We start from the raw sequence: 57,671 nt of genomic DNA on the forward strand, positions 1-57,671 counted from the left end.
TGGCTCCCCCTGCAAGACTTGAACTTGCGACATACGGATTAACAGTCCGCCGTTCTACCAACTGAACTAAGGGGGAACAAATTGTATCTTCTTTAGAAAGAAGTGGTGCCTCGAGGCGGAATCGAACCACCGACACGAGGATTTTCAATCCTCTGCTCTACCGACTGAGCTATCGAGGCAAATAAATGGTGCCGACTACCGGAATCGAACTGGTGACCTACTGATTACAAGTCAGTTGCTCTGCCTACTGAGCTAAGTCGGCGCACTTATATTTGCTTTTTTACTGATGTATGACACCAATAAATAAATCATGGTGCCCGGAGGCGGAATCGAACCACCGACACGAGGATTTTCAATCCTCTGCTCTACCGACTGAGCTATCCGGGCAACGGAGCGCTATTAAACGGGTTTTGTGCTTATTCGTCAACTTATTTTGGTAAAAAAAGGCAAAAAACCAGTTGATTGCTGTCATTTTCATCGATTTGACAATCATAGCTGTCCAGAGTTGAACTGTTTCTTGTATTTGAGCACTTTTTGTAAATAGCGGCGCGACTCAGAACTCGAGTGTTTATTGGTCAGCGCCCAATAAACTTGACTGGGTTTTAATGAGTTAATATCAGCAATCGCGCGTGTTCGGTTTCGATCAAAAGTGTTAAAAACGCCACCTGCTCCGCCGTTATAAGCCGAAATCATACTGTATTCTAGAGATAGCGGATCTCGTATGTCTTTTAGATAATAATTTTTTAAGATATAGAAATATGCAGTACCAGCATCAATATTGTTCTCAGGATTGTATAAGTATGCTGGCGAGGGTTGTCCTTTTCGCTTTTTGATTTTCTCAAACACATCTCGTCCAGCGGTTTTAGGTACGACTTGCATCAGGCCGTAGGCATTGGCCCAGCTTACTGCATAAGGGTTAAAGCTACTTTCGGTTTTAATGATGGCGTATATCAGATCAGCGTCAATGCCATACTTTTTCGCAGCTCGATTAATGCTATCCGCATACAGAACCCCTCGAATTTCAAGTTGGTTTTCAACCATGGGGATGACAACGTAATAGGATTTTTTAAAATCGACTTGTTTGACCTGAAGCTTATTTGACAGTAAATAATCGGCAAAGCGAGTGGCTCGCCATGACCATTGCATCGGTTGATTTTCATGATCAACAACTTGTTGATAGAGAAAAGGTTGCCCTTTTAATTCAATATCTTTTGATGAAAAAAGGTCAACACTAAGTGGGTCATCGGGAGTTAGCAATGTTGTTTTAATCGCACGCTTTAGATGAACCAATGGCTCTGATGACGCAATGGTTTCAATGGTAATTGTGCCTTTATCAAAGTTAACTTCGGCACGACTTTGATAGTCATCAATATACTTTACGTAGTTGCTTCTCCCTGCCACCTTGACTTCATTTACACCCCAACGTTTTTGAATATCGCCAGTAAAACTACTGATTAAGCTATCAAGCGCATCGGTGTCTTTCTCAAACTGTCCGGGTAAGGGAGCGAGATTCCGTGCAAAGCGATTGGTGGGCTCGTAATCTACACCGTAGGTGTTTTCAACAAACTCCCGGCTGCAAGCGCTGAGTAATGAGGCTGTAAGTAAGAAGATATAGAGTCGATGCATGTACTTTAATTCTGTTTTAACGCGCTACGCAGAGGTAGCGCCAAACAATTAGGATTCACTGGGTGGAGTATAGCCTTCGATGTGAACTTCTTTTCCTTCGAATAAGAAATTTACCATTTGCTCTTCGAGTAATTTACGATGCTCTGGATCCATCATATTGAGTTTTTTCTCGTTAATTAGCATGGTTTGTTTGTGTTGCCATTCCGCCCAAGCTTGTTTTGAAATTGAGTCAAAAATGCGCTTTCCCAATTCTCCAGGATAAAATTGAAAATCAAGACCTTCAGCTTCTTGGTTTAAACGAGCACAAAATACGGTGCGGCTCATAGGTGTATCCTCTTAACTATTTGATTCGATGGAAGCTAACTCATAATGCAGTGATTCAATCAATTGCTTTACAGGTGCGGCTAAACCGACTTCCTCTGGTTGCTCTAAGTTATACCAGACTCCTCGGTTTGGTTCCATAATGAGCGATGGTTGTTGATTCAGTTTCACCAGTTTGGGCGTGATATCGAGATGATAGTGACTAAATGTATGGCGAAACGTGATCAGAGTTTTTGTATATTTGATGTTGCTATCTTTAATCGCGAGTTGTTGTTGGATATCACCCATTGATGTTTGTGGGAAACAGTGAAGTCCTCCCCAAATACCACTAGAAGGGCGTAACTCAAGCCATACTTGGTTTTCAGCCACAATAATAAAAAATTCGGTTTCTTTTACCGGTTTCGCTTTTTTAGGTTTTTTTCCGGGATAATCCAATATATTTCCTTGAGCATGTGCAACACAAAACTGATCGATTGGGCATAGTGTGCATTTGGGCTTACTGCGAGTACACACCATTGCCCCCATATCCATCATAGCTTGATTATAGTTTGTGACCTGTTGCTTGGGAGTGTGCTGCTCGGCAAACTCCCATAAACGGTTCTCAACGTTTTTCTGCCCTGGCCATCCTTCAACAGCAAAACTTCTTGCAAGCGTACGTTTCACGTTACCATCTAAGATTGCATGAGGTTGACCATATACAGAGGAGAGAATGGCCGCTGCGGTCGAGCGTCCGATCCCTGGTAAAGCATGAACCTGTTCAAATTGAGTGGGAAACTCTCCTTGATACTCATCGACGACGATTTTTGCTGCTTTGTGTAAGTTTCGCGCTCGGGCGTAATAACCAAGGCCAGTCCATAAGTGGAGCACTTCATCTTGAGATGCATTGGCCAAGGTAGTAATGGTAGGGAAGCGCTCGACAAATTTTTCAAAATACGGAATGACCGTTGCAACTTGAGTTTGTTGCAGCATGATTTCAGATAACCAAACTCGGTAGGCGGTCTTATTTTGTTGCCATGGGAGGCTCTTACGACCGTATGAGTCGTACCAAGTTAGTATCGCTTTAGCAAATGGCGTCAAAAGTGGCTCTTTTATGGTTTTAGGTAACGAAACAAAATTGCACCACATATCCTTGTTTAAGTAAAACCCATATTTTTTGTGGTTATCTCATATGCGATGACGGTGATAATTCGCTTTAAATGGTAGAAACTTTTCAATAATACTTGCACCCACAGTTATTCTTTGGATAATCACAAGCCAATTTTATGAGTGTAAAATTTAAGCAGGTAGGTCAATGAGTGAAGTAACAACTAACGAATACACTGAAGATGGAAAACTGATTCGCAAGATTCGTAGTTTTGTTCGTCGTGAAGGTCGATTAACTAAGGGACAAGAATCAGCGATTAATGATTGTTGGCCTACTATGGGCGTTGATTTTCAAGAGACATTGCTCAATTGGCAAGAAGTGTTTGGGAACGATAACCCAGTTGTGTTGGAAATCGGCTTCGGAATGGGAGCTTCGCTTGTCGAAATGGCTAAAAATGCACCTGAGAAGAATTTTTTTGGTATCGAAGTTCACTCACCAGGCGTTGGAGCGTGTCTTTCTTCAGCTCGCGATGCGGGCGTGACTAACTTACGAGTGATGTGTCACGATGCGGTTGAAGTCTTCGCATACATGATTCCTAACGATAGCCTTGCGACACTGCAGCTATATTTCCCAGACCCATGGCATAAAAAACGCCACCATAAGCGTCGTATTGTTCAGCTTGAATTTGCTGAAATGGTTCGCCAAAAACTAGCGATAGGAAAAGGAATTTTCCATATGGCAACGGATTGGGAAAATTATGCAGAACATATGATTGAAGTTATGGAACAGGCTCCAGGGTATGAAAATATTGCTCAAGATGGGAATTACATTCCGCGTCCTGAAGAGCGTCCATTAACTAAGTTTGAAGCCCGAGGTCATCGTCTTGGTCATGGCGTGTGGGACATTAAATATAAGCGTTTAAGCTAAGTATTAAATAGTAAAAGGGAGCTCGAAGCTCCCTTTTATATTATTCATCGTGCAAAAACGCTTCAAGTAGCTCATTTAAAAATAACTTTCCTTTGTTCGTTACCTGCCACGTTTGTTCAGTTTCAATTAGATAGTCTTTTTGTTTTGCCCAATCAATGGTGGATTGCACATCACCGATCTCTAAACCCGTGGCGGCCACAAACTCACTTTTTGGACATGCCTCAAGTAAGCGAAATCGGTTCATGAAAAACTCGAATGGCCTATCAATGAATTCGACTTCGTGTTCGTTATCTAGATAGGGTTTTAATAAGTTTAGATAGCCTTTAGGGTGTTTCACTTTTGTTGTACGAATGATTCGTCCATCGGTAAAGCTTAGTTTTCCATGAGCACCGCAACCAATACCTAGATAATCCCCAAAGCGCCAATAGTTAAGATTATGACGACACTGATAACCCGGCTTGCTGTATCCCGAGGTTTCATATTGAATGTAGCCCGCGTTAGTTAAGACTTCGTGGCCGCGTTCGAAAATATCCCACAGTGCATCATCATCAGGTAATGTCGGCGGTTTAAAGTGAAATAGGGTATTGGGCTCGATGGTTAATTGATACCAAGATAAATGAGGAGGATCTAACTCAATAGCTTGCTGTAAATCACTCAGAGCCTCGTCAGGGCTTTGATCAGGCAAACCATGCATAAGGTCGAGGTTAAAGCTCTTTAAGCCAATTTGATGCGCTAGCTTTGCAGCATTAATGGCTTCTGAGGCTCCGTGAATTCGTCCTAAAGCGTTTAGTTTATCATTCTTGAAACTCTGGACCCCGATTGAAATTCGAGTTACCCCTGCCTCTCTATATCCGGAAAAACGCTCTGCTTCAATGGTCCCCGGATTGGCCTCCATGGTGATTTCAATATCATCTTCAAACTGAATTCGTTGTTCGACTTGAGCTAGGATTGAAGCAATGCCTTGAGGTGAAATTAAGCTCGGCGTTCCACCCCCAATAAAAATGGTATGGAGCTTGCGCTGTGATGATGTGAGCGCATAGCGTTGTATATCTTGATCAAGATCGTCAATTAACGCTTCAATGTAAGCATGCTCTGGAATCCCACCCTTTAATGTGTGGGAGTTAAAGTCGCAGTAAGGGCACTTTTGTACGCACCAAGGAATGTGAATATATAAGCTCAGCGCTGGTGGCGTGATCATTACTGCTTGTCACCCAATGCGGCAAAGAGTTTATCAAGAGCCTTTCCTCGATGTGATAGCTGCTTTTTACGTGTCGGTTCTAATTCGGCTGATGCGCAGTTTTCTTCGGGAACAAAGAAAATAGGGTCATAGCCAAAACCGTTGCTGCCACTTTGAGTTTCGAGGATTTTACCTTCCCATTGACCGTGACAGATTAATGGTGTTGGGTCGTTTTCGTGGCGCATAAGGACTAAAACACAGTGAAATCGAGCCGTTCTTTGAGTTTCTGGTGCCGATTTCATTTCGGCTAACAACTTATCGATATTGGTTTGATCGGTAGCGTTTTCCCCTGAATAACGCGCGGAATAAATACCGGGTGCACCGTTAAGGTAATCGACTTCAAGTCCCGAGTCATCGGCAATTGCCGGGAGGCCGGTTTCTTTTGCTGCATGACGAGCTTTAATAATCGCGTTCTCGACAAATGTGGTTCCTGTTTCTTCCACATCAGATACGTTAAATTCACTCTGTGCGACGACATCAAAGCCGAAATCGTTTAATAGATCGGCCATCTCGCGAACCTTACCTTGATTACCAGTGGCAAGAACGATTTTTTTTATTGGATAAGTGATACTCATGAGATTTATTATTCTTCGCTATAGAATTTTTGGTGGAATTTTAAGACGCCACGCCCTTTTAAGCCGGCATCAACGGAAATATTGAAGCGCAATGTGGTTTGGTCTTCGATTTTCAATGGGGCGATGTAATACATTGCATCCGCTTCTTTAATAAATTGAAATTCAAGTTGCTGGATTTGACCGACCAGATTTGTTGCAGTTCCTGAAATTTTCGCTTCAATCGCAGGCGTACCCAGTTGAGAATTATCGAGTACGGTTAAGTTTAACAGTGCTTGGTAACTGTTGCGCTCTAGGTTATAGGTGCGAGCGACTTCTGGTGTTAGAAACGTCGAATTAAAGGCAGAGTAGTGCACATCAATACTTTTAATTTGCTGCATTTGCTCCGCATTTACGCTTTGGCTGAGTAATAACCCTGACGCGATTAAAGTGGCTAGGATGGTTCTATATAACATCGATATTCTCCAGCTAGAAGGCCTTTAGATAAGGATTTTTATTATATCGGGAAGTGTTGATGGAGTATGGATTCGAACTTGTTTATGTCGTCCGAGTTCGCCTTTTTCGATATTAATTTGGCTTTTGGAGACCTTAAACTGTTTAGATAGAAATTTCGCCAAATAGGCATTGGCTTTCCCATCGACAGGTGGCGCAGTGATCGCCACCTTGATTTCATCACCGTGTGGTCCAACGATTTGATCTCGGCTTGCTTTGGGCTGAATGTACAGCTTTAGCAAAAGATCGTCACCGTCGAACCATACGGGAGTCATTATAGCTGATACCAAAGTTGACCGACGAGATCACCCATTAAGAAGTTTGCGAATTGAAGCAATATAAATACCACTAAAACGCTTAAATCAAAACCACCAGTGTCAGGTAAGATGCGACGCACAGGCGCGAGCAGTGGTTCTGTTATTTGATGGAATAAGTATTCGATAGGGCTACGGCCTTGACTCACCCAACTTAAGATAGCTCTGATCAGTAGGACCCAAAAAACTAATCCACCGGCCGCTTTTATTAGTGAAAGCAACCCAAGTAACAAGAAATAGGGCGTGAAAGTCATGGCTCCAGAAGAGGCGACCAACATTAACACAGTGAACTTAAGTACACATAGGACATAAGCAAACAGCAGTGTCGCTAAATCTATGCTGCCGATCGATGGAATAACACGACGCAGTGGCTTAAGTACGGGCTGAGTGGCTTTCACTATGAACTGTGAAAACGGATTATAGAAATCAGCACGTGTTGCTTGGAGCCATATTCTCAGTAGCACTACCATGATGTAGAGATCAAATACGGTAGAGACTAAAAAAGTGATTGAATTCATATCTTGCCCTTTATTGTTCTTTGATTCATTGAACCCGTTGATATCGAATAAAACGAGTTAAAATAAGGTTTCCATCTCTTCAGCTCGAGAGACTGCGGCTTGCATTGCTTTACTTACGATAGCTTCTAAATCGTGTTCTTTAAAGGTACGAATAGCTTCCGCGGTCGTCCCTCCTTTAGATGTTACTCGTTCTCGAAGTGTGGCAATGTCGAGATCTTGATTGGCAATGACCATTTCTGCTGCGCCAAGTGCGGTTTGCTGTACCATAACTCGAGCCGCTTCTTTATCAAATCCTTGAGCAATTGCCTCTGCTTGCATCGCTTCCATAAAGAGGAAAAAATACGCGGGGCCACTGCCAGATCCTGCTGTAACCGTATTGATTCCAGACTCTTGTTCTACCCAGCACACTTCACCCACCGATTGGAGAAATTGTTCAGCGAAGGCTCTATCTGAAGTGGACGCCAATGTATTTGCATATAAACCACTCATGCCCTTATTAACGAGAGCTGGTGTATTTGGCATGACTCGAACTAGGCTTAGCTTGCTACCGAGTAACTCCTCAATGCGTTGGCAAGAAACGCCAGCCGCAATTGAGATCACAAGTTTATTTGTCCAATCGATGTTTTGTAATGGTTCACATACCGTTGCCATAAGTTGGGGTTTAACCGAAAGCACAATTACGTCGGCATCTGCTGCCGCAGTATGATTATCATGACTTGTTTGTACGGAAAATTGTTGTGCTAGGTATTCAAGGCGTTCTGGTGTTGGGTCTGCGGCGATGACATTCTCAGCGGGATAACCACTACTGAGTAAACCGGAAATGATCGCTTCAGCCATATTACCTGAACCGATAAAAGCAATTTTGCGTTGTTCCATGTTAATTGGCTCCATATTACTTGGCTAAATATTGTTAGACGAAAGCTATCTCTGCGCTAAGTTTCTAAATCTCGACTACGATTGAGAATTTAAGGTTGTGTCTTGTAGTCTCGCGCGCCAAATATGGCGGTTCCAATACGAACAATTGTGCTGCCTGCATCTATTGCAGCCTTCATGTCACCGCTCATCCCCATTGAGAGAGTATCGATGGTTGAATAGTGCTGTTTTAGCTTTGATTGTAAGTCTGCGAGCTGCTGAAACGCTCGATATTGAGAATCATAATCAGCCACACTTTCTGGAATTGACATCAACCCTCTTAACGTGAGGTTAGGCAGTGAGGAAATCAACTCTGCCAGAGCAAAAACTTCTTCGTTATTAATTCCTGATTTCGAGTCTTCACCACTGGTATTCACCTGAATAAGTACCTGGATCGGCGCTTTACCTTCTGGGCGTTGGTCGTTTAATCGTTGGGCAATTTTATCTCGACTTACTGTATGTACCCAATCAAAATTTTCAGCGACCGGACGCGTTTTATTCGATTGAATAGGTCCAATAAAGTGCCAAACTAAATTTAGCTCAGGATTATTCTTAGAAAAAAATGAAACCTTATCAACACCTTCCTGAACGTAGTTTTCACCAAATTCTATTTGTCCTGCTTGAATCGCATCTTGAATGGCGTCGACTGGCTTGGTCTTGCTGACGGCTAATAACATGACAGATTTACGAGCGCGACCGCAGTTTTCGGTCATCGAATCTATTTGTGACGTGATATTTTGGATGTTGGTTTCAATTCTATTCATAGTGACTAATTGGGTTAGGAAATAATATGTCTGTTGAACTGGATGATATTTTGTCCCTCAGTGTAAAGCATAATGCGTCAGATCTACATATTTCTGCGCGACTAAGGCCAAGAATTCGAGTCGATGGGCAATTGGTCGTACTTACGCAAGTCGAATGCCTTTCAAACCAGCAAATTGAGCAAATACTTCACGATATTTACCCAGACGCTAAATTGGGGGCATTTCTTCAGGTTGATTTTAGTTATGAGCACTCACATTGGGGACGTTTTCGTGTGAACTGTTTTTATCAAAATACCGGTTTATCGATTGTAATGAGAAGAATTGGAACGACCGTTCCCGAGCTTTCTCAACTGGGTGTGCCGAGCGGGGTTTTAACATTGCCCTCTCTTGAACAAGGCTTAGTACTCGTGACTGGCCCAACTGGTTCAGGTAAATCAACGACTCTAAGTGCTCTAATTGGTCAGATTAACCAACAATACGCAAAACACATTTTGACCATTGAAGACCCGATTGAGTTTATTTATCAGTCGCAACAATCGTTAATTTCTCAGCGAGAAGTCCACTCTCATGTTGAATCATTCACCGATGCGTTAAAAGCGGCTTTGCGCGAAGACCCTGATGTTATCTTGGTTGGTGAGCTTCGAGATTGCGAGACAATTCGTTTAGCACTAACGGCAGCGGAAACGGGCCATTTGGTTTTTGCCACCTTGCATACTCAAAGTGCGGCTCAAACTATATCTAGAGTGGTGGATGTTTTTCCGAGTGAAGAACAACAAAGAGTGCGAACTCAACTCGCAGGCTCTCTTCAAGCAGTTATTGCCCAAAGATTATTGGCAAAGAAAAAAGGCGGTCGAGTAGGCTGTTATGAATTACTTATTGCGACGCCTGCGGTGCGAAATGTGATTCGAGAGAATAAGCTTGCCCAATTAAACTCTTTGATTGAAATGGGCAGTGGGCATGGAATGATCAGTTATCAACAGAGCTTACAAAAGCTTAGCGCGAGTGTGGAGTTAGCATAGTGAGGTTACCCCCATTGCGTTTCAAACCAGCTTTCTAAAATAATGACAGCAGATTGGCAATCAACATTTCCTTTGCTCAGAGCTTTATAGCCTCCGAGTTGAAATAATTCTTCTCGAGCCGAGGTGGTGGAAAGGCGTTCATCGTGAAGTTCTACTTTTACGCCAAAGCGGCCAAATAAACGATTTGCGAACTTTTTTGCTCGTGGTGCAATGGTTTCGAGATCTTTGCCATGCAGATCGGTCGGTAGTCCAACCACGATTAAATTGGGTTGCCACTCTTTAATTTGTTTCTCAATATCATCCCAATTTGGAATGCCATCGTTAGCTTTGAAGGCTTTTAACGGTGAAGCGGTCCCCGTAATATCTTGACCAATGGCGCTGCCGATACTTTTGGTTCCGTAATCAAAAGCCATGATTGTTCGTGACATTATTATTCCTGTAGTTTTAAGCGTGTCCAGCAAGCACCGATAATTGAGCAGGTTCTATTCCCAACGTCTTAATCGCATGATTCCATTTTTCATGCATGGGGGTTGAGTAAATTAGCTCGGGATCGGCTTCAATGGTAAGCCATGAATTTTGAGAGAGTTCTTGCTCAAGTTGCCCCGCTTCCCAACCAGCGTAACCAAGTGCCACAACGTAGTCAGCTGGTTCGGCTTTGGTGCCTAAGACGGCGAGTATATCTTGAGAGGTCGTTACCGCGATATCTTCGGTCATTTTTAGGCTTGAATTATAATGACTATTAGGACGATGGAGAACAAAACCTCGATCTTCGGCAACAGGGCCACCATTGAGAACTGGTTTCTCGAGATTTGACTCATATTCCATTGGATACAAAGGAGTGACCTCGACCTGCTTGAGCATGCCACCGATGGAGATGTCGATAGGGGCGTTGATCATTATCCCCATTGCACCTTCCTCATTATGCTCGCATACGTAAATCACACTGCGTTTGAAGAATGAGTCTTCTAAACTCGGCATGGCCACGAGAAAATGATTGGTTAGGTTCATGATGGTCTCTCTTTGTATTCGTTCTAATTAGTTGAGGTCTAATCGACGTTCAATGGCATCCATAAGCTTTCCAGTAATTGAAACATCAAAAGCAGCTTCAATTTCTACGATACATGTTGGACTGGTGACATTAATTTCAGTTAGCTTATCGCCAATCACATCAAGTCCAACAAAAATCAGTCCTTTTTCTTTCAATGTCGGCCCCACCGCTTTTGCGATGGCGATATCGGTCTCACTTAATGGTCGAGCTTCACCACGACCACCGGCAGCTAAGTTACCACGAGTTTCACCTTTTGCAGGAATACGAGCCAAGCAATATGGCATTGGCTCGCCATCAACAACCAAAATTCTTTTATCCCCATTAGAGATATCAGGTACAAATGTCTGCGCCATGCAGTAATTGTTACCATGGTTAGTTAGGGTTTCGATGATAACCGATACATTCGGATCGTCTTTTTTTACTCGGAAAATGGACGCACCACCCATACCATCTAGTGGTTTTAGAATAACGTCACCGTGTTTTTCTCTGAATGCTTTGAGGGTTTCTGCTTTACGAGTGACAACCGTTGTTGGCGTTAATTCAGGGAACCAGGCGGTGAAGAGCTTTTCATTGCAGTCACGCAAGCTTTGAGGTTTGTTGACAATTAATGTACCGGCGATTTCTGCGCGCTCTAAAATGTAAGTCGCGTATATATATTCAGTATCAAATGGAGGATCTTTACGCATTAAAACCGCATCAAGATCTGATAACTCAATTGTTTTTTGTTCCTCAGCCTCAAACCATGATTGAGGATCGTTTTTAACCGTGATGACTTGAGTATCCGCAAGGGCGATCCCCTGTTCTAAGTGAAGATCGTCCATTTTCATATAATGGATTTCGTAGCCACGGCGTTGTGCTTCAAGCATCATTGCAAATGAAGAGTCTTTTTTAATGTTAATGGATTCAATAGGATCCATTACGATACCAATTTTAATCATGATGTGTTCTCCAGTTATCCAAGATCGCCAAAACGAACTTGAAGTGCAGTGATGGCAGTAAGCGCCGCTGTTTCGGTACGTAATACTCGTGGGCCGAGCAGCGTCTCTTCAAAGTGATAATTTCGCGTCATTGCTATTTCTGTGTCTGACAAGCCTCCTTCCGGGCCAACCAATAATCTTACTTTGTTAACCGGTTGCGGAAGCGTATTAATTGAGTATTGTGCTCGTGGATGAAGATTGAGTTTTAATGCTTCTGTGGTTTCTGAGCACCAATCTTCAAGCGACATAATAGGGCGAATCTGTGGCACTGAATTACGCCCACATTGTTCGCACGCACCAATAATAATTTTTTCCCATTGCTGACGTTTCTTGTCAAAACGTTTTTGATCAAGCTTGACGCCACAACGTTCTGACAACAATGGGGTTATAGTGTTCACGCCGAGTTCGACCGCTTTTTGAATGGTAAAGTCCATTTTATCACCACGAGAAATGACCTGACCCAAGTGTAAGTCTAACGGTGATTCGACATTGCGTTCGTTGATCTGTTCAATTTGAGCAATGATCGACTTCTTGCTTACTTCAACAAGGCTAGCATTGAATTCGCGTCCACTTCCATCGAATAGAGTAATGGCTTGACCAACCCCCATTCGTAACACACGACCGATGTGACCGACCGCATCGTCGCTGAGCGAGACTTGCTGCTGAGAATCAATCAAGCTTGGATGATAAATTCGTGGGATTCGCATGAAACTTTCCTGACTTAGAGGTCTATGAATTAGAGCATGTATATAGATTGATAAATGGGACTACTGTTGTTGAATTACAAGGGCAAAATAAACAATTAGCGCTATCTAATTGTCTCACCCTATTTTTGGGTTACTCCGGTAAACTGCAACTCTTGTTGGCATCGAACACACAGGTAGTTGGCTTGGCCTCGGACGATTTTATTATGGCGTCGAATTGTCAGGTCGTGTGACTGACAGCCGCAATGATAGGAGTAACGCTTTCCTTGCACAGACGATACATTAAAACGGTGAGTGGTTGTAGGCTCAAGTTGAAATACGTCCCACATGATGGCCTTCCACTCTTTTCCATGAGGGCGAACTCGTCCATAGCGTTTAAAAGCAATTAAATGAGCAATTTCGTGGGGAATCACTTGGTTTAAAAATTCGTTTTGGTTTTCATGGAATAAAATGGGGTTTAATCTTACTTCCCAAAGCTCTAGATAGGCCTTGCCAGCGCATTTACCACGTAGCTTTAAAGAGAGAGTTGGCGTGGTGTAGTTCTCAGAAAAATAGTGATTAGCCTGTTGAATGCAAGATTGAATTTTTTGCTCGGCTTGTTGGGTGACGGCGGCTGAGAGCATGAAAACCTATGAGTTATAAATATCTATCACTGTTATAACAAAAAAAGCCCTCGAATCCGAGGGCTTGAAATTGCAATTATCAACTTGGTTTTACTTGATACCAGCGAAATCTTTTAGAACATCAACTTTGTTGGTTGCTTCCCAAGGGAATTCGTCGCGACCAAAGTGTCCGTAAGCTGCTGTTTTTTTGTACATTGGTTGCAGTAAGTTCAGCATTTCTTGTAAACCGTATGGGCGAAGATCAAAGTTCTGACGTACTGCTTCAACAATGATCTCTTGGGCGACTTTCTCGGTGCCGAAGGTTTCAATCATAATTGATGTAGGATCCGCAACACCGATGGCGTAAGAAAGTTGAATTTCACAACGATCAGCCATACCCGCAGCAACAATATTTTTAGCAACATAACGCGCAGCATAAGCAGCACTGCGGTCAACTTTTGATGGATCTTTACCAGAGAAAGCCCCACCACCGTGACGAGCAGCACCACCATAAGTATCTACGATGATTTTGCGTCCAGTTAATCCACAGTCACCCATTGGACCACCAATAACGAAACGACCTGTCGGGTTAATGAAGAAGTTGGTGTCTTTACTTAACCATTCGGCAGGTAAAACTGGCTTGATGATCTCTTCCATTACAGCTTCACGAAGATCTGGCGTAGAGATGGTATCGCAATGTTGAGTAGAAAGAACGACGGCATCTATTCCGACAATTTTGCCTTGATCGTACTGAAACGTTACTTGAGACTTCGCATCAGGACGTAACCAAGGTAGTGTGCCATTTTTACGTACTTCTGCTTGGCGTTGAACCAGACGATGTGAGTAAGTAATCGGGGCTGGCATCAATACTTCAGTTTCATTGGTTGCATAACCAAACATAATACCTTGGTCACCAGCACCTTGCTCTTTAGGGTCGGATTTATCAACGCCTTGATTGATGTCTGGCGATTGCTTACCAATGGTATTAAGCACGGCGCATGACTCAGCATCAAAGCCCATTTCCGAACCGGTATAGCCAATTTCTTTTACGGTATCACGAGTAATTTGCTCGATATCAACCCATGCTGAGGTTGTAACTTCACCACCAACCATGACCATTCCGGTTTTTACATAAGTTTCACAAGCTACGCGAGCTTTCGGGTCTTGTTCTAAGATGGCATCTAATACCGCATCAGAGATTTGATCGGCAATTTTATCTGGATGTCCTTCTGAAACCGATTCAGAAGTAAATAGGTGCTTAGTCATGAGCGCTCCGTTCTACTTATTTAAAAGCAAGTCAATCGCCTGCTTATTGGTATATAAATACATTATAGGAGTATTTACATCTAGACGTCTATTTAATTTTTTTGAGTAAATTATGAACAATTTTATCAGCGTCTTTTCGAGACACAGTTTGACTGATTGTTAAATTTGTACATATTGGTCACAAGGTTCACAGAAAATGCTGAGCTATTGCACTATTTGGGTGGTAAATCGTTTGCACGGCTTAATGGGCTCTGCGACAATATCGCCGCTAATTAATTTGACTTCGCTAAGGATTTAGGAGCTGACATGTCCTCTCAAAAACATCTTGCTAATGCAATTCGTGCTCTAAGCATGGATGGTGTACAACAAGCTAACTCTGGCCACCCTGGGGCCCCTATGGGCATGGCTGATATCGCCGAAGTGTTGTGGCGTGGCCACTTAAATCATAACCCACAGAATCCAAATTGGGCTGATCGCGACCGTTTTGTGTTATCAAATGGTCATGGCTCTATGCTAATTTATTCGCTTCTTCACCTTTCTGGTTATGACCTTTCTATTGATGATTTGAAAAACTTCCGTCAATTGCACTCTAAAACACCAGGTCACCCTGAATATGGTTATGCACCTGGCATTGAAACAACGACTGGACCTCTAGGTCAAGGAATCACTAACGCTGTTGGTATGGCACTGGCAGAAAAAGCGTTGGCGGCTCAGTTTAACCAAGAAGGCCATGACATCGTCGACCACTTTACCTACGCATTTATGGGCGATGGTTGTTTGATGGAAGGTATTTCACATGAAGCTTGTTCTCTTGCTGGGACATTAGGTCTGGGCAAACTGATTGCTTTCTGGGATGACAACGGTATTTCTATCGATGGTCATGTTGAAGGTTGGTTTAGCGATGATACTCCTAAGCGTTTTGAAGCATACGGTTGGCATGTTATTCCAGCGGTCGATGGTCACAACGCAGAAGCAATCAATGCGGCGATCGAAGCTGCAAAAGCAGACTCATCCCGTCCAACTCTAATTTGTACTAAAACCACGATTGGTTTCGGTTCACCAAATAAAGCTGGCACTCATGATTGTCACGGTGCTCCACTAGGTGCTGATGAAATCGCGGCTACTCGCAAAGAGCTTGGCTGGGAGTATGGTCCATTCGAAATTCCTGCTGATATTTATGCTCAATGGGATGCGAAAGAATCTGGCGCAGCAAAACAAGCTAAATGGGAAGCGAAATTTTCCGCTTACCAATCAGCGTATCCAGAACTTGCAGCAGAGTTTACTCGTCGTGTAAACAACGAACTTCCAGCTGACTGGGAAGAAAAAGCTCAAGCTATTATTGCTGATTTACAAGCTAATCCTGCGAACATCGCATCGCGTAAAGCGTCTCAAAATGCATTAGAAGCGTTTGGTAAGATGCTTCCTGAATTTATGGGTGGCTCAGCTGACTTAGCACCATCGAACCTAACTATGTGGTCTGGCTCAAAAGCGGTTACAGCTGATGATGCTTCAGGTAACTATATTCATTATGGTGTTCGTGAATTTGGTATGACTGCGATCATGAATGGTATGGCACTTCACGGTGGGTTTGTTCCTTACGGTGCAACCTTCTTGATGTTTATGGAATACGCACGCAATGCAATGCGCATGGCTGCACTTATGAAGATTCAAAACATTCAAGTTTACACTCATGACTCAATTGGTCTTGGTGAAGATGGTCCAACGCACCAACCTGTAGAACAAGTTGCTTCGTTACGTTTGACTCCAAATATGAGTACTTGGCGCCCATGTGACCAAGTCGAGTCGGCGGTTGCGTGGAAATATGCGATTGAACGTAAAGATGGTCCTACGTCTCTTATTTTCTCGCGTCAAAACCTTGCTCAGCAAGATCGTGATGCAGCACAAGTGGCTAATATCGCAAAAGGTGGCTACATCCTGAAAGACTGTGAAGGCGCACCTGAGCTAATCTTGATTGCGACAGGTTCAGAAGTCGAGCTTGCTGTAGCTGCCGCTGCTGAATTAACAGCCGAAGGTAAGTCGGTTCGCGTTGTTTCTATGCCAGCGACAGACTTATTCGACAAACAAGATGCGGCTTATCAAGAATCGGTTCTTCCTGCTGCAGTAACAGCTCGTGTTGCTGTTGAAGCTGGAATCGCAGATTTCTGGTACAAGTATGTTGGTTTTGGTGGTGCAATAGTTGGTATGACTACGTTTGGTGAGTCTGCACCAGCTGGAGAACTCTTCAAAATGTTTGGTTTCACGACTGAAAATGTAGTGAAAAAAGCAAAAGAAGTATTAGCAAAATAATCGCAAGATTTTATTTGCACTCTTCGTCGAAAGCCGAGCTCTTGCTCGGCTTTTTTATTGCAAATTTAAATGAAGTCGCGGGCTGTTATTTGACACGCTATCGGTTAATATTGCGACAAATAGAATGGGTAGGAGTAAAGGTTGATGCTCAAAATCGCGATCAATGGATTTGGCCGTATAGGCCGAAACGTGCTGCGTGCTGTTTATGAAAGTGGAAAGAATCAACACATCAAAATTGTTGCTGTGAATGAGTTAGCACAGGCTGATGCCATGGCTCACTTGTTGCAATACGATAGTACGCACGGACGTTTTTCACATTCAGTGACACACAGTCAAGAGCACCTATTTATCCATAACCGTGATGATTCTGTAGATGAAATTAGAATTCTACATTTAGGCGAAGTAGAGTTGCTTCCGTGGCGAGACCTTGATGTTGACATCGTTCTTGATTGTACTGGAGTTTATGGAAATCGCGATGATGGGTTAGGCCACTTAGCCGCAGGAGCAAAAAAAGTACTCTTCTCTAATCCGGGCTCTGCTGATTTGGATAATACTGTGATTTATGGCGTTAACCATCAGTCACTTAAAGCCAACGACTTAATCGTCTCAAATGGATCATGCACAACCAATTGTATTGTGCCTATTATTAAAGTGCTCGATGAGGCATTCGGTATTGACTCAGGAACCATTACTACGATTCACTCTTCGATGAATGATCAACAGGTCATTGATGCTTACCATGGTGATTTGCGTCGAACTCGAGCGGCGAGTCAATCTATCATTCCAGTCGATACCAAATTGCATAAAGGTATCGAACGAATATTCCCTAAGTTCTCTAATAAATTCGAAGCTATCTCAGTTCGCGTCCCAACAGTTAATGTTACTGCAATGGATTTAAGTGTCACAATTAACACAAATGTAAAAGTTAATGACGTAAATCAAACCATCGTGGAGGCTTCACGGTGTACATTACGTGACATTGTTGACTATACTGAAGCGCCACTTGTTTCCATCGACTTTAACCATGATCCACACAGTGCGATCGTTGATGGATCACAGACGAGAGTGAGTAATGGGCAGTTAGTTAAGATGCTCGTTTGGTGTGATAACGAGTGGGGATTTGCCAACCGAATGTTGGATACGGCATTGGCAATGCACACCGCGCATTAGTAAGTTTATTGATCGGGGTCGGAAAATTTATTTATTTTACATGGTAAAATAAATTATAATGCCCCTTAGAAAATTATTACCATTTTGATATTTGTAGATTCGGCAGGGCCGCCGAGTTAAGAACTTTAATCTTTATAACAATTTGAGAGGACAAACAATGTCTGTAATCAAGATGACTGACCTGGATTTAGCAGGTAAACGTGTATTTATCCGTGCTGATTTAAACGTACCTGTTAAAGAAGGCAAAGTAACTTCTGATGCTCGTATTCTTGCTTCGCTACCGACTATCAAACTTTGTCTTGAAGCTGGTGCAAAAGTAATGGTTACGTCTCACTTAGGTCGTCCAACTGAAGGTGAATATGCAGAAGAGTTCTCTTTGGCTCCTGTTGTTAACTATCTAAATGATGCACTTGATTGCCCAGTTACACTAGCGAAAGACTACCTTGAAGGTCTTGAACTAAATGCTGGTGAGTTGGTTGTTCTAGAAAACGTTCGTTTTAACAAGGGCGAGAAGAAGAACGAAGAAGCGCTTTCTAAGAAGTATGCTGCATTGTGTGACATCTTTGTTATGGACGCATTTGGTACAGCTCACCGTGCTCAAGCGTCTACTCACGGTGTAGGTACTAACGCTCCAGTTGCATGTGCTGGTCCTCTTCTTGCGGCAGAACTTGAAGCATTAGGCAAAGCGATGGACAACCCAGCCCGTCCATTGGTTGCAATTGTTGGTGGTTCTAAAGTTTCTACTAAGCTAACCGTTCTTGAGTCTTTATCTAAAATTGCTGACCAACTTGTTGTTGGTGGCGGCATTGCAAACACCTTCATCGCAGCTGAAGGCCACAACGTCGGTAAGTCTTTGTACGAAGCTGACCTAGTTGAAACGGCTCAAAAGCTAATGAAAGAGTGTTCTATCCCTGTTGCAACTGACGTTGCATGTGCAAAAGCATTCGATGAGAACGCTGAAGCTGAAATTAAAAACGTTTCTGATGTTCAAGACGACGACATGATCTTCGACCTTGGCCCTGATTCAACTGCAGCACTTGCTGAAATTATCGGCAATGCAAAAACAATCCTTTGGAACGGCCCAGTTGGCGTATTCGAATTCAAGAACTTTGAAGCGGGTACAGCAGGTATTTCTAAAGCAATTGCTGATTCTGAAGGCTTCTCTGTTGCAGGTGGTGGTGACACTTTAGCTGCTATCGATAAGTTCGGTATCAAAGCTGATGTTTCTTACATCTCTACCGGTGGCGGTGCTTTCCTTGAGTTTGTTGAAGGCAAAGTTCTACCAGCAGTTGCAATGTTAGAAGAAAGAGCAAAAGCATAATTATTACAAAAGCGGGGAGAAACCTCGCTTTGTTGTTTGCTGCAGCACGTTGTTTTCTTTGCTAGAATGACGTTGGGTGTGAGCAAACGTTTGCAAGAATTTAAACTTAACTGTTTTATTTTTAAAACGACAGAAAACAATAGGATTTAATCCATGTCTAAGATATTTGATTTTGTAAAACCGGGCGTAATTTCTGGTGATGATGTACAGAAAGTATTTGAAGTAGCGAAAGAGAATGGCTTCGCATTACCAGCAGTGAACTGTATCGGTACAGATTCAGTAAACGCGGTATTAGAAGCAGCAGCAAAAGTTAAATCTCCTGTTATCGTTCAATTTTCTAACGGCGGTGCTTCTTTCTTCGCAGGTAAAGGCGTAAAACTTGAAGGTCAAGGTGCAGCTATCCTTGGTGGTATTGCGGGAGCAAAATACGTTCATGCAGTTGCTGAAGCTTATGGCGTTCCAGTTATTCTTCATACTGACCATGCTGCTAAGAAACTTCTTCCTTGGATCGACGGACTACTAGACGCGGGTGAAGAGTTCTTCGCACAAACGGGTAAGCCTCTTTTCTCTTCACACATGTTAGATCTTTCTGAAGAATCTTTAGAAGAAAACATCGACACTTGTGCTAAATATCTAGCTCGCATGGCTAAAATGGACATGACAATCGAGATTGAACTAGGTTGTACTGGTGGTGAAGAAGATGGTGTTGATAACTCTGACATGGACGCATCTGAGCTATATACTTCTCCTGAAGATGTTGCATACGCATACGAAAAACTAAACGCGGTTAGCCCACGTTTCACTATCGCAGCTTCTTTCGGTAACGTACACGGTGTATATAAGCCTGGTAACGTTGTTCTTACTCCAACTATCCTACGTGACTCTCAAGCATACTGTGCAGAGAAATTTGGTATTGCACCAAACGCTCTAAACTTTGTATTCCACGGCGGTTCAGGTTCAACTGAAGCTGAAATCCAAGAGTCAATCGGCTATGGTGTTATCAAAATGAACATCGATACTGATACTCAGTGGGCATGTTGGGATGGTATCCGTTCTTACGAAGAGAAGAACCACGACTTCCTTCAAGGTCAAATTGGTAACCCTACTGGTGATGATGCGCCAAATAAGAAGTACTACGATCCTCGCGTATGGTTACGTGCTGGTCAAACTTCAATGGTTACTCGTCTTGAAAAAGCATTTGCAGATCTAAACTCAGTAGACGTACTATAATTCGTCCTAGGTTAAATCAAGTTTAATAAACCGCTCTTTGGAGCGGTTTTTTTTGCGAATTCGTAAGTGAATGATAAGGTTTTTTGTCTTAAATATTGTTCTATTTAGAGTAAATGCTACTAAATTGTGAATTTCGGATATAAAGGCTAGATTTAACCTGCTCTGTTAGAGTATTTTATTCGCGTAAATTTGTTCAATTTCAATGTAAGGGTAAGGCTATATGGCAACTGAAGACAAAATTGTGCCAGATGTATCAGATGTAACCGAGAGTATTTCTCGATTAGAAACTTGGTTAACCAATAACTCAGATCTTTTGATTCAATATGGTGTGAATATTATTTCTGCTATTTTGATTCTGTTTATTGGTAACATTATTGTTAAAGCGATCGCGAGAAGCATTGGTAAGTTGCTGGCTAAGCGTGAAATGGATCAAGCGGTTGTTGATTTTGTTTCGGCCTTGGTTCGTTACCTTCTATTCGTTATTGTCTTAATTGCGGCATTAGGCCGAGTTGGGGTTCAAACGGCATCTGTTGTTGCGGTTATTGGTGCGGCAGGTTTAGCGGTTGGTTTAGCGCTACAAGGTTCGTTATCTAACTTTGCTGCGGGTGTGTTAATCGTTGCATTTCGTCCATTCAAGTCAGGCGATTATGTTGAAATTGGCGGTGTTGCTGGTTCAGTATCTTCAATTCAGATTTTTCAAACTGTGTTGAAAACGCCAGATAACAAGATGATTGTTGTACCAAATGGCGGTGTTATCGGGGGACCAATTGTCAATTATTCTCACCATGCCACTCGTCGTATCGATTTTACTATTGGTGTTTCTTATAGTGCTGACTTACAGAAATCTAAAGAACTCATTACAAAAATCATCGAGGCTGATAGTCGTGTATTGAAAGAGCCAGGTGTGACTGTTGGTGTGGTTGAACTAGCCGATTCTTCAGTGAATTTTGTTGCTCGCCCTTGGGTGAAAACAGAAGACTATTGGGCGGTGTATTTTGATTTGTTGCAAGCGATGAAAGAAGGCTTGGATAAAGAAGGAATCGAAATTCCATTCCCACAAATGGATGTTAACCTGAATAAAGTAGGGTAAAGAATACTTCCATCCTACTCAATTCAAAAAGCGGCCAATTGGCCGCTTTTTTTAGGTTCTTTTCCTTCGTTTTTTCATTGTATTGACTAACCTTAACAAAGGTTTTATAGCGAGAGCCAAAGTGTGAATGCGATATAGAGCATTATCGTACCAACCAAAAAATCGATGCTCATTTGGACTTTGGGCTTGAAAAGCGTTGTAGATAATTTTGATGCTGCTGTCGCCAGTAAAAAGAACCACGAGAAAGATGCGATGATTGTTCCAATAGCAAATGACATACGATCGATGCCCTCAAACTTCCCACCCAACGAACCTAAAATGACAATGGTATCAATATAAACGTGTGGGTTTAGTACTGAAACTGCCAATGCTCCCAATACAACCGTAATTCGTTTTTTTGTTTGATCGGTACTGGCTTCCAAGGGCTCTTGTCTATGGGCTCGCGAGAACATGCTGCGAAATGACAATAGACCATAAACAGATAGGAATAGAATGCCAGAAATTGTGACTATCTCGAGCAATAATGGCGACGATGTGAGTAATGCACCACCACCAAATATACCAATGCAGATGAAGGTAAAATCCATCAATCCACATGTGAAGGCGGTCGTTAGATAGTGCTGGCGTTTGATTCCTTGGTTTAATACATAAGCATTTTGAGCACCAATAGGAATGATCATACCTAACCCTAATGTTAGCCCTTGAAGTAAAACCCAGATGTTCATTTTGTTCTCGATAAATTTGGTCGTTGATTGACGCGTAGCTTAACGTTATCTTTATGATTAAAGAAATTAATGATTTTAATATTACATTAGAGATTCTTATAATGCGTGGGCTCGACTATAAATGGATAGAAGCATTAGAAGCGGTAATGAGTTATGGCAGTTTTGAACGAGCGGCTGAACAACTCAACATTACCCAATCTGCTGTATCGCAACGGATTAAACAGCTTGAAAAGTTTGTCTCGCAACCTGTATTAATTAGAGCAACTCCGTTGTCTTTAACGGCGGTAGGCAGCAAGCTCGTTGAGTTGTATCGCAAGGTTCAAATGCTGGAACAAGAGCTTGTTCCTGAGCTATTGAACCAAGCTACACAAGCGCCAGTATCAATCGCTATTGCCGCGAATTCTGATAGCTTGGCAACTTGGCTTCTTCCTGCTCTTTCGGAGTTACTATTATCGCAACACATCGAATTAACCATTCAAACTGATTTAGAATCAAAGGCCCTTGATAAGTTGAAAAATGGGGAAGTCGCGGGGAGTATCAGTATCTACCCAGAGCCATTAGCCGGTTGTACTTCCGAGTATTTGGGGAAAATGGAATATCTATGTGTTTGTACGCCCAATTATTATCAGCGTTATTTTGCATCTGGGGTAAATCGGGAAACATTATCTCTCGCGCCAATCGTTAAATTTAACCAATACGATACCATGCATGTCGATTTCCTAGTGAAGCACTTTCAGGTTAACCCACGACAGCTGCACCAACATTATGTCGCCAGCTCCGAAGCGTTTGTTAAGTTTGCCTTATGCGGGGCGGCAAGTTGTTTGATTCCTAGAATACAAATCGAAGATGCATTAGAGCAGGGGCTCTTGATTGAAATTATGCCTTCGTTGACTCATACGAACTATATATATTGGCATCATTGGCAGCTAGAAACTGGCGTATTGAAACAATTAACTCAAGCTATTCTGGAATATAGCAAGTCAAATTTAATCCAGTAAAGGAGGTGTATCGTCAAGGTTGTGTGATTTTTACTTCTAAAAGTGAACGCTCTGTCGTGAGCTAATCTAATATTCTACTGGGATGCAATTACAATCTTGGAGATTGATACATGATTAAAGCCGTTTTTATTGCGATGACACTATTTACCTCGGGAGCTCTTTCTGCTGCAGAGCTCAAAGCAGCTCATATCGCAACCACAGGAATTGGAGAGGTGTCTGTCGCTCCGGACTCTGCACTGTTTAATGTGCAAGTCGAGCAATCAAATTTGAATGCGGAACAAGCTAAAAGTGCTGTCGATGACATCGTGAAAGCGTATATAGAAAAGCTTGTGGAACACGGTGAGTCAACAGAGAAAATTTCGAGTTCTAACCTTTTCCTATCACCACAATATTACTACCCAAAGAATGGCCAACCAGATTTGATTGGTTATAAAGCGGTAAGAAAAATTACGGTTGATGTCGATGATATTTCCAAATTGAACCTTTACTTGGACGTGGCGCTAGAGCAAGGGGTAACCAGCGTTAATCGTATTGAACTGAAAGTAAAAGATAGAGAGACTTATCGTTTGAAAGCAACGCAAGCTGCAATCGCGGATGCGAAAAGCAATGCCAAATTACTCGCAGAAGGATTTGGTCGCGAGTTGGGTGACATTTGGGAAATCAATTACCAATCTCCACAAGCTCCACATTCTCCAGGTTTAATGCGTTCGATGTCGTTGGAGCAAAGTAACGTTTTTAAAGATTATCAAGACACCAATATTGTCATCAAAGACAACGTGAACGTCATCTATGAATTGAAGTAATGTTTTTATTTTCTAACCAAAAGATATACGACCTTAGTTTAATGTTGATTAATTCTTGAGCATTGTCACAAAAGTATTATACTGATATAAGTGTCAAGCAAGTATCCCAATAATGGATGTTAGCTCTACTTTTTGTCAGTTATAGCGTAAGTAAAGTACTGCTAGCTTCGTGATGTGGGTTGAGGTAGTGGGTATGACTCATTTTTTGGTTAGATTAACCATTGGCTGTTTAGCCATATTAGGCGTTAAGTTAAGTGCACTTTATTTTTTGCCTTTGGTATTACTGCTAAACACTCATAATAAAGAGTTTTTTGGTTGGTAATACAACGTAGAGAATAAAAAAATCGGAGCCCTAGGCTCCGATTTTTTGTTTAAGCTCTGTTGTAATTAAAGTACGTGTACAGATGCTGTGTTGGTTGTTCCTGATGCAACGAGTGCGCCAGATACCATAACAACGATATCGCCTTTCTTACCAAAACCAGCTTCTAAAGCGTAGCTCTTACCGTTTTTGTAGAACTCATCAGTGTTATCGATAGAGTCAACAAGAACTGGACGAACGCCTTTAGTCAAAACAAGTTGAGCAGCCGTTTTAGGGTTGGTTGTTAGTGCAATGATGCTTGCTGTTGGGAAGTACTTACGTACTGAACGCGCAGATTTACCACCTTTAGTTGCAACAATGATGAGTGGTGCCGCTAGTTTTTCAGCTGTGTCTACAGCACCTTTACATACTGCTTCAGTGATGCGTAGGCGTGGGCTATCTAAACGAGAACCTAGCTCAGCTTTAAGAGCGCTATCTGTACGGTTTGCAATTTGAGCCATGATTGTCACAGCTTCAACTGGGTATTTACCTTTCGCAGTTTCACCAGAAAGCATAACAGCATCAGTACCATCCATGATTGCGTTTGCAACATCACCCGCTTCTGCACGAGTTGGACGTGGGTTGCTGATCATTGAGTCAAGCATTTGAGTTGCAGTGATAACCACTTTACGTGCGCGGTTACATTTTTCGATCATCATCTTCTGAGCGAAAATTACTTCTTCTGCAGGGATTTCAACACCAAGGTCACCACGAGCAACCATGATACCGTCAGACGCTTCTAGAATCGCATCGAAGTTATCAACGCCTTCTTGGTTTTCGATTTTAGAAATGATGTGGATGTTTTCACCACCGTGAGCATTAAGAAGCTCACGGATTTCTTTAACGTCTTCTTCTTTACGGATGAAAGAAGCAGCAACGAAATCAACTCCTTGCTCACAACCAAACTTAAGGTCAGCTTTATCTTTTTCAGAAAGTGCAGGAAGCTGAACAGAAACACCAGGAAGGTTTACACCTTTGTTTTCGCCAAGTGGGCCGTTGTTCAATACTTTACATTTAACTTCGCTATCTGTTGTCGCGGTAACTTCCATTTCAATCAAACCATCATCAACAAGGATGGTGTTTCCTGCTGAAAGGTCTTTTGCGAAACCAGGGTAAGTAACAGCAACAACATCTTTATTACCAACAACTGAAGTATCAGTCGTAAAAGTAAATTCTTGACCTGCAACGAGATCAACATCATTTCCGCCTTCAAGCTTGATAGTACGGATTTCTGGTCCTTTAGTATCGAGAAGGATTGCTAACTGTTTGCCAACATTTCCCATTACTTCACGGAAGTTTTTGATACGAGTTCCATGTTCTTCAAAGTCACCGTGTGAGAAGTTCAAGCGCATAACGTTCATGCCAGCGTTAACAAGTTGGCCTAGTTTTTCTACTGATTCAGTTTTAGGACCAATTGTACATACAATTTTAGTCTTCTTTACGGTTGTGTTCGTTTTCATGAAAGGTTGTCTCCGGTAAATTTTATTCAATTTTAATTTATTTGATGCCCTAAAGTGCGGTTTGTCGTAACAAGCATTTTGCATTACGAGATAATATTTACGCTCACTTTAGTGCTGAAAGTCGTTCAACAATTCGGTCATTTTATAACTACATAAAAACCAGTTTCTGCCTCGGTTTTTACATTATAGTCCGTGATATTGGAAATTTTTGGCTAATTCTAAGTAAGTTATCATTCAATTCTGTAATTTACTTTCGTAAGGCGGGCCAATTCTAACACCTAATGAGAGTAATATCACTGTTTAAGACTTGTCTTAGGACAAGGTTTTTGCATCAATAATTATTTTTTTTATTGAAATAAATAGATAAAACATTTCGACTGAACTATTATTTCTTTTGAAACGAAATCAAATCTAGAGTTTTAAATGTCGAAACGAAACACTCAAGCTCGTCGTCATACGATTGTCTCCCTAGTAAATCAAAAGGGAGAGGTAAGCGTAGAAGAGCTATCAAGTCAATTTGAAACATCGGAAGTCACTATCAGAAAGGACTTATCGACTCTCGATAAGAGTGGGTTGTTACTACGTCGTTATGGCGGTGCGGTGGCATTACCAAAAGACATCATTTCTGAACAAACCATAAAAAATGTTTCGAATCGAAAGTTATCACTGGCCGTCGCTGCAGCAGAACTCATTCGTGATCATAATAGACTGGTGATCGACAGCGGTACGACAACCGGTGCATTGATTCCACAGCTGAGTGAAAAGCAAGGTCTGGTCGTTATGACCAACTCTCTCTATGTGGCCAATGCACTGAATGAATTAGAAAATGAACCTATTTTACTGATGACGGGTGGAACATGGGATCCTCATTCAGACTCATTTCAAGGTCAGGTCGCTGAGTCGGTATTACGTTCTTACGATTTTGACCAACTTTTTATTGGCTGCGATGGCATTGATTTAGAGCGTGGCACAGTCACATTCAATGAATTAGTCGGTTTAAGTAAAGTGATGGCGAATGTAGCAAGAGAAGTCATCGTCATGGCTGAATCCGACAAAATAGGCCGCAAGATACCCAACCTCGAGCTTGGTTGGGAAATAATTGACGTATTAGTGACCGATAATCGGTTAACTGATGCACAAGTACAAACAATAGAGTCATTCGATGTCCGTGTGATTCGAGCAAATTAATGCGTTATCCGATCAGGTTGGGTAATGTAACACCAAATAATAAGAGGTATTAATTATGTGTGGGATCGTTGGTGCAGTGGCACAGCGTGATGTCGCTGAGATTTTAGTTGAAGGTTTACGTCGTCTTGAGTATCGCGGATATGATTCTGCGGGAATCGCTGTGGTTGATACCAATTGCGAACTCACTCGTGTGCGCCGTTTGGGGAAAGTACAAGAGTTGGCCGATGCGGTCAATGAAGCCAATGTTATTGGTGGAACAGGTATTGCTCACACACGTTGGGCGACCCATGGTGAACCTTCTGAAATCAATGCTCACCCTCATATTTCCGGCGACATTGCGGTGGTTCATAATGGCATTATTGAAAACTACGAAGCACTGCGAGAAGTTCTAAAAGAGCGAGGGTATGTGTTTGCTTCTGAAACCGATACCGAAGTTATTGCTCATTTAGTCGAGTGGGAATACCGCACTTCCGAGACCTTAATTGAAGCACTACACAAAACCGCCGCACAGTTAGAGGGCGCTTACGGAACGGTTATTGTTGACCGAAACGATCCAGAACGTATTGTGGTTGCTCGCTCTGGTAGCCCGATTGTTATTGGTTATGGTGTTGGGGAAAACTTTCTTGCGTCAGACCAGTTGGCATTATTGAACGTGACGCGTCGTTTCTCTTATTTAGAAGAAGGCGATGTGGCTGAAATTACACGCCGTGAAGTGAAAGTTCTCGATGTCTCTGGAAACCCTGTTGAGCGAGAAATTATTGAATCGACGGTTGAACTCGATGCGGGTACAAAAGCCGGTTACCGTCACTTTATGCAAAAAGAGATCTTCGAACAGCCAACATCAATGAAGAATGTGATGGAAGGTCGTGTGACGAAAGATTCCGTGATTACAGAAAGTATCGGTATTAATGCGGTTGAGATCTTAAGTAAAGTTGAGCATGTTCAGATCATTGCTTGTGGTACATCGTATAATTCTGGAATGGCCGCTCGCTACTGGTTTGAAAGTCTTGCTGGCGTAAGCTGTGATGTGGAGATTGCCTCTGAATTCCGCTATCGCAACTTTGTTGTTCGTCCAAATAGCTTGTTGATTACCTTGTCTCAGTCGGGAGAAACCGCGGATACACTGGCAGCACTTCGCATCGCAAAAGAGAAAGGTTACATGTCGGCCATGACGATCTGTAACGTCTCTGGCTCTTCAATGGTTCGTGAATCGGACATTGCATTTATGACCCGAGCAGGAACGGAAATCGGTGTGGCCTCAACAAAAGCCTTTACCACTCAGCTTACTGCAATGCTGATGTTGGTGACAGCAATTGGTAAACATCAAGGACGTATTGATCAGGCTAAAGAAGCCGAAATTGTAAAAGAAATCCATAGCTTGCCGGTTTATATGGAAAGTGCACTGTCGTTTGATAAAGAGATTGAAGCGCTAGCCGAAGACTTTGCCGATAAGCAACATGCCATGTTCCTTGGTCGCGGCGAATATTACCCAATCGCGATGGAAGCAGCACTGAAAATGAAAGAAATTTCATACATTCACGCTGAAGCCTATGCTGCTGGTGAATTAAAACACGGGCCTTTGGCTTTAATTGATGCTGACATGCCTGTTGTTGTGATTGCACCTACTAACGATTTGTTAGAAAAACTTAAGTCGAACGTGGAAGAAGTACGTGCTCGCGGTGGTTTACTATACGTTTTCGCAGGCGAGCAAGCTGGCTTTGAAGGCGATGAGAATATGAAGGTGATTAAAATGCCTCAAGTAAGCGAAATTGTTGCCCCAATTTTCTACACTGTCCCAACACAGCTTTTGGCCTACCATGTTGCTTTAATTAAAGGTACCGATGTGGACCAACCTCGTAACCTCGCAAAAGCGGTGACGGTGGAATAGTTCAGCGTCGTTTGATTTAGACAGATGTAGTCGGATAATAAAGTTTGATCGAAGTTAATAAAGTTTGATCAAAAATAATAAAGTCTGATCAAAAAATTGCCTCTTGGTGTATGGTGAATACATCAGGAGGTATTTTTTATGCCAGATTCAAATAAGCCAGTTCATCCAGCTGATCTCAAAAAGCTCAAAACACGTGGTAAAGGCGTGGGAAAAGATTATAAGCCGTTTATCTACATTCATGAGCTGAGTAGTTTGGGAGAAAGTTGTCGAAGCAACAGCGCTACGGTTGGTCGAGTTCATCATCTCCTATCTCGCCTTGAGTTAGCAGCTTTCCTCTCATTTGATTATTCCTCCAATACCCTCGATATTCGAGAGCAGTATCCCATCCCAATAGAAGATACCTTGGATGTTTGTCGCCAGTTAGGAATTAAACATCCTCAGATTTCAGGCAAACTCAAAGTTGTTACTACGGATTTGCTGTTTGATTTTAAAAAGCAGAAACAATTGGCATTGACCGTTAAGTATGTAGATGAGTTAGCAGATCCCCGAGTTATTGATAAGCTTCAAATTGAAAAAGCGTATTGGGATAATAAGGGCGCTGACTGGCTTATATTCACTGAACGCCAAATTGAACCTGGCTTAAAAGAGAATCTACAATGGGTCCATCCTGCGTTAGTTAATGACTCCGGTGAACGCTCAAATCAAGAACTGTTGAGCATAGTGGAACGCCTGTTAACTCATCAAAACGTAAAAGTCGGTGGCTTGTGTGCTCAACTTGATGATAGCTACCAAGTTGAACCTGGTTTTCATATAGAAGCTTTTAGATTAGCTATTGCTAGAAAGATAGTTTTAGCACCATTGGCGCAATCATTTTACCACTGGACAACAAGTGAGTTGGTTATTACCGAGCACTCCTTAGCGTTAAGGAGAGGAAATGTATCTTAATCAAGTGTATTTAGATAATTTAACTCAGCATCGCTATCGGGTTGTATGGGAACACCTGAACTTTTGTATGGCAATCGATATTGATGATGACAGCGCATGGCCGATTCAGTTTGATATTGATGACTTATTAAATCTCGAGCAATTTTCACTAATTAGTGAGCCATTTGTTTTACCGTCGGTTGAAATAGGGAGTATCTCGGCAGAAAGAAGGGATGAAGCTTATCGAGTCATTACACATCTCCTTGACAACTACACTTTACTTTTTGATAAGGCGACTCGAAATCAGTTAATTAGAGAACAAGTAGAGAAGACTGATAAACCAAGAATTTATATTCTTCGTCAGCTCAGACGTTATTGGAAACGCGGAATGGCGCCCGATGCTTTAGCTCCTGATTACGAGAAGTGTGGGGGCGCTGGTACTCCAAGGCGCAACGTTAAGAACAAGCTTGGCCGAAAGCGCAAAAATGCTGATGGTGAAGGAATTATTATTACCGATGAAGTGGCTGACTTATTTCGTTTGGCAATAGATGGCTTTTACTTGAAAAATGAAAAAGTGAATCTCAAAGATGCTAAAGATAGAGCGGTTGGTTTCTACAAATCTCGTTATCCTAAAGCGGATAAAACGAGCATCCCAACACTATCTCAATTTAAATATTTCTATAAAACCAACTACCAGACTACCCATGTTCTCAAAGCTCGTACCCCACAAATCCAATTCAATAAGGATACAAGCCCGTTAACGAGTACTTCTGCTTATTTGAATTTTGGGCCAGGTGCTAGATATGAAATTGATGCAACAATTGTTGACCTGTATTTGGTCTCTGGGTTAGATAGAAATCGCATTATTGGACGGCCCGTAATTTATTATGTTAAAGACGTATTCAGCCGTATGGTGGTTGGACTATATGTGGGTCTAGAAAACCCATCTTGGGCGACAGCTACGATTGCCTTAGCGAATGCTTTTTCAGATAAAGTGAAATATTGCCAAGAGTTTGGGATTGAGATTGATTCATCAATGTGGCCAAGTATCGGTATTCCAGCCACGATTACGGCTGACCGAGGAGAAATGTTAGGGAGGCAAGCCGATGTTCTAGTTAACCGCTTAGGTATTTCACTAACCAATACCCGAGCGTATCGGGGGAGTGATAAAGGTGTTGTTGAACGAGCATTTAAAGAAATGCATGCGAAAATAAAACCTTATGCCCAAGGTGTTGTAGAGCCTATGAATGGCAAAAAGCGTATCGGACATAGATATGAATTAGATGCTGAACTAACGCTTCGCGCATTTACTAAAATCGTTATTCATCATGTAATTAATCATAATACGACTCACGTTGTTACTAAATATGATTTTGCTCCTGATATGCCAACTGACCTTGTATCTAAGCCAATTGAACTTTGGAATTGGGGGGTGAAAAATCGTACTGGTAAGCTAAGGGTTGTGGATGAAGAACTCGCTTTTATCAATATGCTTCCTCAAGGTAAAGCAACTGTCTCTGTCACTGGAATCAAGTTTAATGGTATGTCCTATACCTGTAGCGAAGCTATGCAGATGGGATGGTTTCATCGGTCGCAATCAGTGACTAGACCTGAATCAGTTGATATTTCCTATGATCCTAGGAATACAAACGTAGTTTACTTAAGATCTGATACTCGGTTCGATTCTTATTGGGTTTGTTTATTGTCGGATAAAAGCCGAAGGTACCGTGATATGACGTTTTCTGAAGCTAAGCTTTTGCTGTCACAGGCCAAGAAAACGGAAGCAACCAATCAACAACAAGAAGACTTTGAAGCTCCAGATTTACAGCAGGAAATCATGCAGATTGTCAAACAAGAGCGAGATAAAAAAGCCCAATCTCCATCTTCTCAGACTAATACTGAAAAGCTTCGTGGCATTCGAGAAAACCGGAATGCTGAAAAAGAATTAGAACGACAAAAAGATAGAGATGAGTTGGCTGATAAATCGAAAAAACAAGAACTTGCTCCAGTTGTTCCAATTCGTTCATCAGATTCGGATGAATCTTTTGATTTTCCAGATTTAGATTCATTCTTGGAGGATGATGATGAATAGAATTCATACTGCATGTTACATTGACGCTGAAATTCAAGAGTATGAGGGCCATCCGTTAATTAATGCCTTACCATCAATTAATTCTCCTGAACAAACAGCTAAATTTCTTAATCTATATCCTAAAGTGACGAATGAAGAGCGAACCTTGCCTAGCCATATTCGCCGTCATGCAATGATGCGTATTTTGGACAAATTCTTATACCCGACTAAAGCGCATCTGCAATTGGAACAAATGATATCGGGGATGATTCGTAGTGGGTATCTGAGCCGAAATATTGCAGACAAAAGTTATGTAGAATCATTAAATGCAGTCGATAAAGTTAACAAGGTTAAGTCACGTAGAAATGCTGGTAACGAGGCTTTAGTTAGTTCAGTTATTGGATGCTCGGGCGCAGGTAAATCTACAGCTGTTGAAGCAATACTAGATAGTTATGAACAAGCTATATTGCACCCAGAATATCAGCATGTACAACTTGTATGGTTAAAATTGGAATGCCCACATGATGGTTCGGTTAAGAGTTTGTGTATCAACTACTTTAGGGCTGTCGATAAAGCTTTGAATACTAATTATCAAGAGGAATATGTGAAAGTTCGATCATCGGCAGAGTCATTGCTAGGTGATATCGCCAGAGTTGCTGCATTACACTCGATTGGTATTTTGGTCATTGATGAAATTCAACATCTTAATCATTTTAAGTCAGGTGGTTCCGAGCAAATTCTAAATTTTTTTGTAGCGTTAACTAACGTTATCAAAATACCCGTCCTTTTTGTTGGTACACCTAAAGCGAACGAAATCTTCAGTCCAACGATGCGCAGTGCAAGGCGTGCTGCTCAATTTGGTAGTTTGAATTGGGGGCGTTTTAACCGTTCTTCTCAACCGCAAAAAGACGATGAGTGGGAAAAATTTTTCGCTCGTTTATGGAAACTTCAGTGGTTTCAATCACCAGTTCCGCTAACTGTTGGTATACGTGACCTATTTTGGGAGTATACTCAAGGAATTGCGCATATTGCGGTGGTTTTGTTTTATCTTTGCCAAGTGCGAGCGGTAATCGTCGGAAAAGAATTGATCGATAGAAAGCTTGTCGAGAAAGTGTATAACGAAGAATTATCTATTGTTCGTCCGATGATTAACGCTTTGAGAGGTGGGCGGGAAGAAGAGATTCAGAAATATGCCGATCTTGATTTGCCGCTGAAAGAGGTTTTGGTCCTTGCTGAAGGATCTGATGAATTTATTGAGGATTCTATTGAGCAGGAAGAATCATTATTAAATTCTGATAGGCATTCCCAATTGGTAGCGTTGCTTCAACAGTTTAATATCGGTAGTGATTTGGCTCCTATTTTAGCAAAACAAGCTATGGAGCAGTTTCCAAACGAGGATCTGTTTGGATTGGTGGCAAAAGTTAAAGAACTAAAAGAACCGAAGCCTATAGCTAAAAAGAAAAAAGGCAATTATTCGGTTGGTTATACACCTGTCTACATCGAAAATGATTTAAGAATCATGTGTGATAGTGAACCGGAAGTGAGTTATGAAGCACTACACCGTGATGGAGTAATTATCGAGCTATCGGATTACTTATAGCGACCCAAAATTCAGTAAGTCCAAGAGGTGATTTAAGAGGGGAGTAAACATGGACGATAAAAGCAAAAAGTTGAGCAATCCTGTATCCACAGGAGGAGGCGGTGGACACTTTGAGGCTCATATTCAATCTAGCTTTGTTGTCTTGATGTTGACAGGGGGGTATGCACCTTGTCTCCCAGCATGGCCTATTAAAGAAGTCAAACTCCAGGGTAAAATCGATGGATATGATACAGATGATCTTATTGTATGCATTGAGAACGCTTCTTCAGGGGAAGTAAGAAAACTTCTTGGTCAGGTAAAACACTCTATTAAGTTTACCAAAGGCAATTCAGTTCTGAGTGATGTGTTTATTGCTGCATGGACTGACTTCAAAAACAAAGACGTCTTTCAACGAAATAAAGATGTAATTGCACTGATAACAGGACCGGTAACTGCTGTTGATCAGAACAATGTCCAGTGGTTACTTAATCAAGCGAAATCTACAAAAGATGCGGCCGAATTTTTCAGGCATGTAAGACAGGCGAATTTTAGCCCTTCTAAAGCAGAAGAAAAACTGGATGTGCTGCGCTTTCACTTAAAAATTGCTAATAGCGATACCGATGTTACAGACGATGAACTGTATGAGTTTATCAATCACTTCTATCTACTAGGCTATGATGTTGGAGGAGAAACGGGAGTTGTTCTACCTCTTCTACATTCACACATTTCTCAGTTTCATCAGCAGTACCCCAAAATGGTATGGGGTAGAATTGTCGATGTTGTCCAAACATGGAATCAACATGCAGGTACAGTTACCCTAGATAAACTGCCGGATGATGTAATAGAGGTATTTTCGCAGCTCTCTATTGTAGAAAAAATGCCAGAAGAGCTTCATTTAACAGAATTAAAAGAAGAAATGGACTGGCGAAAGCATAAGGCTAGCTATGATCTCGCTCTTATTGCTCTTATTGGTGGGTGGAATGAGAACAATGAGAATGATTTGAAAGTACTATCTTCCTTACTAAATATGGATTATGAAAAATGGTTGTCTAAGGCTCGTGAAATACTGCATCATCCTGAGTCACCACTTAAGCTAAAAAATGGGATATGGAAAGTAGAAGGTAAAGGTGAGCTAATTAATCTGTTGGGTTCGCAGATATTGGATTCTAATCTTGATTGTTTTAAAACGATAGCCGAAAACGTGTTAAGCGAACAGGACCCAGCTTTTGAATTAGAGAAGGAAAAACGATATGCAGCAAGTGTTTATGGCAAGGTCTTAGAGTATTCTGTTCCTCTCCGTAAAGGTGTATCCGAAGGATTGGCGTTATTAGGTAGTCAGCCTAATAAATTTGCGAACTGTACTGTAGGTAAACCAGAATCCATAGCAGTGTTAGCTGTGAGAGAGTTGTTATCAGATGCCCCTTGGCAACAGTGGGCAACATTAAATAATTTACTCCCTGATTTGTCAGAAGCTGCTCCTGGAGAGTTCTTAAATCAGATTGAATCCGCTCTATTTGGTCCCTCTTGTGTTTTTGATAACCTTTTTGAGCAAGAAAGCAGTGGGATATCGGGCGGGAATTATTTGACAGGGCTTTTATGGGCACTTGAAGGTTTGGCGTGGAAAGAGCAGAACCTAGTGAGGGTATGTTGTTCACTGTCTGACTTGGCAACACATGATCCTGGCGGTAATTGGTCAAATAGACCAATTAATTCATTAATAACGATTTTACTTCCTTGGTTACCCCAGACGTTAGCACCTGTAGATAAAAGAAAAACGGCAGTTAAAACAATTGTTGCAGAAAACCCGAATATTGGCTGGAAGTTGTTGCTGAAGCTTTTACCTGGTCAACATCAAACATCATCCGGTTCGCATAAACCCAAATGGCAGAATGTAATCCCAAAAGGTTGGGATAAAGGTGTGTCAAACCAAGAATATTGGGAACAGGTATCATTTTATTCAACATTGGCCGTCGAGTTGGCGGGAGATAATCTGGGATATGCTTTGCAGCTAATAGATAACATCGGTCATCTTATAGAGCCTGCCCAAAATGAGTTCCTTCAAAGGTTATCGTCAGTCAATGTTCAACATATATCGAAAGAAGAACAACGACAAGTATGGGACAAGCTTACTAGCATTACTGCAAAGCATCGTAAGTTTTCCGACTCTAAGTGGGCACTATCAGATGAACTATTAACACGTATTGAAATTGTATCGGAACGTTTTGCACCGGAAAATATTTTTAATCTTTATCAGTATTTGTTTTCTGAGAGTGATTTTAATCTATATGAAGAAAAGGGTAACTGGGAAGAACAGAGAAAAAAATTGGATCGAAAGCGAGAAGATGCAGTTAGAGAACTGTTATCAGAACAGGGGCTGAGAAGTATAGTTGATTTTGTTGATAAAGTACCTTCTTCCAGAGAGGTTGGACGTGCTCTGGGGGTAATTTCTGATCCAGAAATTGATATAAGACTATTACCTGAATATTTGATTACTAAAGATCCCAAGCGTGGTGCATTTATTGGAGCCTATTTATGGAGCCGAAGGTATTTAAACGGGTGGAAATGGGCAGATGAGATATCAAAAGATAGTTGGACAACAGAGCAAATAGGTCAGTTCTTAGCCTATCTTCCATTTGAGCAAGAGGCTTGGGATAGAGCAGATGCATGGCTAAAAGGGGCTGATAATTATTACTGGACTAAAACTCCTGCAAATGGATATCAAACGGATGATGACCTTCACAACGCAATAGAGAAGCTGATTGTACATGAGCGACCGAGGGCTGCCGTTGACTGTCTTGGTAAGTTACGTTTTGATAAGAAGCCAATTAACAGCGAGCTGTGTATTAGGGCTCTTTTAGCAGGTGTTAGTTCGAAAGAGCCTCCGCATACACTTGACCAACACAATATTATCGAGTTGATAAAACACTTGCAGTCAAATCCTGATGTTGATGAAACAGGGTTATTTCGTGTTGAATGGGCATATCTGTCGTTGCTTGATGGTTTTCATGATGCCACCCCCACTTTACTTGAGAACAAATTGGCAAATGAACCAAACTTCTTTTGTGAGCTGATTCAGCTCGTATATCGTTCTACTCATGAAGAAAAAAAGAACTCTCCACTTCAAGAAGAGAAAAGGGCTATTGCTAAAAATGCGTGGAGTTTGCTTCATCACTGGCACACTCCTCCAGGCACTCAAAAGGATGGTGAGTTTAATCCTTCAATTTTTGATAGTTGGATTAGGTATGTTAAGGATGAATGCATCAAGTCCGGACACCTTGATATAGCGATGATTACTATTGGTAATGTGTTAATACATGCAAGTGCCGACGATTCAGGTCTATGGATCAATAAAAGCATCGCAAAGGAATTGAATAGTAAAAATGGAGAGAGCATGCGCCTAGGGTATAGCACGGGGACTTTTAATTCTCGAGGTGCTCATACAGTTGACCCTACCGGTAAGCCAGAAAAAGAGTTAGCGACGCAGTTCTATGATAAAGCTGATAAATTGGAAGATGAAGGGTATTTCCGATTTGCTACCGTGCTGCGAGAAATTGCGGATGATTATAAGCGACAAGCTGATAGAGTAATATCTGAACACTTTACAGAATAGTCAGTTTCATAGTATTGACTTTAACTGTACTAGCTTATTGTATCTACGTATCATGGATTCAGATTATACCTATAATGATGTCTGTTGTTAAAACATGAGACGCTTCAAGGCTCTTTCTTTTCCAGTTAAAGCAAATTGCTCTTGTTTAGCCTGCTCCAACAAAATATCAATTTGACTACGTTTTTCAGAGTATTTTTCGTAAAGCTCGTTGTAGGTTTTTATTTCGGCACCTAAAACTTTAATATCCTCGTTAACTCTAGATTTAATCGCCATTAAATCGCTTGTCGTCTGGTCAATTATCTTCGTATTTACATAATCACTTCGGACTTGAGAAAAATCATAATAACGCTCTTTTCTTTTTCCTAATGGTTGTATTAATCCATGTTTCATCAATACATGAATATTCCGAGCAATCAATCGAGTTGCTTGAGTTTTATCGAAGGAAGTAGTTTCTGCTGCTAACTGGATCAATTCTTTACGGCTTATTGTGTCGTGTTCTATTCGAGCTAGGAGAGATCTAAACTTTTCACTAATTTTAACTTTCTGACTCATTTTTGATGAAATCTCAATTTTTACAAAACTTAGGATTGCTAAGTATACACAACTGAGAGAAACTTAGACAATCTAAGCATGTGAGAATTTTAAGATGATAAAACGTTGCATAACAATCCAATCCCAGAACGCCTCAAACAAGCTCGCAAGAAAATGGGCATTTCGCAGAAAGAACTTGGTATAAGAGTCGGTATGGATGAAGGCTCTGCGAGTGGTCGAATGAACCACTATGAAAAGGGTAGACATGTCCCTGATGTTGATACGTTACGAAAACTAGCGAATGAGTTGGACGTGCCGTTAAACTACTTTTTTTGTGAAGATGACCAAAGCGCAGAACTAGCTGTTTTGATTGCGAACCTCAGTAATGATGATAAGAAGTCGTTGATTGATAAGCTTAAGCATTCGAACAGTGAATAGATAGAATCTTCATTCCAGTTACTGGCCTCGAATGAGTGAGGCTCGTTATGATTATGCAATTCCCAGTTCCTTATCAAGATGAACTGCTATCAAGTATCTTGGCGAGGTATATTCATCGACAGGGAATCAGAGCTGATAAACAGGCTTTAGAATTACTATTTGGATCGAGAAATGTGGTTCCTTCTTCACTATTCCAAGGTCATATTGAGTCTCTTCACAGTCGAGTCGGCCATTTGTGGCAATCCTCACCTGAGCAAATCATAGCTAATCACACATTGCTTGGTGTTTTTAAGCCATTTCTCGATACAGCTAGATACGTTGCTCGAAAGCAAGAGTTGATTATCGGAACTAAGAACCAAAGCCAAACGAGTATTGGTGTTAATGCTTCTAAGCTTATATGGCCAAGCCAATTTCGTTATTGCCCTATATGTCTCAAGAGCGACCTTGAAACGCATGGAGAATCCTATTGGCGACGCCACTTTCAACTGCCAGGTGTAACTTGTTGCCCTATTCACTCTTGCTTATTAGTTAGTACCGATATTGATATTCGCTCTTCCAAACGCCACCGATTTGTACCCGTAACTGGTGAACAATTAATATCTAATTTGGGTGTAGGAGCCGTAGAGGCTGATTTAAACAAAGTTGTTCTAGCACGACAAATCTATCATTTGCTTAATTCTCGCTATTCGAATCACTCTGTTAACCAATGGAGTACTTATTACCAAAATTTAGCTCATGACTTAAATTTGATGAATGGAAGAACTGTAGATCACCAGTTGATACGCTTAATGGTACTACGAACTTGGGGGAGTAGTTGGTTAAATAGCATTGGTTTAGGCTTGGAAATTGATAATAACTGGCTGTTGGCGATGCTCCGTAAACACCGACGGCCTTTTTCCTACCTTCATCATTTGACGGTAATGATTTCACTGCTTGGTGATTTGATATCAGTAGATGATGAATGTCGTAAAGTAGATAGTTTGCCACAACAGGTAGAACCGAAAACAGTATATACCTCTTCAAAATATAATGTTCGTAAAGATGAGTATCGTATTATTTGGTTGGATTTGATGAAACAACATCATTCACTTCAAGAGCTACGTGCTACTAGGGAAGGGGCAAGAGTTTATTCATGGCTTTACCGGTTTGATCATAGTTGGTATTTGACACACTCGTTCGAATTTAAAAAAAACAAAGGGGATTATCGTCGAATCGATTGGGCAAAGAGAGATAGGAAACTGGTCAAGCAACTAGTGAGAGTTGAACAAAAATCGTACTTTGACCTTTCCTTACCACGAAAATCTATTCCTTGGTTTGCAAAGCAGATTAACGCGACGAATTTGATCCCTGATAAGCTCACCAAATTACCTTTATGTCATTGTTTCATGTATCGTTATCAGGAAACGGTAGATGAGTATCAAGTAAGACGCTTACTCGCTATTGTTGCTGATTTTTTAAATCATGGACAAGCCATACCTCCAATATATGAACTTGAACGTAGCGCTGGACTCAGTAAAGAACGAATTCGGGAACCTGCAAAGGAGATTCTCAGAGTGGAAATCCCCAGAATCACGTGCCAAGCGAGGTTTACCCGAGAATACCAAGCTTATTCAGGTTCAAGGAATAGCTATTCATCGTAATTTTATTGGTAAAAAGAAACTTCATTTAGTCCTTGGTTGGGAAGGGCATGAGGAGTGGGAATCTATACCGATTGAATTAGCGAATATGATGGTTAGTCAAAGTACTTACAAAGATAAAAAAAGAGTTCCTGATAGAAAGCTTGAAAGGCTAACAGTAACGTTGGAAAAAGAGCAGCAAAGTCCACTCAGGCGAATGGTCGATGATACGTTGTATCGATGCTTCGATACTGATACTAATTTCACTGTATCTATAACCAATTTCGAACTCGCTCGGGTATTGTTTTTCCACAATCAGTACTTGATTAGAGCTGCTCTAAGCCCGAATGGTTTGAAAGAATTGGCATATTATAATGAAGATCCTAGTGACCCAAAAATCATCTTTCCAAATACGACGAGCTACCCTATATCTAATGTTAAATCTCGAAAATCAAAAGAACACTTAGCATGGTTGATGACAGACCTTGAAGCTGCAAAAAGCTTTTTTTCGATTTTTAAATATGCCAACCAAATCGACTCTTCCGAAGTATACGAGTTTAGTTTTGATCCTCCTCCACTTGATGGGTGGGAGTTTGAAGTGGCTGGGTGTTATTCATCGGATAGACAGAACTTTTGGGTTTCAGAAGTTCTGACCATAAATAACATTTCTTTTTCTACTCCAGCAGGCTTGAGAATTAAGCATCCTAAGTTAAAGCACCTGATCGCGGTTCCCAATACAACTCATCCAGTGAAGAAGCTGCCTCCAAGCGACCTAGATCCTGAATTAGATATTGGAGATTTACCTAGACTAGGTAAACGACTTTATAGAAGAGATGACCAGAACTTTAGTTTCAATATGGTTAATGCCGGAATTATTGGTTTAGACATTGATGATGAAAAAGAAAGACCCGAGAGTTCCCAAAACATGCCATTAGATGAAAAAACAAATGAAAGTGTGAGTGTCGGTAATGCTGTTCAAGGTGGGAATAGCCAAGAGTTTGATTTTGGACTAAATAGAGGAGAGGATGATGACGATTCACACGATCTAATCGAAGCTGAACCAACGGAGAAGTTTCGACTCTTTGAAAGAACAGTTGAAATTATCAAAACAAAGAAAGGTTTTTCAGTTCAAGGAGTTAGATGCGGTTCTTTTCCGCCACCGAAGAATGGTAGCCGTATGGTGTTTAAGACCGACGATGGTGAACTATTACGCTACCATATGGCAAACATTAGTTACTTAAATATCGGTGCAGTGATTATTGAAGTTGATGTTGATAGCCTGATGAAACCCAAGAATGTAAGTACATTAGTTGTTACTTTTTCTGAGAGTTCTAATCCTGAGCAAGTGCTTAAAACAATTCTACAGGATTACTCGGATCTTGGTTTAAGTTGGAATCATGCTTGGATTACAAAGAATACAGCCGTAAGTAAGTTCTGCCGCCATCCAAAGAAAACCAAAAAAGAAAATGATGTAGACCGTCGAATTACAGCTGATGAGTATGTTAATGCATGGGCTGGAATTCTGTGTGGGAAGTTGCGGGGGATACAAAAGCTATCTGGTGATTGACATTAATCCTTTATTCACTGAACACACTTTAAATTCGTAGATGTAGGCTAATTTTACAGAACAATGATTAAATCTATTGCATAATGGAGAGATGAATCAGTATTTAAAAACTATTGGTTTATAAAATAGTCAAGTAATAGGGCTCAGGTTAGGTGTTATGAATAAAAAAGATCTTACGGAACGAGATATTTGTACAAAATTTATATTACCCGCAGTAAAAAAAGCTGGTTGGGATATTCATACACAAATCCGTGAAGAGGTTTCTCTAACCGCTGGGCGTATCGTTGTTCGCGGGCAAATGGGCGCTCGTACCAAAGGCAAGCGAGCAGACTTTGTTCTTTACCACAAGCCTAGTCAACCTCTAGCCATTATAGAAGCAAAGAAAAATACCTTACCTATCGCCGCAGGTATGCAGCAAGGCTTAGGCTACTCAGATATCTTAGAAGTACCATTTGTGTTTAGCTCAAATGGTGATGGATTCGTCTTTCACGACAAAACAGGTCTTTACCCTCAAAAAGAGCAAGAGCTAACGCTTGATGAATTCCCGTCTCATGAAGAGTTATGGGCTAAGTATCAAGAGTGGAAAGGCTACAAGCCACAAGAGCTTGCTGCGATTACGCAAGACTATTATGAAGACGGTAGCGGTAAATCACCACGCTACTACCAAATGCATGCCATTAACAAAACCGTCGAAGCTATTGCTAAAGGTCAAGATCGAGCTTTGCTAGTAATGGCAACGGGTACGGGGAAAACCTACACCGCATTCCAAATTATCTGGCGATTATGGAAAGCAGGAGTTAAAAAGCGCATCCTCTTCCTTGCTGATCGAAATATCTTAGTTGACCAGACTAAAACAAACGACTTCAAGCCATTCGGTAGCGCCATGACGAAGATCACTGGCAGAAAAGTTGATACATCTTACGAGATATTCTTGTCACTCTATCAAGCGATTACTGGCCCAGAAGAACAACAAAAAGCCTATAAACAATTTTCACCCGACTTCTTTGACCTTATTGTTATAGACGAATGCCATAGAGGTAGTGCGGCTGAAGATTCTGCTTGGCGCGAAATATTAGATTACTTCGGTAACGCTTCACATGTTGGTTTAACAGCTACACCTAAAGAAACCGAAGAAGTATCAAACTCAACTTATTTCGGTGATCCTGTTTATACCTATTCACTGAAGCAAGGCATTGATGACGGTTTTCTCGCACCGTACAAGGTTGTCAGGGTCGATTTAGATAAAGATCTACAAGGCTGGCGTCCAACTAAAAATCAGTACGATAAAAACGGCGAATTGATTGAAGACCGCATATACAACCAGCAAGACTTTGACCGTACTTTAGTTATTGAAGAACGTACACAACTGGTTGCTAAGATTGTCAGCGACCACCTTAAAGCGACTGATCCAATGGCTAAAACTATCGTGTTCTGTCAAGACATTGATCATGCTAACAGAATGCGGCAGGCGCTTGTAAACGAAAATCCTGGACAAGTTGCTAAAAACCGCAAATATGTAATGAAAATTACGGGTGACGATGCGGAAGGAAAAGCAGAGTTAGATAACTTTATTGATCCTGAATCATCTTACCCTGTCATTGCCACAACATCAGAACTAATGAGCACAGGTGTTGATGCGAAGACCTGTAAACTCGTGGTGTTAGATCAGCGCATCCAATCTATGACTAAGTTCAAACAAGTTATTGGACGTGGTACTCGAATTGATGAAGAGTACGGCAAGCTTTGGTTCACTATTTTAGATTTCAAAAAAGCCACAGATAGATTTGCCGATCCTGACTTTGACGGTGAAGCTGAAGTTATCTTCAAACCAAGCGGTGGGGATTCAACGGTACCACCAGAAGATGAACCGAGCGGCACAGATACGACTGATAACCCGACAGGTGGCGTAGATGAGCCGTTAGACCCTCTACCTAATGAAGATAGCGACGAGACTTATACAACAGGCGGAGATGATTCTTTTACTGGCGGTAGTGGCACTGATGGCGTAAATGAGCCACGTATCAAGTATGTCGTTAAAGGCGTAACGGTAAGTGTGCTTGCTGAGCGTGTTCAATACATTGGTGCCGACGGCAAACTAATCACGGAATCAGTAAAAGATTACACAGTAAAAACCGTGAAACAAGAATATGCCACCTTGAATGACTTTGTTCGTAAATGGAATAGTGCCGAGCAGAAGCAAGCTGTTATCCAAGAACTGCAAGAGCAAGGTGTTATTTGGGAAGCGTTAGAACAGGAAGTGGGCAGCGATTACAGCGCGTTTGATTTAATATGCCATGTCGTATATGGCCAACCGCCGCTAACGCGTAAAGAGCGTGCAGAAAATGTGCGTAAGCGTGATGTATTTACCAAGTATGGCGAACAAGCCAGAAAAGTGCTCGATGCCTTGTTAGACAAGTACGCAGATAAAGACGTTGGCATGATTGAAGAAGTGTCGGTGTTAAAGCATGCACCTTTTGATCAACTAGGTCGCCCGGTTGAATTAATCAGAGAGTTTGGCGGTAAACCTAAGTATCAAAAAGCAGTACAAGAGCTAGAGCACCTTTTGTATGACGATGCTGCTAACCATTAATAAAGCAATATCAATCTAAAAAATCAGAGAGAAAAATGTCAATTACAAGCATTGTAAAATCTATTCAAGACATCATGCGCAAAGACGCAGGTGTAGACGGTGACGCCCAACGTATCGGTCAGATGGCGTGGTTATTATTTCTAAAAATATTTGATGCTCAGGAAGAAGAGCTTGAGCTACTGGAAGACGACTACCAGCCACCCATTCCTGAAGAATTATTATGGCGTAACTGGGCAAGTGATAAAGAAGGGATCACTGGCGATGGTATGTTGGAGTTCATCAACAATAAGCTATTTCCACAGATAAAAGGTTTACACGCCAGCCCAACGAGTAACCCTCGTGGTTTTGTTGCTAAAGAAGCATTTAGTGACGCATTTAACTACATGAAAAACGGCACCTTACTACGCCAAGTCGTTAATAAAGTGGATGAAATAGATTTTAACTCGTCTAAAGAGCGCCACATGTTTGGCGACCTTTATGAACAAATTCTAAAAGACTTACAATCTTCGGGCAACTCAGGTGAGTTCTATACGCCTCGTGCTGTTACTAAATTCATGGTTGAAATGATTAACCCGCAGTTAGGTGAAAAAATTATGGATCCTGCCTGCGGTACAGGCGGCTTCTTAGCATGTTCAATCGACCACTTAAAAGCTAACAATAAGATTGAAGACGAAGCAGTAAATAAGAAGGTTCAACAACAAATTTACGGTGTTGAGAAAAAGCAATTACCGCATTTGTTATGTACTACAAACATGCTCCTGCATGGCATTGAAGTGCCCAGCCAAATTAAGCATGACAACACTCTTGCTCGCCCGTTACGCGACTATACAAACAAAGACAGAGTTGATGTTATTGTTGCTAATCCTCCGTTTGGCGGCATGGAAGAAGATGGAATCGAACTTAACTTTCCAGCGGCATATCGCACTCGTGAAACAGCTGATTTGTTCTTACAGTTAATTATTCACTTGCTAAAAGAAAACGGCAGAGCCGCTATCGTATTACCAGATGGTACGTTGTTTGGTGAAGGTGTTAAAACTAAAATCAAAGAAAAGCTATTAACCGAATGTAATTTGCATACCATTGTGCGCTTACCAAACTCAGTATTTGCACCTTACACTAGTATCAAAACCAACATCTTGTTCTTTGAAAAAGGCAAGCAAACGGAAGATGTTTGGTACTTCGAGCAAAAGCTACCAGAGGGAGTAAAGGCTTATAACAAAACCAAACCTATGAAGGCAGAAGAATTCAAAGCCTGTAAGGAATGGTGGCAGAACCGTGATGCCGAACAATACCAGCACCTAGCTTGGAAAGTGCCTTTTGATGAAATTAAAGAGCGTAATTTTAATTTAGATATTAAAAACCCGCATCAAGAAGAAGCTATTTCGCATGATCCTGAAGTGTTACTTGCTAGCTACGATAAACAGCAACAAGAAATTCAAAAACTGCGAAATCAGCTGAAATCAATATTATCTGGTGCGTTGGCAGGTGAAGCCTAATGACAGATATCAATAAACTGATCACAGACAATATTGATGTTTGGTCTGACGCCATAGAAAAGAGAAAATCGAATGGCCGAGGTAGTTCCAGTAAAATTAAATTGGTAGGTATTAACAATTTACGTAAGTTAATACTTGGGCTTGCTGTTCAAGGGCGATTAGTTCCTCAAAACGAAAAAGATGAAGGCGTATCTAAATTATTGCAAAAAATAACCTTGCAGCGAAATTTATTGATTTCGGAAAAAAAGATTAAACAACATAAAGCCTTACCAGCAATTACTAACAGTGAAAAACCATTTGATATTCCTGATAGTTGGAGCTATCAAAGGTTTGGTGATGTTATGTTTAACCGTGATGGGGAAAGAAAACCAGTATCAGCTTCTGAACGAAAAGGAATGCAAGGCAAGTATGATTATTACGGTGCTTCAGGAGTAATAGATCAAGTTAATGACTATCTATTTGATAAGACCTTATTGCTCATTGGCGAAGATGGTGCAAATTTATTAAGCAGGACTACACCTATTGCATTTTTGGCGCGTGGGAAATATTGGGTCAACAATCATGCACACGTTTTAGATGGTATTCATACTGATTTTCTCGAATTTATTGCTCTTCACATCAATGCTATTTCACTGGAAAACTATGTAACAGGAACAGCCCAACCAAAAATGAATCAAGCCAAGATGAATAGTATCGTTTTGGCAATTCCACCTGAAGAAGAACAGAGGCGGATTACCTCCAAAGTCAGTGAATTGATGGCTCTATGCGACCAATTAGAGCAACAAACTGAAGCCAGTATTGATGCTCACCAGCTATTAGTTGAAGAGCTACTATCAACGCTAACAAACAGTGAAAATGCACAAGAGTTTGAACAAAACTGGGCACGTATCGCTGAGCACTTCGATTTGCTATTCACCACCGAACATAGTATTGAGCAATTAAAGCAAACTATCCTGCAACTAGCAGTTATGGGAAAACTTGTAACACAAGAACCGTCCGACGAACCAGCATCAAGGCTACTTGAAAAAATAGCTCAAGAAAAAGAGAAATTAATCAAAGATAAAGTCATTAAAAAACAAAAAGCTTTACCTTTAATTAAGGATGACGAAAAAGCTTTTGATTTACCTCTAAATTGGGAATGGGAGCGGTTAAATAATCTTTCATTAGATATTCATTACGGGTACACAGCTTCAGCACAACATGATGGAAAGGGCACTAGACTGCTAAGAATAACAGACATTCAAAATGACAAAGTCGAGTGGGAGTCTGTACCTGGTTGTGAAATTTCAACAGAAAAAGCTAAGACATATTTATTAGAAAATAATGATCTTTTAATTGCTAGGACTGGCGGAACTGTTGGTAAATCCTATCTGGTTGAAAATATCAGTGTTGATGCGGTATTTGCATCCTATTTGATTAGGGTTAGAAGAATAAAACACTTCTATGCGCCTTACTTAAAATTATTTTTAGGCACGAATTTATACTGGTCTCAGTTGTACGACAGTGTTACTGGCACAGGCCAACCAAATGTAAATGCAACTTCATTGAAATCTTTGGTTGTTCCTATTCCTCCTGAAAACGAACAAATTAGAATTGAGAATAAAGTAAGGCAGTTATTGGCGCTATGTGATTTAGCTAAAACTAAAATTAGCGAATCACGAAAAATGCAGTGCGATATTGCCGACGTGATTGTTGAACAAGCATTGAATTAGAGCTGGTTGAAGGAGTAACTAATGCGATTAAAATCAACTTTTATTAAGCAATATAAGAATCTTAAAAACTTCAAGGTAAACCTCGATGATGCTACTGAATTAAGCTTGTTCGTAGGAACAAATGGATCAGGAAAATCGAATTTTTTTGAAGCATTAATTGAGTTATTCAGGCATTTAATTGAATCACAGCAAAAGCTCGATGATATTGCGTTCGAATACAATGTCGAATACGAAATCAATGATCAATTATTTAAAATAAATTATGCCAATTCTGAATTCAACATAAATGGCAAGAAGCGAAAGACAACTAAAGGTGTTCCTTTGCCTGACAATTTGTTGATGTATTACTCTGGGCAAAATAACACCGTTAGTTCGTTAATTGAAAAATACAAAAAAAGCTTCAAATCCAATCTAAAAAGCTCAACAGGTGATGACAACCCAGCTTTTATTGGCATAGGTCCTTCATATAAAGAGCTATTTTTAGCGATCTACCTGCTACTTCCTGAAGAAACTAAATCCAAGTCATATATATTTTCTAAATTAGGCATCAAAGAAAGTGAAGGTAAGGTAGTTTTAAGGCTAAAGCGCCCATCTTTCTTTTCGGCAAAAAGTATTAAGATTGAACATTTTGATCCCGCAACTCATTATTGGGGAGCTAAGGGTATCCTTCTGGATTTTTTTAAACGCATTGAGCAATGTATTGATGGTGAATTTAGCCACCAAAATATATATAACACTGAAAATGACATTTATACATTAGAAATCTCAATAGATATTTTCAAAAAAGAATTTGGAGAGAGAGAAGCAATTGAAGCCGATGGTATAGAAGAAGCTGTAGACGCTCGAACAGCTATTGATGCCTCCACTTTATTCAGGTTGTTCGATAATTTGAACATAGTTGAAATGTTGAGTAGCATAAATGCGAAGGTGACTTTACAAGATGATACCGAGTGCAATATAAGCCATTTTAGTGATGGCCAGTTCCAGTCTGTATATATTTATTCACTTGCAGAAATTTTTAAAGACAGAAATTGTATAACGCTTTTAGACGAGCCAGATTCCTTCTTACACCCTGAATGGCAGTTTGAATTTTTAGATCAGATTGCGGATATTTCTTCTGATGCGGCAGCGACAAACCATGTATTAATGACTAGCCATAGTGCAGCTACATTAACAGCAACAAAATCATCAGAGCTAAATTCATTTGAAAAAGAAAAGAAAAAAACAGTCGTAAAACAAATAGCGAAAGATATTGTTCTAAAACAACTTTCAGGAAATCGCATCTCTTTAAATGAAAAAGATATTGTTATGAACATCACAAACTTTTTACGAGATTCCAATAATCCAGTTCTATTCACGGAGGGCATAACCGACGAATATATTTTAGATATTGCTTGGGATAAGTTATACCCGGGCGAGTCTCGACTTTTTTGTATTAATAATGCTTTTGACAGACGATTTTTAAAGAATCTATTTAAGAGGCAGGATTTAAGAGACAATTATAAAGGGCGATACTTCTTCGGATTATTTGATTTTGATGATGCGTATGATGATTACAATGAGCTAACTAGAGAAGATAATACGACATTGGTTAACGATAACTTTATGACTGGGTTAACCACACAGCTTGAATGTAAAGAGCATTTTGTAATGCTTTTACCTGTCTTAGATGACCCTGATGTTATTAAGCTAGTTTGTAATAGTAAAAATGAATTGTGGGCTAGAGGGCGCGATTCTCATCTATCGATAGAATTGTTGTTTTACAGGGAAGATTTACTTGGTCAATACTTTTCAAAAACAGAGCTTCCCGGTGGCGGTGAAAGGCTTGAATTTTCAGGCAAGAAAGTAGACTTTGCTGAAAATTTTGTCCCAGAACTAGATGCTGATTCCTTTGAAGTATTTAGACCAATGTTCGAATTCATAAAGCAAAAATGTGCTGTTATAAATGACTATCAAGCGGCATAAGGTATTTATATGGCAATTTATCAAGTAACGGATAATGAAATAAAAACAATCTCACGTACTACGTTTTCCGAGTCAAGATTAAAAGAACGAGAAGACTTACAACGCCTGCTGAAGCATCAAATCGAAATTATCTCACCAGATACTTTAGTTGTCGCTGAAGAGTTTGGTGAATGGGATGAAAGCCGCAGACGCATTGACCTGTTGGGCATTGATAAGCAAGCCAATATCGTTGTTATCGAGCTAAAACGTACTGAAGATGGTGGTCATATGGAGCTACAGGCTGTGCGTTATGCAGCAATGGTTTCTACGCTTACGTTTGATCGCTTAGTTGATATTTATGCCGATTACATCAAAGCCAATGGCCTTGACATAGATGCTGAAGCATCAATTCTTGAGTTCTTGGGTTGGGATGAAAAAGAAGAAGATGAATTCGCGCAAGAAGTAAGAATTGTTCTTGCTTCTGCTGAGTTCTCACGCGAATTAACAACCACGGTAATGTGGCTAAATGATTATGGCTTATCTATTCGTTGTGTTCGAATGCACCCGTATGAAAGTGACGGTAAAATCTTGTTAGATGTACAGTCGGTAATACCTATTCCTGAAATCGAAGACTACCAAGTGAAGATCCGTGAAAAACGTCAGAAAGAGCGAGCTTCACGTTCTGGTGGCAGAGATACCAGCCGTTATTCAATTTACTTTAATGACGAGGAAGCCCACGCTCATATCCGTAAATCCGATATAGGCTACTGCACAGTACAATTACTTAACGATAAAGGATTGATTAATCAGGAAGCATTTGAGTTTTTAAGAGCTGACAATACCTGCGCCTTCCAGTTACTCAAGTTAGAGTCGGAAGTAACTGAAACAAACAAAAAATATAATAAGTATCGTGTTTCTCGCTCTCCTGAGTTGGTCTATGATGGCAAAGAGTATTATGTAGCTCGTAACTGGGGTAAAGAAAGTGCGGAAGTGTTCGCGAAAAAAATAACGAAAGAGTTTCCATCCGTTACCTATGAACTACATACAGACTAACTTGTTTGATCAAACTTTATTATCCCATTTTTATCTCTAATAGGGCTATATATAATTCAAAACGATCAAACTTTATTATTTTTAACTCTATAATCAGCCTAAAGTTAGGCACTTTTTGATCAAACTATATTATCTGCCTACAACAGATAATAAAGTCTGATTGTTTTAACCTCCGCCTAGGTTTAGTCGGAGGTTTTTTATATTAATGGCAAGAGCAACTGGTGTTTTCGGATACAACCTGTACTTTTGTGATTACATAAATAGTGAGATTCGGCACGGCCAGCGGTGATGAATTCTCACTGCAACCGTTCGGTTTTTCCACCAAGCGCAGTGACTTTGCCTCTGGGTTGGTTTACTTCGGCTATCGTTTCTACGTTCCTCATTTTCAGTCGTTGGTTTAATCGTGATCCCACTTCAGGCAGAGGGCGGGATTAATCTTTATGCTTATGTGAATGGCGACCCGGTGGGGGAATCCGGATAGGCGTGAAGCTATACTATTGCCAATAATCCCTTCTTATTTTCTGAACACCATGAAATGATCACGCCCATAATTAATGTTTGAATATGGGTTTTTTAGCGGACAATCCATTTGACGAAAAGTCGAGAAAAGCGTTAACTATAGTGAATAATTCTAGTCGTGAATGCATGATTATTCATGTTGATAATGAAATTGAATTTATCAATAGAAGATGCACGAGACAAAATTGGCAGTTGGTGAATCGAATATAACCCGTTTTTTTTCACTCATCGCTGGAAAATTTAACGTCGATCCTGTTTCTCGAACGGCGTCGGGAAGCCGAAGTTTCTAGTTATAAGTGCTACGGTTTTAGGAAGGGAATCATATGGTAAGTTTTCTTGAGAATAAAACGTTCAGTCTTAGGGTGACGGTCACGGCTGTCTTTTTGATTCTGACCACTATCTGTGTTTCCGTTGCTCTCTCTCTGCATTATTATTTTAGCCAGGGGTTAGCCCGTGATGCTGCGTCCAATTTGTTTGAGAGTGTGGCGGACAAATACAGCGAACGGTTCCATTCTATCGATGGTCAAAGTACGAGTATTGTACGTTTATTATCCTTCCTGCCTGATATTGAAAAGCCTTTTTCACTTAATGAGTTACACCCAGCGACACACTTAATGTTAGAGGTGATGCGCGAACAGCCATATTTACAGTCGATTTACGTGGGCTATGAAAATGATAACCTCTATCAGCTTATTAACTTAGAAAGTGAAGAGGAACTTCGTCAAGAATACGATGCAGCGAAGAGCGATCGTTGGCTAGTCATCAAGGATTTCTCGCGAAATAATCAACGAAAACGTCTATTTCAGTTTTACGATACTGATTTGAATATGACTTGGCAATATAGTGCTGATAGTGATTATTTTGCAACCGATAGAGCATGGTATCAAGAAGCGTTAGCAAGTAAAGAGAGTATTCGTACGGACCCTTACCTATTTGCTCATTTGCAAATACCGGGCGTTACTTATGCTAAGACAATAAAAACAAGCAAGTCTGTCATTGCTGTTGATATCACTTACCAAACACTGTCGAGTTTTTTAAGTGATCATCGCGTGTTCAATAGTGGCTCGGCGATGGTTTTTAATGAAAATGGGCAGATTTCTGCGCACTCATTTGCAAATACTCATCACTCTGTTTTGAATAATGTTCAACCGATTTCTCTACCCAATGAGGACAAAAGTTATCTTAAGGCTTTAGGACCGTTAACAGCTTCAAATCAGCTAAACTGGCCACCTTTTGACTTTTCCTATAGTGGTCACCCTCAAGGATACTCTGTTGATCTTTTAAATTTGGTTGCAGCAAAACTAGGAATGAAAGTTCGCTATACCAATGGCTATAATTGGAGTGGCATTATTGATTTATACCAAAATAATAAAGTCGATATTGTACATTCAATTTTTCCAACGGAAGGTCGTAAAAATTGGGGGCATTTCACACAACCTTATCTCAGTTTAAGCACAAGTTTAGTTACGAATAATGAGCTTCCTCGGGTAAGAAATCTGTCTCAGTTATCAGGTAAAACGGTGGCTATACCGAAAGACTGGTCATTAATTGAGCTTTTGAATCAAGAACATCCCGATATTAAATTGTTAGAAGTGGAAGACAGTCTAGAGGCGCTCAAAGCTGTGCAGCACCATCAGGTTGATGCAGCTCTCGAAACCACGCAAGTGGCTCAGTACTTAATCGAAACATATTGGTTGAATGAACTAACCGTTTCCCCTGCGATAGAAGAGCTTGATGCCTTTGCTCATCAGGATTTAACGATGTTGGTGCACAGTGAAAATTCTCGATTACAAGCTTTATTGAATCTTGCCATTGAATCGATGACTGAGGAAGAGATCCTGGCGTTGAAAACAAAATGGATGGGGCAGGGTTCAAGTACTAATTTTTCCCGTTCAATTAAAGCCGGTGTTTTACCGTTTGAGCAGTTAGTCAAGATGGCGAAAAAGTCCGACGTCGACGAACGAGTAATGGAAACGTTCCACTTTTCGGGCCGAGAATACGTGTTATATGTTCAGCGTGTTGAGGATAATCATTATATTGGGTTCTATGTTGATACGGAGACTATTGATGAACCGTATATGCAACAGGTCAATGCCTCGACGGTTATTTCATTAATCGTGATGCTGCTTCTCATTCCTATATTGTTGATTTTTGTTAATGTCATTCTTTCTCCAATTAAGGCATTACAGTCGCAAAGCGCCAAAATAAAACAGCGTGATTTCAAGTCAGTTATTTGCATTCACAGTCGTATCGTTGAAATTAATGATCTCTCCGAATCGATGTATGTCATGTCGGTGTCATTGGATCAATTTCAAGATAATCAAAAACGATTGATGGATTCATTCATTAAACTTATTGCTCAAGCGATCGATGATAAGTCTCCTCATACCGCGAATCACTGTGAACGTGTGCCAGCATTAGCTACGATGTTGGCTGAACAAGCAAATAACAGCCAAGAAGAAGGTCTAAAATCATTTAAATTGACCACCGATGAAGAGTGGCGTGAATTTGAAATAGCAGCTTGGCTGCATGATTGTGGAAAAATCACAACACCAGAGCACATTGTTGATAAAGGTACGAAATTAGAAGCGATTTATAACCGAATTCATCAAATAAGAATGCGCTTTGAAGTGTTATTGCGTGATATTGAAATTGATTATTGGAAAAAACGTCATGAGGGAGGAGATCCTACAGAGCTGAACCAGATACTTTCAGAGCAGCGTAAACAGGTCATTGATGATTTCGAGTTTATTGCTCGATGTAATATTGGTGGTGAATCAATGAGTGACTCCGATGTTCAAAGAGTTCGAAGTATTGCGACGCAAACCTGGGTTAGAAATTTAGATGATCGCTTGGGGTTATCTCCTGAAGAGTTGAAACGCATTAGTCATATGCCACCTCAAACCACCCCACGAGTCGAACAATTATTGGCTGATAAGCAAGAGCACCTTTATATTTGGCCGCATCATCCAAAAGAGAGAAATTCATCGGATATTAAAATCTACGTACCTGATTATCAAGCGAACTTGGGTGAGGTTTACAATTTATGTATTACCCGTGGGACACTCACAGAGGAAGACCGATATCGAATCCGAGAGCATGTTATTTCATCTATTCGAATGCTCGAAGCATTGCCACTAACGGACGACTTGAAACGTGTCCCCCAAATTGCGGGCGGTCACCATGAAACACTCGATGGCAAAGGGTACCCTAAAAAACTGGAGAAAAAAGACCTGTGCGTAGCAACACGTATTTTGGCTTTAGCCGACGTGTTTGAAGCATTAACTGCTTCCGATCGCCCATATAAAGACGCCAAAAAACTCAGCGAAGCTATCGGTATTTTACACTCAATGGTAGAGCGACAGTGTTTAGACCGAGACCTATTTGAGATGATGCTCAAGAACGATATTCATATTCGGTATGCAGAGAAATACATGCCAGATATTCAAATTGATGAAGTTGATATTAGCCAGTATGTGTAACTGGGCGTTTTTTGAAGCAACATTGGTGACTTTATTGTCACCTCTTTGGCTTAGTCATTCATATTCATGCTTAGAGAGTCGTCACCAACTCACAATTCAAAAGTCCCTTTCTCCCCGTTTCTAAAATGCTTCGGATACACTCCATAATGCCGGTGGAACTGATTTGAAAATTCAAATGGGGAAGCATAGCCGAGCTCGGATGCGATTAATGCTATTTGTTTTGAAGTGGAACGTAGGAGTTGGCAGGCGACTTCCATACGTTTACGCACTAAATACTCGCTTGGTGATGTTCCCATTTCTTTTTTGAATCGCTTTCTGAAGTTGTCATATCCCCAACCTTGTTGAGCGCAATACTCCCGAAGTTGCAAACGTGTCGCGTAGAAATTTTCAAAGTCTCGACAGGCTTGGTCGACCATTTTATCCGTCGCAAGAATTCGTTTTCTGGATCTCGAACTTGAAAATAGAAGTCTTAGAATGGTTAAGTAATCCAAATACACGTCGGGCAATTCAGAATATTGAGCGTCGGATAATCGCACAAGAAGCGCTTCAATTTTCTCAAGCAATGACGCGTCAATGTCCATAGAAAAGACTCGTTCCATCGGATCAATAACCCCCAAAGACACGAGGTGTTCATATAGGTGTTTGTCACAATCGAGATAATACTCTCGCCATCCTGTACCTTCGTCGACGTAAGAAGAATGGACTTCATCAGGAAGCCTTTGAAAGATGGAATTGCTTGCCAATTTATATGACTTACCTTTGAGATCAACAAACGCTCCAGAACCTTCGACAACGATGACCAGAGAATAAAAAGGAAAGCGTATATTTTCATGTTTTAAATGATTGTGCGACTTAGTTAAGTATCCACAACCAATCCAGCTTTTAGAATTGGCAAGTGTTCTGGAAAAGTTCATTTGGCTTGCCGAATTTGTCGACGAACAAGGCTCAGGAAAATCTGCTTTTCCGACTAAATGGTGAGTATTATCTTCGACAATAAAGCATGGCTTTTTCATAACACTATTCCCAATTAACATATTTTTTATCTCATTCGTATCATTCCATCTTTTCCGGCGATCGTCAAAGCTATAGCTGGGAATAACATGGAGCACACGCTATGAGAGTCACTATCACAAAATTTGATGTTCACAGCTGTAAGGTAATAAACAAAAAATTGGAACTTTTTAATAAGTCTCAAAAGACATATCAACAACAGATTGGGGTGAAAATATCGAAACTATGGAAATCAACATGTGACAGAGGTATTGAGCTATACCTCTGTCTCCCGCTGATATTTCTGCTTTTATTGTGGCTGTGATCGGTAAAGGGGAATCAACGCCATACACCCCTTTATTGTCCCTCCTGCTGAGTTGAGCTCGAGTAGGAGGTGTTGCTTCAAAGCACCAATCTATTGTTGGTGATCGCTAATAAGGTAGTGTTCTAATTCCGCAGCAATTTCTTCAGCGGCTAACATACCTCGATTTAGAGACCATAGTTCAGATGAGACAGGATAAGCTTGTTTTGTTTTACTGATCTTAAGCAGATTAAATAATGGATTTTGTTGCCACGAGTCCCACAGGGTTACCGATTTTTTCTTTGTATAAAATAGCCAGTCAGGATTGGCTTGAAGAAAGAGTTCCAAGTTTGCCTGTAGAATATGGCTATCTTGTAAATTTGGAATCGCGGTTTTTAAGCCGAGGTGTTCAATAAGACTCCCCGTGAACGAAAGTGGGCCGTGCATCCACATACCTCTATCATTGACGGTTGCAAACTGAACGGATCCGACATCCTTAAATTTTGATTTATATTCCTGAATGCGCTTTTTATGCCGTTCAATACGTGCTCTCATTTCCTTTTCTTTGTCGACAGCAATGCCAATGAGTAGGGCTGAATCTAAGCTATCTTGATAAGTCTCACCTCGGCTTTTCAGCAACATCGTTGGTGCTATTTTGGATAAATCCCCGTAGCTAATTTTATGTCGATGAAGATCGGCAATAATTAAGTCGGGTTTGAGGCCAGCGATGACTTCTAAGTTAGGTTGAGATCGCAGACCTACTGATGTCCACGGTTGAATGAGCGCTTTCACTTGAGGAATCACTCTGTTTTCTTGTTTATCATCAGCAATGCCGACGGGGGAGATTCCTATCGCAGCTAACGCATCGATAAATGAGTATTCAAGTACTACGATTCGTGTCGGCGTTTTCTCCAATGTAAGATCACCAAGTTCGTGCTTAACCACACGGTTTTCTGCTTGTGCTGAAGCAATGCATAAAGTTAGAACGAGAGGCCATAGGTTAAGAAATGCAGGAGATTTGAATTTTTTCATAATATTGAGCCAGAAAGAGTGTGGTGTTTGATTCGCGTAAAAAAGGGGTGTTGTTGATATGGCGAATATCATTTTATTAATCGCACAAGCCGATCTTCGATCCTAATACTAAAACTCCACACAAGCAAATAATAATAATTATCATATCTATTATCATGTATAAGTTGAATGGTGATTTTATTAACTACTTGATAATTAATAAATTTAATTGTCTTTCATTCTTTTAAAAAATACCACTCACCTTTATTGATAATCATTATCAAGAAGAGTAGTATTTTTCCCAAGTTTTCCATGCGTTGAGATCAACGACTTTCTCATGACACTCCCAGTTAAACATTCGGTGATTTGGCTCACTCTAGGCTTGTTAGTGGGTGTTGGTTTTTGTTGTTCATTAATCGGATATTCAAGCTTTCCCTTACATATAGGGCATGTTGTGGATTACTTTTTGATGGCGCCAGGTTCCAGTGTCGAGTTACAAATCATAGAATCGATTCGGATGCCTAGAGCGTTAGCTGGCGTATTAATTGGGTCCGGGTTAGCGATAGCGGGTGTTGTTATGCAGGGGTTAAGTCAAAATGCTCTGGCTTCTCCTTCTATTTTGGGTATTAACTCTGGGGCTGCATGTGTGATGGCGTTGGCGAGCATTGGGTTTGCTGGGCTTGATCAACTCCCTAGTTTGATGGTTGCGGCGATAGGCGGGATAGTGAGTGGCGGGCTAGTGATGCTTCTTGGCGGAGTGTTAGATGATAAGCCTCACCCGATAAAACTCGTTTTGGCCGGTGTTGCAATCAATGCGCTGTTGGTTGGGATCACCCGAGCCTCAGTTATCATTGCCGATGATAAGGCATTTAGCGTTATTAATTGGCTTGCAGGATCCCTTGCAAGCGTGACTTGGCAAGAGTGGAATGCAATGTGGCCCGCATCCGTATTAGGGCATGTTATTGCGTTTTTGATTGCACGCCAGCTCAACCTCCTTTCTTTAGGAAATGAGAAAGCGGTAAGTTTGGGTTTAAATTTATCTCGAACTCGATTTCTGTCTTGTGTTGCGATTATTTTGCTCACTGCGTCGAGTGTCTCGGTCGCCGGCCCAATCGGGTTTGTTGGGTTATTGGTGCCGCATATTGCTAGAAGAGTGGTTGGAAATAATTACGTGGTGCTGATTCCTGCATGTGCATTTTCCGGTGCTGCTCTAATCACCTTCTCCGATGCCTTATCTCGGTCGATCTCTTTTCCAACGGAGACTCCGGTAGGGGTATTAACGGCCCTCATCGGTACGCCGGTATTTGTCATCCTCG

General features: G+C 41.0%; 47 protein-coding genes and 4 tRNA genes (1 of these 51 running past the window's edge). 26 read left to right on the plus strand and 25 right to left on the minus strand.

All coding sequences use genetic code 11. The features are described 5' to 3' along the window. The 7 genes from ACXJY6_RS08685 to mutY all read right to left on the minus strand — a co-directional run bounded on the left by ACXJY6_RS08685 (position 1) and on the right by mutY (position 3,024). Positions 1-76 (minus strand) — tRNA-Asn (locus ACXJY6_RS08685). A gap of 27 nt (positions 77-103) precedes the next feature. Further along, a tRNA-Phe gene (locus ACXJY6_RS08690) sits at positions 104-179 on the minus strand. A gap of 7 nt (positions 180-186) precedes the next feature. Then, positions 187-262: transfer RNA gene (locus tag ACXJY6_RS08695), tRNA-Thr, on the minus strand. A 49-nt stretch (positions 263-311) separates the two neighbouring features. Further along, positions 312-387: transfer RNA gene (locus ACXJY6_RS08700), tRNA-Phe, on the minus strand. A 102-nt stretch (positions 388-489) separates the two neighbouring features. Next, on the minus strand, positions 490-1,626 hold the full coding sequence (mltC, locus tag ACXJY6_RS08705; RefSeq protein WP_458768092.1) for a membrane-bound lytic murein transglycosylase MltC: 1,137 nt from the start codon (positions 1,624-1,626) through the stop codon (positions 490-492). 48 nt (positions 1,627-1,674) lie between these two features. Then, positions 1,675-1,950 carry an oxidative damage protection protein gene (locus tag ACXJY6_RS08710; protein WP_456052870.1) on the minus strand — a complete coding sequence of 92 codons (276 nt, stop codon included), beginning with the start codon at positions 1,948-1,950 and terminating at the stop codon, positions 1,675-1,677. Positions 1,951-1,962: 12 nt separating this feature from the next. Beyond that, the gene (mutY, locus tag ACXJY6_RS08715; RefSeq protein ID WP_458768093.1) at positions 1,963-3,024 is read right to left on the minus strand and encodes an A/G-specific adenine glycosylase; all 1,062 of its coding nucleotides are present in this window, start codon (positions 3,022-3,024) and stop codon (positions 1,963-1,965) included. 214 nt (positions 3,025-3,238) lie between these two features. Between mutY and trmB the strand changes: the two genes are divergently transcribed. Further along, complete coding sequence (gene trmB, locus ACXJY6_RS08720) at positions 3,239-3,958, plus strand: tRNA (guanosine(46)-N7)-methyltransferase TrmB (RefSeq protein WP_458768094.1); 720 nt, start codon at positions 3,239-3,241, stop codon at positions 3,956-3,958. A gap of 40 nt (positions 3,959-3,998) precedes the next feature. Here trmB and hemW read toward each other — a convergent pair whose 3' ends face one another. The 7 genes from hemW to ACXJY6_RS08755 form a co-directional block, all read right to left on the minus strand. Next, positions 3,999-5,156, minus strand: a complete 1,158-nt coding sequence (gene hemW / locus ACXJY6_RS08725; protein WP_458768095.1) for a radical SAM family heme chaperone HemW — start codon at positions 5,154-5,156, stop codon at positions 3,999-4,001. Further along, the gene (locus ACXJY6_RS08730) at positions 5,156-5,752 is read right to left on the minus strand and encodes an XTP/dITP diphosphatase (protein WP_456052877.1); all 597 of its coding nucleotides are present in this window, start codon (positions 5,750-5,752) and stop codon (positions 5,156-5,158) included. Before ACXJY6_RS08730 ends, hemW begins: the two co-directional genes overlap by 1 nt. A 26-nt stretch (positions 5,753-5,778) precedes the next feature. Beyond that, on the minus strand, positions 5,779-6,222 hold the full coding sequence (locus ACXJY6_RS08735) for a DUF4426 domain-containing protein (protein ID WP_456052866.1): 444 nt from the start codon (positions 6,220-6,222) through the stop codon (positions 5,779-5,781). A 24-nt stretch (positions 6,223-6,246) separates the two neighbouring features. Beyond that, positions 6,247-6,534, minus strand: coding sequence for a DUF167 family protein YggU (gene yggU / locus ACXJY6_RS08740; RefSeq protein ID WP_458768096.1), 288 nt, complete (start codon positions 6,532-6,534; stop codon positions 6,247-6,249). After that, positions 6,534-7,091 (minus strand): YggT family protein, encoded by a 558-nt coding sequence (locus ACXJY6_RS08745; protein ID WP_456052864.1) that lies wholly within the window; start codon positions 7,089-7,091, stop codon positions 6,534-6,536. The genes yggU and ACXJY6_RS08745 overlap by 1 nt, the downstream gene beginning before the upstream one ends. Positions 7,092-7,148: 57 nt before the next feature. Beyond that, entirely contained in the window at positions 7,149-7,967 is an 819-nt protein-coding gene (gene proC, locus ACXJY6_RS08750; protein ID WP_458768097.1) for a pyrroline-5-carboxylate reductase, read from the minus strand. 89 nt (positions 7,968-8,056) lie between these two features. Further along, positions 8,057-8,767: a YggS family pyridoxal phosphate-dependent enzyme gene (locus ACXJY6_RS08755; protein ID WP_458768098.1), complete on the minus strand. Its 711-nt coding sequence runs from the start codon at positions 8,765-8,767 to the stop codon at positions 8,057-8,059. Positions 8,768-8,793: 26 nt separating this feature from the next. On the opposite strand from ACXJY6_RS08755, the gene ACXJY6_RS08760 reads away from it, so the two are divergent. After that, positions 8,794-9,786 (plus strand): type IV pilus twitching motility protein PilT, encoded by a 993-nt coding sequence (locus ACXJY6_RS08760; protein WP_458768099.1) that lies wholly within the window; start codon positions 8,794-8,796, stop codon positions 9,784-9,786. 5 nt (positions 9,787-9,791) lie between these two features. Here ACXJY6_RS08760 and ruvX read toward each other — a convergent pair whose 3' ends face one another. The 6 genes from ruvX to metK all read right to left on the minus strand — a co-directional run bounded on the left by ruvX (position 9,792) and on the right by metK (position 14,383). Next, complete coding sequence (gene ruvX / locus ACXJY6_RS08765; RefSeq protein WP_458768100.1) at positions 9,792-10,214, minus strand: Holliday junction resolvase RuvX; 423 nt, start codon at positions 10,212-10,214, stop codon at positions 9,792-9,794. Positions 10,215-10,230: 16 nt separating this feature from the next. Further along, a complete protein-coding gene (locus ACXJY6_RS08770; protein ID WP_458768101.1) occupies positions 10,231-10,794 on the minus strand; it encodes a YqgE/AlgH family protein in 564 nt (187 codons plus the stop codon). 27 nt (positions 10,795-10,821) lie between these two features. Then, on the minus strand, positions 10,822-11,772 hold the full coding sequence (gene gshB, locus ACXJY6_RS08775; protein WP_456052858.1) for a glutathione synthase: 951 nt from the start codon (positions 11,770-11,772) through the stop codon (positions 10,822-10,824). A 14-nt stretch (positions 11,773-11,786) separates the two neighbouring features. Next, on the minus strand, positions 11,787-12,518 hold the full coding sequence (gene rsmE / locus ACXJY6_RS08780; RefSeq protein ID WP_456052857.1) for a 16S rRNA (uracil(1498)-N(3))-methyltransferase: 732 nt from the start codon (positions 12,516-12,518) through the stop codon (positions 11,787-11,789). 119 nt (positions 12,519-12,637) lie between these two features. Beyond that, the gene (locus ACXJY6_RS08785; RefSeq protein ID WP_458768102.1) at positions 12,638-13,138 is read right to left on the minus strand and encodes a SprT family zinc-dependent metalloprotease; all 501 of its coding nucleotides are present in this window, start codon (positions 13,136-13,138) and stop codon (positions 12,638-12,640) included. A gap of 90 nt (positions 13,139-13,228) precedes the next feature. Further along, positions 13,229-14,383: a methionine adenosyltransferase gene (gene metK / locus ACXJY6_RS08790; RefSeq protein WP_456052855.1), complete on the minus strand. Its 1,155-nt coding sequence runs from the start codon at positions 14,381-14,383 to the stop codon at positions 13,229-13,231. Between the two features lie 306 nt (positions 14,384-14,689). Here metK and tkt point away from each other — a divergent pair, with 306 nt between their 5' ends. The 5 genes from tkt to mscS all read left to right on the plus strand — a co-directional run bounded on the left by tkt (position 14,690) and on the right by mscS (position 21,501). Next, complete coding sequence (gene tkt, locus ACXJY6_RS08795; protein WP_458768103.1) at positions 14,690-16,690, plus strand: transketolase; 2,001 nt, start codon at positions 14,690-14,692, stop codon at positions 16,688-16,690. Positions 16,691-16,834: 144 nt separating this feature from the next. Further along, positions 16,835-17,860, plus strand: a complete 1,026-nt coding sequence (gene epd / locus ACXJY6_RS08800; protein ID WP_456052853.1) for an erythrose-4-phosphate dehydrogenase — start codon at positions 16,835-16,837, stop codon at positions 17,858-17,860. 157 nt (positions 17,861-18,017) lie between these two features. Then, on the plus strand, positions 18,018-19,181 hold the full coding sequence (locus ACXJY6_RS08805; protein WP_458768104.1) for a phosphoglycerate kinase: 1,164 nt from the start codon (positions 18,018-18,020) through the stop codon (positions 19,179-19,181). Between the two features lie 153 nt (positions 19,182-19,334). Beyond that, positions 19,335-20,411 (plus strand): class II fructose-bisphosphate aldolase, encoded by a 1,077-nt coding sequence (gene fbaA, locus ACXJY6_RS08810; protein ID WP_456052851.1) that lies wholly within the window; start codon positions 19,335-19,337, stop codon positions 20,409-20,411. 220 nt (positions 20,412-20,631) lie between these two features. Then, positions 20,632-21,501 carry a small-conductance mechanosensitive channel MscS gene (gene mscS, locus ACXJY6_RS08815; protein ID WP_456052850.1) on the plus strand — a complete coding sequence of 290 codons (870 nt, stop codon included), beginning with the start codon at positions 20,632-20,634 and terminating at the stop codon, positions 21,499-21,501. 104 nt (positions 21,502-21,605) lie between these two features. Here the strand turns inward: mscS and ACXJY6_RS08820 are convergent, their stop codons facing one another. Continuing rightward, positions 21,606-22,226 carry a LysE/ArgO family amino acid transporter gene (locus tag ACXJY6_RS08820; protein WP_458768105.1) on the minus strand — a complete coding sequence of 207 codons (621 nt, stop codon included), beginning with the start codon at positions 22,224-22,226 and terminating at the stop codon, positions 21,606-21,608. Positions 22,227-22,327: 101 nt separating this feature from the next. Here ACXJY6_RS08820 and ACXJY6_RS08825 point away from each other — a divergent pair, with 101 nt between their 5' ends. From ACXJY6_RS08825 to ACXJY6_RS08835, 3 genes are all read left to right on the plus strand, one after another. After that, positions 22,328-23,224, plus strand: a complete 897-nt coding sequence (locus ACXJY6_RS08825; protein ID WP_458768229.1) for a LysR family transcriptional regulator ArgP — start codon at positions 22,328-22,330, stop codon at positions 23,222-23,224. A gap of 110 nt (positions 23,225-23,334) precedes the next feature. Further along, positions 23,335-24,027, plus strand: a complete 693-nt coding sequence (locus ACXJY6_RS08830; RefSeq protein WP_456052848.1) for an SIMPL domain-containing protein — start codon at positions 23,335-23,337, stop codon at positions 24,025-24,027. 193 nt (positions 24,028-24,220) lie between these two features. Beyond that, positions 24,221-24,349, plus strand: a complete 129-nt coding sequence (locus ACXJY6_RS08835) for a hypothetical protein (protein WP_458768106.1) — start codon at positions 24,221-24,223, stop codon at positions 24,347-24,349. 65 nt (positions 24,350-24,414) lie between these two features. On the opposite strand, the gene pykF is transcribed toward ACXJY6_RS08835, so the two are convergent. Next, positions 24,415-25,845: a pyruvate kinase PykF gene (gene pykF, locus ACXJY6_RS08840; RefSeq protein WP_456052847.1), complete on the minus strand. Its 1,431-nt coding sequence runs from the start codon at positions 25,843-25,845 to the stop codon at positions 24,415-24,417. A 423-nt stretch (positions 25,846-26,268) separates the two neighbouring features. Between pykF and ACXJY6_RS08845 the strand changes: the two genes are divergently transcribed. The 6 genes from ACXJY6_RS08845 (at position 26,269) to ACXJY6_RS08870 (ending at position 37,105) form a co-directional block, all read left to right on the plus strand. Then, complete coding sequence (locus ACXJY6_RS08845; protein WP_458768107.1) at positions 26,269-27,033, plus strand: DeoR/GlpR family DNA-binding transcription regulator; 765 nt, start codon at positions 26,269-26,271, stop codon at positions 27,031-27,033. Between the two features lie 55 nt (positions 27,034-27,088). Continuing rightward, positions 27,089-28,921, plus strand: coding sequence for a glutamine--fructose-6-phosphate transaminase (isomerizing) (gene glmS, locus ACXJY6_RS08850; RefSeq protein WP_458768108.1), 1,833 nt, complete (start codon positions 27,089-27,091; stop codon positions 28,919-28,921). A gap of 138 nt (positions 28,922-29,059) precedes the next feature. Continuing rightward, positions 29,060-29,866: a TnsA endonuclease N-terminal domain-containing protein gene (locus ACXJY6_RS08855; RefSeq protein ID WP_458768109.1), complete on the plus strand. Its 807-nt coding sequence runs from the start codon at positions 29,060-29,062 to the stop codon at positions 29,864-29,866. Then, a complete protein-coding gene (locus ACXJY6_RS08860; protein WP_458768110.1) occupies positions 29,856-31,937 on the plus strand; it encodes a TnsB C-terminal domain-containing protein in 2,082 nt (693 codons plus the stop codon). Before ACXJY6_RS08855 ends, ACXJY6_RS08860 begins: the two co-directional genes overlap by 11 nt. Then, a complete protein-coding gene (locus ACXJY6_RS08865) occupies positions 31,930-33,516 on the plus strand; it encodes an ATP-binding protein (RefSeq protein ID WP_458768111.1) in 1,587 nt (528 codons plus the stop codon). The genes ACXJY6_RS08860 and ACXJY6_RS08865 overlap by 8 nt, the downstream gene beginning before the upstream one ends. Before the next feature lie 49 nt (positions 33,517-33,565). Beyond that, a complete protein-coding gene (locus ACXJY6_RS08870) occupies positions 33,566-37,105 on the plus strand; it encodes a hypothetical protein (protein WP_458768112.1) in 3,540 nt (1,179 codons plus the stop codon). Positions 37,106-37,192: 87 nt separating this feature from the next. Here ACXJY6_RS08870 and ACXJY6_RS08875 read toward each other — a convergent pair whose 3' ends face one another. After that, on the minus strand, positions 37,193-37,657 hold the full coding sequence (locus tag ACXJY6_RS08875; protein WP_458768113.1) for a VspR family transcription factor: 465 nt from the start codon (positions 37,655-37,657) through the stop codon (positions 37,193-37,195). A 105-nt stretch (positions 37,658-37,762) separates the two neighbouring features. On the opposite strand from ACXJY6_RS08875, the gene ACXJY6_RS08880 reads away from it, so the two are divergent. The 9 genes from ACXJY6_RS08880 (at position 37,763) to ACXJY6_RS08920 (ending at position 54,053) form a co-directional block, all read left to right on the plus strand. After that, a complete protein-coding gene (locus ACXJY6_RS08880) occupies positions 37,763-38,074 on the plus strand; it encodes a helix-turn-helix domain-containing protein (RefSeq protein WP_458768114.1) in 312 nt (103 codons plus the stop codon). A gap of 47 nt (positions 38,075-38,121) precedes the next feature. Continuing rightward, a complete protein-coding gene (locus ACXJY6_RS08885; RefSeq protein WP_458768115.1) occupies positions 38,122-39,714 on the plus strand; it encodes a TnsD family Tn7-like transposition protein in 1,593 nt (530 codons plus the stop codon). Positions 39,715-40,615: 901 nt separating this feature from the next. After that, positions 40,616-41,257, plus strand: coding sequence for a Tn7-like element transposition protein TnsE (locus tag ACXJY6_RS08890; RefSeq protein WP_458768230.1), 642 nt, complete (start codon positions 40,616-40,618; stop codon positions 41,255-41,257). A gap of 157 nt (positions 41,258-41,414) precedes the next feature. Then, positions 41,415-43,847, plus strand: coding sequence for an EcoAI/FtnUII family type I restriction enzme subunit R (hsdR, locus tag ACXJY6_RS08895; RefSeq protein WP_458768116.1), 2,433 nt, complete (start codon positions 41,415-41,417; stop codon positions 43,845-43,847). 35 nt (positions 43,848-43,882) lie between these two features. Further along, a complete protein-coding gene (locus ACXJY6_RS08900; protein ID WP_458768117.1) occupies positions 43,883-45,343 on the plus strand; it encodes an N-6 DNA methylase in 1,461 nt (486 codons plus the stop codon). Further along, positions 45,343-47,055 carry a restriction endonuclease subunit S gene (locus tag ACXJY6_RS08905; protein ID WP_458768118.1) on the plus strand — a complete coding sequence of 571 codons (1,713 nt, stop codon included), beginning with the start codon at positions 45,343-45,345 and terminating at the stop codon, positions 47,053-47,055. Before ACXJY6_RS08900 ends, ACXJY6_RS08905 begins: the two co-directional genes overlap by 1 nt. A 21-nt stretch (positions 47,056-47,076) precedes the next feature. Further along, positions 47,077-49,020, plus strand: a complete 1,944-nt coding sequence (locus ACXJY6_RS08910; RefSeq protein ID WP_458768119.1) for an AAA family ATPase — start codon at positions 47,077-47,079, stop codon at positions 49,018-49,020. A gap of 9 nt (positions 49,021-49,029) precedes the next feature. Further along, complete coding sequence (locus ACXJY6_RS08915) at positions 49,030-50,052, plus strand: hypothetical protein (protein ID WP_458768120.1); 1,023 nt, start codon at positions 49,030-49,032, stop codon at positions 50,050-50,052. Positions 50,053-50,894: 842 nt separating this feature from the next. Beyond that, a complete protein-coding gene (locus ACXJY6_RS08920) occupies positions 50,895-54,053 on the plus strand; it encodes an HD domain-containing phosphohydrolase (RefSeq protein ID WP_458768121.1) in 3,159 nt (1,052 codons plus the stop codon). An 89-nt stretch (positions 54,054-54,142) separates the two neighbouring features. Here the strand turns inward: ACXJY6_RS08920 and ACXJY6_RS08925 are convergent, their stop codons facing one another. Then, positions 54,143-55,066 carry a helix-turn-helix domain-containing protein gene (locus tag ACXJY6_RS08925; protein ID WP_458768122.1) on the minus strand — a complete coding sequence of 308 codons (924 nt, stop codon included), beginning with the start codon at positions 55,064-55,066 and terminating at the stop codon, positions 54,143-54,145. A gap of 392 nt (positions 55,067-55,458) precedes the next feature. After that, on the minus strand, positions 55,459-56,376 hold the full coding sequence (locus tag ACXJY6_RS08930) for a Fe(3+) dicitrate ABC transporter substrate-binding protein (protein ID WP_458768123.1): 918 nt from the start codon (positions 56,374-56,376) through the stop codon (positions 55,459-55,461). Positions 56,377-56,692: 316 nt separating this feature from the next. On the opposite strand from ACXJY6_RS08930, the gene ACXJY6_RS08935 reads away from it, so the two are divergent. Next, positions 56,693-57,671 carry the 5' portion of a FecCD family ABC transporter permease gene (locus ACXJY6_RS08935; protein ID WP_458768124.1) on the plus strand. 20 nt of this gene lie beyond the right edge of the window, so the window shows 979 of its 999 coding nt (coding positions 1-979); the start codon lies at positions 56,693-56,695; its stop codon lies off the right edge, out of view.

The sequence above is a fragment of the Vibrio phycocola genome, from assembly GCF_054404255.1.

Bases quoted from the DNA above. Each gene is read 5' to 3' on its own strand.
- mltC (WP_458768092.1), bottom strand. From the start codon at position 1,626: ATGCATCGACTCTATATCTTCTTACTTACAGCCTCATTACTCAGCGCT.
- ACXJY6_RS08710 (WP_456052870.1), bottom strand. From the start codon at position 1,950: ATGAGCCGCACCGTATTTTGTGCTCGTTTAAACCAAGAAGCTGAAGGT.
- trmB (WP_458768094.1), top strand. From the start codon at position 3,239: ATGAGTGAAGTAACAACTAACGAATACACTGAAGATGGAAAACTGATT.
- hemW (WP_458768095.1), bottom strand. From the start codon at position 5,156: ATGATCACGCCACCAGCGCTGAGCTTATATATTCACATTCCTTGGTGC.
- ACXJY6_RS08735 (WP_456052866.1), bottom strand. From the start codon at position 6,222: ATGTTATATAGAACCATCCTAGCCACTTTAATCGCGTCAGGGTTATTA.
- yggU (WP_458768096.1), bottom strand. From the start codon at position 6,534: ATGACTCCCGTATGGTTCGACGGTGACGATCTTTTGCTAAAGCTGTAC.
- ACXJY6_RS08745 (WP_456052864.1), bottom strand. From the start codon at position 7,091: ATGAATTCAATCACTTTTTTAGTCTCTACCGTATTTGATCTCTACATC.
- proC (WP_458768097.1), bottom strand. From the start codon at position 7,967: ATGGAACAACGCAAAATTGCTTTTATCGGTTCAGGTAATATGGCTGAA.
- ACXJY6_RS08755 (WP_458768098.1), bottom strand. From the start codon at position 8,767: ATGAATAGAATTGAAACCAACATCCAAAATATCACGTCACAAATAGAT.
- ACXJY6_RS08760 (WP_458768099.1), top strand. From the start codon at position 8,794: ATGTCTGTTGAACTGGATGATATTTTGTCCCTCAGTGTAAAGCATAAT.
- ruvX (WP_458768100.1), bottom strand. From the start codon at position 10,214: ATGTCACGAACAATCATGGCTTTTGATTACGGAACCAAAAGTATCGGC.
- ACXJY6_RS08770 (WP_458768101.1), bottom strand. From the start codon at position 10,794: ATGAACCTAACCAATCATTTTCTCGTGGCCATGCCGAGTTTAGAAGAC.
- gshB (WP_456052858.1), bottom strand. From the start codon at position 11,772: ATGATTAAAATTGGTATCGTAATGGATCCTATTGAATCCATTAACATT.
- rsmE (WP_456052857.1), bottom strand. From the start codon at position 12,518: ATGCGAATCCCACGAATTTATCATCCAAGCTTGATTGATTCTCAGCAG.
- ACXJY6_RS08785 (WP_458768102.1), bottom strand. From the start codon at position 13,138: ATGCTCTCAGCCGCCGTCACCCAACAAGCCGAGCAAAAAATTCAATCT.
- metK (WP_456052855.1), bottom strand. From the start codon at position 14,383: ATGACTAAGCACCTATTTACTTCTGAATCGGTTTCAGAAGGACATCCA.
- tkt (WP_458768103.1), top strand. From the start codon at position 14,690: ATGTCCTCTCAAAAACATCTTGCTAATGCAATTCGTGCTCTAAGCATG.
- epd (WP_456052853.1), top strand. From the start codon at position 16,835: ATGCTCAAAATCGCGATCAATGGATTTGGCCGTATAGGCCGAAACGTG.
- ACXJY6_RS08805 (WP_458768104.1), top strand. From the start codon at position 18,018: ATGTCTGTAATCAAGATGACTGACCTGGATTTAGCAGGTAAACGTGTA.
- fbaA (WP_456052851.1), top strand. From the start codon at position 19,335: ATGTCTAAGATATTTGATTTTGTAAAACCGGGCGTAATTTCTGGTGAT.
- mscS (WP_456052850.1), top strand. From the start codon at position 20,632: ATGGCAACTGAAGACAAAATTGTGCCAGATGTATCAGATGTAACCGAG.
- ACXJY6_RS08820 (WP_458768105.1), bottom strand. From the start codon at position 22,226: ATGAACATCTGGGTTTTACTTCAAGGGCTAACATTAGGGTTAGGTATG.
- ACXJY6_RS08825 (WP_458768229.1), top strand. From the start codon at position 22,328: ATGCGTGGGCTCGACTATAAATGGATAGAAGCATTAGAAGCGGTAATG.
- ACXJY6_RS08830 (WP_456052848.1), top strand. From the start codon at position 23,335: ATGATTAAAGCCGTTTTTATTGCGATGACACTATTTACCTCGGGAGCT.
- ACXJY6_RS08835 (WP_458768106.1), top strand. From the start codon at position 24,221: ATGACTCATTTTTTGGTTAGATTAACCATTGGCTGTTTAGCCATATTA.
- pykF (WP_456052847.1), bottom strand. From the start codon at position 25,845: ATGAAAACGAACACAACCGTAAAGAAGACTAAAATTGTATGTACAATT.
- ACXJY6_RS08845 (WP_458768107.1), top strand. From the start codon at position 26,269: ATGTCGAAACGAAACACTCAAGCTCGTCGTCATACGATTGTCTCCCTA.
- glmS (WP_458768108.1), top strand. From the start codon at position 27,089: ATGTGTGGGATCGTTGGTGCAGTGGCACAGCGTGATGTCGCTGAGATT.
- ACXJY6_RS08855 (WP_458768109.1), top strand. From the start codon at position 29,060: ATGCCAGATTCAAATAAGCCAGTTCATCCAGCTGATCTCAAAAAGCTC.
- ACXJY6_RS08860 (WP_458768110.1), top strand. From the start codon at position 29,856: ATGTATCTTAATCAAGTGTATTTAGATAATTTAACTCAGCATCGCTAT.
- ACXJY6_RS08865 (WP_458768111.1), top strand. From the start codon at position 31,930: ATGAATAGAATTCATACTGCATGTTACATTGACGCTGAAATTCAAGAG.
- ACXJY6_RS08870 (WP_458768112.1), top strand. From the start codon at position 33,566: ATGGACGATAAAAGCAAAAAGTTGAGCAATCCTGTATCCACAGGAGGA.
- ACXJY6_RS08875 (WP_458768113.1), bottom strand. From the start codon at position 37,657: ATGAGTCAGAAAGTTAAAATTAGTGAAAAGTTTAGATCTCTCCTAGCT.
- ACXJY6_RS08885 (WP_458768115.1), top strand. From the start codon at position 38,122: ATGATTATGCAATTCCCAGTTCCTTATCAAGATGAACTGCTATCAAGT.
- ACXJY6_RS08890 (WP_458768230.1), top strand. From the start codon at position 40,616: ATGCCATTAGATGAAAAAACAAATGAAAGTGTGAGTGTCGGTAATGCT.
- hsdR (WP_458768116.1), top strand. From the start codon at position 41,415: ATGAATAAAAAAGATCTTACGGAACGAGATATTTGTACAAAATTTATA.
- ACXJY6_RS08900 (WP_458768117.1), top strand. From the start codon at position 43,883: ATGTCAATTACAAGCATTGTAAAATCTATTCAAGACATCATGCGCAAA.
- ACXJY6_RS08905 (WP_458768118.1), top strand. From the start codon at position 45,343: ATGACAGATATCAATAAACTGATCACAGACAATATTGATGTTTGGTCT.
- ACXJY6_RS08910 (WP_458768119.1), top strand. From the start codon at position 47,077: ATGCGATTAAAATCAACTTTTATTAAGCAATATAAGAATCTTAAAAAC.
- ACXJY6_RS08915 (WP_458768120.1), top strand. From the start codon at position 49,030: ATGGCAATTTATCAAGTAACGGATAATGAAATAAAAACAATCTCACGT.
- ACXJY6_RS08920 (WP_458768121.1), top strand. From the start codon at position 50,895: ATGGTAAGTTTTCTTGAGAATAAAACGTTCAGTCTTAGGGTGACGGTC.
- ACXJY6_RS08925 (WP_458768122.1), bottom strand. From the start codon at position 55,066: ATGAAAAAGCCATGCTTTATTGTCGAAGATAATACTCACCATTTAGTC.
- ACXJY6_RS08930 (WP_458768123.1), bottom strand. From the start codon at position 56,376: ATGAAAAAATTCAAATCTCCTGCATTTCTTAACCTATGGCCTCTCGTT.